Source organism: Desulfonatronum parangueonense (assembly GCF_054656975.1).
Genome location: NZ_BAAHXH010000003.1, coordinates 1881707 through 1937543, shown reverse-complemented (window position 1 = coordinate 1937543; position 55837 = coordinate 1881707). Strand labels below are relative to the sequence as shown.

The window sequence follows — 55837 nt, the reverse complement described above, 5'->3', positions numbered from 1 at the left end:
ACTCGGCGGGTTGATATTGGTCAGCCAAGACATCAATTATCACGACATCCGGAATATCTTCCACTGGGATCAGCAGCGGCTCCGTGGGGCGCTTGTCGATAATCTGCTGCGCCAAGAGCGCCCGTCCTTCCTTGTCCTCTGGGATGGCAAAGGGTTCACGGGGCGGCATGCGGCCATTCGGCTGGGCCGGAATGAGCATTTCCGTGTAGTCCGAAAAATTCCGCGCTTCTTCATTGTTGTTTCGATTTGAAGCGTCAGGATTGACGTGACACACGGCACAGCTTGCCGCCGGCGGCTCCGTACCCTGCGGCATCGCGGCATGACAGCCCGCGCAACTGGGATCATTCTTGAGTTCGTTGTGGCAGCCGACGCAGCTGTACGTGCTTTGTGCCGAGTGCATTGCCTGTTCCAGGGTGATGTAGCCGCCCTGCTCCGTACCTCGGAGGGTGTGGCAATCGGTGCAGGAGCTTTTCAATGTCTCATGGTGACACGATCGGCAAGTATCGGTCTGGTGTTCATGCAGCTCGTGATTGAAGGCAACCGGATACATCAAGGTAGGACGTGTGCGGTCGTTATCTTCGGGCACCGTGGCGGTCAGAAGAACGGCATCGGGCTGGTTGCGCGGCAGGCGCGGCAGGACGCCGTCCATTTCAGCAAGCCGTTCCTGATGCTTGGCCTGCAATTCCAAGGACTGGGCCGTGCCGTGGCAGGACGCGCAATCAAGCGGTCCGTTGCGCTCCACATCCTCTGCCCGCAGGTCCAGGTGACATCCTACGCACTGGCCGTGAAAGGCTTCGGCAAGATTTGACTTCACAGGGTCTTGCGGCTCCGAGGTGTGGCAAGAGCGGCAGCCTTCCTCCGCAAACTTGATGTAGACAAGTTCTTCCTTGTCCGGATCGTAGTCATGGTGACACTGACCGCAGTTGGTCTCCTCGCCTTCATCATTGGGAATCAAGTCGGAACTCCAGTGGATGTAGTGCAGCATGTTGTCCATGCCGCCTGAGACCCACTCCTGGGTGACGCTCGGCTCAACGTGGCATTTTCGGCACTCACCGATTTGCGGACCGGGATTCGCCAAGCCTGCCCTGGCATTGTCGGCATGACAGCTTGTACAGTTCGTGTGATACAGATCTTTTAACTCCGCTGCAGGAGGATCTTCCAGTCGCATGTACTTGAAGGAGATCACATCCTGATCGTTCCTGATGTGACATGCGCTACAGTCCTTGTCCTGTTCGGCCACTGCCTCGGTGTGCAAATCGTGTAGAAAGGGGACAGCCTGGGCCTGTTTTGTCGTCTGCTTTGCTATGGCCTGAATCATGATTAGATCCGCTCTGCCGGAATTGTTTCCGGAAGAACTGATCATGCTCATGACGTCGGCTTGTACTAAAAGCACGCAAAATACTACAAACAGGCAACCGGACAATCCCAGTACATATTTCCTGTATGCCATGAAAATCGCTCCCTTTTTCACATACGTTGAGCGTGTTGCTTGCTGCCAATCGAATTGCCTCTGCCTCGTGTCCGCATTAACCGGCACTTATACATTCACCATGTCACCAGTACGCTCCTTTTATGAAATTTTTCACGCATCCAGAATCTGGATGCATTGATATGACCGATTGTGGTGCCGCGGGCAAAATATAATAACCTCTTTATATTGGAGGGTATTTCTGAAAAACCGTAGAGCAAACAGGTCTGGTGCGGAAGCAATATAGCCGCATCAGTAGGCGGGTTTTTAGGAAGTCTAGGTAGATGAGCCGGCGTGTATTGTCAAGCAGTTCCGACATGCTTGTGAAAAATATAGCGCAATGAAATGCTTTATATGAGCATGAAATTACTGATTTTTTATTGCGTGCTGGAACTTACGGCTTCGCTTGACTTCCGTGGAATCGGCTGCGTTGCCGGTGGGGAGACAATCTCGATGATGAGGGGGAGGGAGTGAATCTCAGGGAAGAAAAAGGCAGCGATTCGTCTCGCCAGAACAAATCCCGTCGCCAGGCCGGCTGCAGCTCCAAGAAAGACATTCAAATCTTCGTTGGTGAAGGGCGAGAAACAGCAAGTTGTCGCCAGGACTCCACAAGCAAGCCCCAGCAGAGGAATGAAAAAAAGAATGAAGGGAGCTGCTGTTTTTGCCTTTTGCTGTTCAACCACCCGTACAGACTGGCCGACTGCCGCGCCAATGGGGTTTTGCACGGCGATGACTCGAGTGGGAAGCTCCTGGTTGCCACAGGGCGAGGCGCAGGAGCAGGTGGCGCATTGTTCAGAAGAATCCGGCAGCACTTGGGCCTGCAACCCGTGGCGGGATAGGACCTTGCCTGTGAAGGACATCATGTTCTTCTGTGTCGGTGGAGTTTGCGGTTTCACAAAAACAAACCAGCGGATCAGATGTATCGACTCGGTTGAGGTCCTGGTTGCCTTGGTTTTGCGGCGATGAGGTTGCCGTGCAAGGAGTTTCTCCGTAATGAAGTTTCGTGATTCAGCTATTGGGGCCACGCTCCAGCCGGAACTTCGTCCCAAGTGTGTTGCACCGCTGCCGCACTGGGGTGCGGCAGCTCCCTGGATTTAACCGTTGATTGCCACAAGTTTTTGAGCAGTTACATTTTGCGGTCTCGCAGTGTTTGACTGAGCCGGATACCGATACCGACCACGACCCGAGCCAAACCCGACAACAGCATTAGTATCGCTGAGTAGTTACATTTGTTCAAGCAATGGTTCGATGTTACGAAGCCGGTGAAAGGAGTTTGCGAGGCAGCAATACTATTTGCCAATGCAAAATTGTTGAAAAATCGACTCCAAAACTTCATCAGAGGTAATTTCTCCAGTGATTTCGGCGAGCATAAGGCTTGCGGATTCGAGACGAACACCGAGCAGATCGTAGGGTACGTTTTTCTGGATATCCTCGCGCAGCCGTTCCAGTTCCAGGTCGGCCTGTTCCAGGGCCCGGCTTTGACGCAGGTTCAGGGTCAAGGCATCCGGCCGCGGCTCCGGGGAGTTTGCGGTCAATTTCCGCCAGATATAGTCTTGCAACGTTTGCAAACCATCGCCGTTTATCGCGGAAACCGGAACGACGTCATACCCCTGACTGGAAAAAAAGGATTCTGTTTTTGGATCGCGCTTCAGGTCGCATTTGTTGGCCACGATGAGCGTTCTGTGGGGAGGAAAGAGGGGCAGCTCATGATCCTTGAATACGGCAAGCGGGTCCTGGGCCGCGATGTCCACCACAAGCAAAATCAGGTCCGCCTCAGTTTGAAATTGCCGGGCCAAGGCCATGCCTTCCCGTTCCAGTGCTCCAGCCTCCTTGTGCGACCCCGCGACATCCACGAGCCGAACGGACAAGCCATGCAAGGTGATTCGTTCCTCCAGGTAGTCCCTGGTTGTACCGGGTTCCGGGCTGACAATGGCACGTTGGCGGCCCAGGAGCTGGTTGAGCAGACTGGATTTGCCCGCGTTGACCGCTCCGGAAAGGACGCAAAGCGCGCCATGGTTCCAGATGCGGCTTTGGACATGACCTTCCAGTAAAATGCCCAGCTGTTCCCGGATCTTCTCAACGGACAGCAGAAACGACTCCGGAGAAAGGCATTCGACTTCTTCCTCCGGGAAATCCACGGCCAGACAGAGCTGAGCACGCAATTCTTCCAGGCGAGCACGCAATTGCTGAAGACAGAGCCCAAGCGCGCCGGACAATTTGTTCTGGGCCAGAAGCGAGGCGGTGGGAGAAACGGCGGAAATGATTTCAGCCACGGCTTCGGCCTGGGTCAGGTCCATGCGGCCATTGAGAAAGGCCCGCTGGGTAAATTCACCAGGGTTTGCAGGGTGAACGCCATGCTGGAGCAGGGTTTCCAAGATGCTTTGCAGAACGACAGGTGAGCCGTGGCAGTTTATTTCCACCACGTCCTCTCCTGTAAATGAGCCGGGACCGGGCATGAAGGCAACAAGTACCTCGTCCAGGATTTGCCCTGAACCATTCAGGAAGTGTCCGTGATGCAACCGGTAGGGGCGCAGCTCCGTGAATGTTTCACGGGAGGAGGAAAAATGCGCGGATACGATCCTCTTGGCGCATGGCCCGCTGACTCGAATGATCCCAACTGCGCCGTGTCCCGGCGGTGTGGCAATCGCGGCAATGGTTTCCGCGGGAAAGGCGATCATGTCGGATGCTGCTGATCGCCGGCGGAAGTCTCCATGGGTTCTTTCGGGGCCGATGCCCGGGGAATGATCAGCACCCGCTTCAATGGACCGTCGCCCTTGCTCTTGGTGTGAATATCCGTAATAGGCTGCAGGGCGAGGTGGACAATGCGGCGTTGGTAGGAGGGGAGAGGCTTGGTGCTCTGCGGCGTTGCCGTGGCTTTGGCCTTCTCCGCCAGGGTCACCGCCAGGATGCCGAGTTCATTGTCCTGCTTTTCCCTGAAACCGCCGGCATCGAGCATGATGCGTACCGCGTTGGGCCAGCGACGGGCGATGATCCGGTTGACGATGTATTCCAGTGCGCCGAGTACCTGACCGTCCCGGCCAAGCAGCGTTTCAATGTCGCCCTGGGATTCGATGGTTGCCTTGATCATGTCCGATTGCTGTTCGACCCTGACCTGGGGACTGTCGACAATAGCGGAGGTAATGCGCTCGGTTATGGTCCGGATCATCGTCTCCAGCTCGCCGATGCGCATCCGGGGCTGTGCCTTGATCCTGGCCTTGCGCACACCCACAAGGCCGAAAATTCCCGAGGAGCCGCCCTCGAGGATCGATATTTCCAGCTCCTCACGGGGACATGAAAAAAAGGTGCAGGCATCCTCGATGGCGTCGTCAACACTTTTGTTTTGAAAATCTTTTGCTTCGTTCATTCGGCAATTGTTCTCCTTTACCTGCTGCGGCAGCCGGAATGTGCCATTCCGGCTGCCGCAGCAGGTGCTCCATTGGGATTACGCCTTGCGCATGACCCACCATTGCTGGGCAATGGAGAGAACGTTGTTCACCAGCCAGTACAGCACCAATCCTGATGGAAAGCTGAGAAACAGGAATGTGAAAATGATCGGCAAAAAGAGCATGATCTTGGCCTGCATGGGATCACCGGGGGCGGGTGTGAGCTTCTGTTGCAGAAACATGGTCGCCCCCATCACAATGGGCGTAATGTAATAGGGATCCCTTGCGGAAAGATCGGCCAGCCAGATGATGTCGGTGAAGGGCACATGGGAAATAAATGGGGCATGACGCAGTTCAATGGCGCCCATCAACGCCTGGTACAAGGCGATGAATACCGGAATCTGCACGGCGATGGGCAGGCAGCCGCCCAGCGGGTTCACCTTGTAGGTCTTGTACAGCTGCATCATCTCTTCGTTCATCTTCTGGCGGTCGTCCTTGTGCTTCTCCCGCAGCTTGAGCATCATGGGCTGCAATTTCTTCATTTGCTGCATGGATTTATAGCTTTTTTGGGACAAGGGCCAGAAGATCAGCTTGATGACCACTGTCAGCAGGATGATTGCCAAGCCGTAGTTGTGGACGTAGCCGTAAAAGAAGTTGAGCACCTGGATCAGCGGGCTGGCAATAAGATCGAACCAGCCATAGTGGAGGGCCTCGATCAGATGGCCCGGCGCAACGGAGAGTGCTCCGCGTTCCCGCGGTCCCAGATAGTACGCGGTCCGGAATTGCATTTCCAAGTGCGAATCCAGAACGAAATTCCGGGATTCCATGACCGCCCTGTGCACGCCGTCCTCAAGACGAGCCTTGAAAACCGGATCATTGAATGCAGGCACAATGGCAGTGAGAAAGTAGTTGCTTTGGATGGCGCCCCAGCGAATGCCCCCTTCGGCCTGAATGCCGGGCAGGAGACGCTTTTCACTTCTCTCCTTTTCCAGGCCGCCGGCATCGTAAAACATGATCTGGGTCGGCGTGTAGCGGTCCCGGATTGCGCTCAAGGCTTCGCTGGCCATGGAGAATCCGAGAGTGGCGCTGATCTGGTTTGGGGAATGGTTGCGGACCTGAACCTGCTCTTCGATAAGATAGGTGTCCCCTGTGAACTGAAATGTCCGGATCAATTCCAGGAGTCCGAAGCGTCCGATGAAGGTCAGGGTTCCGGTCTCGCCATGCTGCAACTGCAGATTGTCGCCTTCAAAGGTCCATTCCCCCTGCATCCATGTCGGCTGGCTGTTCCAAAGCAGTCCCAGGGGGCGCTTGCGGGGTTCCGGCGAACCTACCAACTCAACGAAGGGTGCATTGGGGTCGATGGTCTGACGGTACTGGAGCAGCTCAAATCGCTCCAGAACGCCGCCTTCCGAATTGAAGACCGCCTGGAAATAGGGGTTGCGGACAGTGATCCGAGTACCCCGGACCAAAGGTTCGGCCGTGAACCCTGGGTCCAGAGGGGTCTCAGCCTGAAAACCCGGTGCAATGGCGGGGGGAGGAGGCGCCAGGGATGGATCTATGGGCGTGATTTCCGGAGCCGGGCTGGGTTGAGGCTCGACCTGCGGAGTGTCCGTCCTCGGAGCAGGCTGGGGTGGGGGGGCAAATAGCCAACTCCATATAACAAGAAATACCAGGGAAACTGTGATCGCCAGGAAGGCTCTTTTATGGTCCATAATCAGGATCTTGGGTGGTTAAGGGTTGCGATGGATGGCGGATTGTCGCTGGATTGAGAGCTGGAATCTGCGGGCCAGTGCTCCGGAACCGGATCAAGGCCGCCAGAGCAAAGAGGCTGGCATCGCAGAAGTCGCCATGTTGTCAAGAGGATTCCCTTGACAAAGCCATGCTGTTCAAGGGCTTGTCGTGCATATTCCGAGCAGGAGGGAATGAACCGGCAGCTGGGTGGAAAAAGGGGGGAAATGAAAAACTGGTATCCCCGGATGAACAGGATCAGCAAACGGCGCATTATCAGGAATCCGGCTTGCAGCTGGGGCGGTCGTCCCGACGAGCGGCCTTCGCAGGTACATGGGCTTTCGCGTCGCGGCAGATTCGATGCATGATGATGCGCAGATCCTTCTGAACGTCGGTCAGTTGCAGTTTCATCGGATCAATGCCGCGTTTGGCGACAATGGCAATATCGGCATTGGCAGGAAAAATGCTCCGTTCAAGCCGAAAAGATTCGCGAATCAGACGCTTGATACGGTTGCGTTGCACGGCGTTGCCGATTTTTCGTCCCGCGGCAATACCGATTCGGGTACCGTCATGTTGCGGCATGTCGGTAACAGGCAGAAAAAAAAGGAGGAAATACCTGGAATGGTACTTCCTGCCTTTTTCATAACATGCTTTGAAATCTTCCCGATCCTTGATCTTGTCACGGGGAGGAAGCTTTAAACGGCCAGGCGCTTGCGGCCCTTGGCCCGACGGCGGCGGATGATGGTCCGACCGTTCTTGGTTTTCATGCGCACCAGAAAGCCGTGGGTGCGGTTGCGACGAGTGTTGCTTGGTTGATACGTCCGTTTCATGGTGTTCTCCTTCGTCCTGCATATCCATCAAAAAAAGTTTTCCCTACGCCGTTTCGGTGGGCGGTGTCGTCTTCCGATACAATGGTAATCGATTCAGAAAGACGTCAATTGCATATTGTCGTCGCCGGCTCGAGGCCGCAGCCCATCAGTTATAGTCAACTGTCGAATTCGTTTCCTTACAAAGAGGATGTGGCGGAGTCAAGGTGTTGCACGGGCATTTTTTGGATTGACCATGGAGCCGATGGCATGCCGCAACTCCTGCTGAGGCCGCAGCCACCAATGGTCCCGCTTCCGTGAACATGAAAAAAGAATGTTCCCATGTCCGGACACGAGACGAATTCAGACCGCGACGGCTCCAGGTCCTGGCTTGTTCGCCGCCATGTCCCCAGAACTCAGAGGCATAACGTTTCGGGATGTAGAGGTGCAACGGCACTTCCGGCAGGGAGGACAGGTAATGAAGGATGTGTCCCCGCAAGGCGTGTGACTTGGCCAGGTATCCCAGCGCGGGGTGCCATGGGCCGCCAAGGATGGAGCTTTCGAGATCCTGTTCCGGGGCAAGTCCGATCCGAGCGACCGGAATCTGGAATTTCCAGAGTTGGAGCAACGCCTGGCTTATGGCCCATATGGTAAAGGACAAGGACCAGGGACGATAGCTTCCAGCGTGAAATATTCGGGCGAGAAGGGTGTCTTGCAACACCAGGCAGGGGTAGATGCGAACTGTCTCCGGACAAAAAGAACAGGTTTGGCGAACATCGTGCAGCCAACTTTGCATGGTCGATTCCGGCAGGCCCGGCATGAGCTGGATCCCGAGCTGCAAACCGCTGTCACGGACAAGTTTGCAGGCTTTTTCGGCTGTTGCCGAATCATAACCCCTGCCCGAAGCCTGGAGAACCCGCTGGTCGAAGCTTTGGATGCCCAATTCGATCATGTTCAGGCCCAGCTCTTGCAGCCATCGCAAATGGTCCGCGAAAATCTGATCAGGCCGGGTGGAGCAGCGGACATGGGAAATCAAGCCCGAGTCCCGGTAGGGATGAACGGCGGTCAGGAATCGCCGTTGCCAGACATCCGGCAAGCCGGTGAATGTCCCTCCGTAAAAGGCAACGCAGAACCCCCGGGAACCGCTTTGTTCAAGGCCCATGAGATCTTTTGCCATCTGAGCATGGATTTCGGGCAAGGTTGGCGAACCGGCACCTGTTTGAAGGTGTTGCGCACAATACAAGCAGCGATGTGGACAGCCGTGGTACGGCAGAAAAACAGGAAGGATCTGCTGTCGATGCCGGAATGGTTCGGGATGGGGAAAGCGAAGCCAGAGCATCAGGTCGCACCAGGAAAAGGTTTTGGCAGTTGAAAAAGTAAACGTTCTCGGATAGATCTTGAACAGTTCATGACGAAATCGCTTCCTGAGCCGGGCATCTTCGTCCGTTGAAGGTATTTGCGGCCATCAAGTTTCATGTCCCGGATCGCCGAGACCTTCCGGTTCAAGATGCGTATTTGCCCCAAAACAAGGAGAACAGTCATGTCTGAATGCATATTCTGCAAATTTGCGCAGGGGGAGATTCCCTGCTCGCAAGTCTATTCCTCCGCAAACACCATGGCCTTCCTGGATATTGCCCCGGTCCATCCAGGCCACCTGCTGGTCATACCCAAGGCGCATCATCCCACGTTGCTGGATCTGCCGACGGGGCTTGGCGAGGAGTTGCTGGAGACGATGCAGAAAGTGTCCGGAGCCCTCTTGCGGGCTGTGAACGCCCAAGGGCTGAACGTGATAATGAACAATCACAAGGCTGCCGGGCAGTTGGTGGAGCATGCCCATTTTCATTTGATTCCACGCTACGAGAACGACGGCTTACGTGCATGGCCGCAGACCGGGTATCCTTCCGTCGAGGAAATGCAGGCCATGGCCGATTTGATCACAAAGGAACTGGCGTGATCTTGTTGAATCTCATTGCTCGGTTGCGCGTTGTCCCTGGTCTCATTTAGCGGCTTCGCAAAAACCAGCAATGTGCGGCCACCGACTCAAGGCAAAGCCCTGCCAAGCATTTTTAGTCAAAGTTTGCGCTGCGGCTCAGCCTCAGAGAATGGGGTAAGACAGGCAGCTTCCAAAATTAGTGACAAGCATGATCTGGATTCCCGCTTTCGCGGAAATGACTTTGTTTTTCATGTCGATTCCGAGTCAGTCGTACTCATGAAGTCACGTATCCAGGTCGCTTGGATGACCGAGCAGTTTCGAATTTAAAACGATTCATCCTTTCGATTCATTTCGATCCAATTTATTGAGATAACGGGAGAGGGACCATGAACAGAACACTCACGAAAGCGGAAATTGTCGACAGCATTTACGACAAAGTTGATCGAAGTCGCGGAGAAGTGAAAATGCACGTTGAATCCCTGTTAACGATCATGAAGTCCGCCATCAAACGCGATCATGCCCTGCTGATCAGCGGCTTCGGCAAGTTTGAAGCATATCCCAAAAAGGCTCGCAAGGGCCGCAACCCCCAGACCAGCGAAACCATTACTTTGGATCCTCGCAAGGTGGTGGTGTTTCGGCTTTCAAAGAAGTTCCGCAACGATATCAATCCGCAATAACAAACACCCCTGGGGAACTGCGAACGAGTTCCTGCTGAACGGACACGGCCTTGTCCAGGTTGTTGAATTCACCGACCTGAACACGCCAGAAATTCTGGCCGTTGATGACAGCCTGAACCATCCTGCTTCCCGGATACCCGTTACGCCGCATATCTTCCACCTGTCGGGCGGCATTTTCTCGTTGGGTGAATGACCCGACCTGCACGAAAAATCTGCCCGGAATTCCTCCCGGCCACCGTCCCAGGGCTTCTACCCGGACTGGGGCCGTGCCGGGACGGATTATGTCCAGTTCCTGAGCCGCCTTGTAGGAAAGGTCGACCACGCGATTGCCGACAAATGGTCCTCGATCATTGACCCGCAGGACCACCGATTTCCCATTGTCCAGGTTCGTGACCCGAATTTTGGTCTGCATCGGCAGAACCCTGTGAGCCGCTGTGAGGTCGTACATGTTGTAGACCTCGCCGCTGGCCGTGCGCTTGGCATGGAACTGCGGACCGTACCACGAGGCTATTCCTTCTTCGACAAAGCCATCAGCCGTGGTCAGGGGGTGATAGGTCTGGCCCAGCACCGTGTATGGTCTCGCCGTTGGCGGGGCAGGGGCAGGGGTTGGGGTTGGCGCAGGAGACGGTTGGGGGCGGCTGACCGAGGGGCGCGGTTCCTCCCGTGCTGGTGAGGGATGACGTTGCGGCTCGGGAGCAGGCTTGGAGGCGCAACCGGCCAGCAGAATCATTGCGCAGAGCATCCACAGCACCACCGCACCGGTTAATGCCTGCTGTTTCCAGGACTGCGGCCGAACCTGACCCCTGACTGGCCTTGGTGCACGCACGGCCGGCCCGGATGGGCCGGCCGACACGTACCTGAAATGGACGTCAAACCGGCGCATCGCCGACTTCCTCTTCCAGTTCGGAACGACGCTTCAGCAGTTCCTCAAAACGGATATCCGCGCCAAGGATGCCCTGAATATCGTCATTGGGGTTGAAGACGGGCATGGAAACCGTCAAGCACAACTTGCCGGTGATGAACGAGCGGTAGAAGTCCGTGATGTTCAGCTTGCCCGTCTGAATGGGCGCGGTGAACCATTCCCGGTCCGAAAGATCCTTGCCGGGGTCATAGGCCTTGTATTTGCTCTTGTCCTCCGGATGGGAAATGCTGCCGGTGATCAAGCGGCCTTTGGTATCCACCAGGTAGAGGTACTGGATGAAGGGATACTTTTCCAGAACTGATTCGATTCGTTCCAGAACCCGCTTCGGATCCATGGAGAGAATTTCTTCATTTTCGGAAAGCTTGGTCATGATTCTGGAAGCCAGGGTATGGGCGGTCTTCTTGAGCTGGTCGAACTCTGAGGAGAAGAGTTGCGGCAGGTGGCGTTTGACCAGATGCCACATTTCCTGATTGGAAAAAGAGGTGGTTCGTCCCCCATCATAGGCCTTGATGACCTGGTTATGGATCTTGCCTACGGCCGGGTGACGCTTGTCCACCTGCTGAGCGCCGCGCAGGCCGAAGCGGTTGTTGATCCAGTAGGCTACCCCGGCCCGGCCGGACTTGTCCGTAATGATGATGGAGACCGGCTTGCCCAGGATCTGAAACGTGTCGAAGATGTTGTAGATTTCCTCGTTCTTGAGCAGGCCGTCCACGTGCACCCCGGCCTTGGTGGCATTGAAGTCCTTGCCCACGAAGGGGTAGTTGTCCGGGATGGCGTAGCCCAGGACGTTTTCGAAATAATCCGCGATTTCGGCAATGGTCTGCGTGGCCGCGGCGTCGTCCTCGCCGGTCAGGGAAATGTACTCGATGGCCAGCGCTTCCACCGGTGCGTTGCCGGTGCGCTCGCCGAAACCAAGGAGAGTGGCGTTGGCTCCGGAGCAGCCGTAGAGCCAGGCCGTGACCGTATTCACCAGGGCCTTGTGAAAATCATTGTGCCCGTGCCATTCCAGCCAGTGACCCGGTACTTCGGCATCGTCCGTGAAGGCCCGGACGATCTTGGCCGTGCAGCGGGGCAGGGACGCGCCGGGATAGGGCACGGCGTAGCCCATGGTGTCGCAGAGCCGAATCTTCACGGGGAGCCCGCTTTCCTTGGACAGGGCCATCAGCCTCTGAGCCAGGGGGATGCAGAAACCGTAGATGTCCGCCCGGGTGATGTCCTCGAAATGGCAGCGGGGAGTGATGCCCCATTCCAGAGCCTTTTCCACGACCCGAAGATAGCTCTCCGCCGTTTTCTCGCGGTCTTTGCCTAGCTTCAGAAAGATGTGGTAATCCGAGACCGAGGTCAGCATGCCGGTTTCCTTGAGCCCCATGTCCTTGACCAGTTTCAGGTCATCCTCTGTGGCGCGGATCCAGCCGGTGACCTCCGGATAGCGGTAGCCTTTGGCCAGACATTTTTCCACGGCCTTGCGGTCCTTTTCCGAATACAGAAAGAATTCGCTCTGGCGGATCAAACCGCTGTGACCGCCAAGCTTGTGCAACAGATCAAAGATATGGCTGATCTGTTCCAGGGTATAGGGAGGCCTAGCCTGCTGGCCGTCGCGAAAGGTGGTGTCGGTTATGTACATCGGATCGGCGGGGCGAGGCATGGAAAAGGAATCGTCGAAACTGATCCGGCAGATGTTCTTGTATGGGTAAATATCCCGAAACAATTCGGGATCGGTGCGGTGATCGATTTCAAAACGACCACGGGAACGGTTGAGATGCATCAAGCTCATGGTATTACTCCTTAAATGGTATCCATAATGAAGTTGGGCGTGGCGTCCAGACATCAGCCCTCAGACGTCGGAGCGGTTGTCCAGGGGCGATACCCCCGTCAGGGCTTGACCTGTTTTTTCTGTAGCGGTCAAAAGGTGATTCGCGGGTGGTCAAAGTTTCGCGGGTGTTCGGGGTGAATATACAGATGGCAGCCGTCCCAGCCGTACAAGAACGCCCGTATCCTGGTCGAATTCCACAGTGTATGTTTGCAGACACTCTTTTGTGGCCGTGATCATGGTGGCCGTGGACTGTCCATAAAAGACGCCGGTTTCTCTGCGACGTTGATCCGTCTCCGCTTCCCATGCTTGCATGTATTGAATGAATCCCGGCCTGTTCCGATAATGAATCTTTCCCTTGGCCATTAAGATTTCCCTGCTGGCTATGCAGGGGATCTCATAGAATCGGATGGAGTTCGGGAAATGCACCTGATCCGGGTTTTGGGTCAAGTAGGCTTCAACGTCAAAGCCGGCCTCGAAGCCGGGAATGAAGTCGTAGGAAGTGTCGGCTTGATCCAGCATTTTCAGAAAATCGGCATGATAAATCTCGTTGCCGTCTCCAGACGCGGCCTCGGGCGTTGTGACGGATGAGAATTGCAAAGCCGGATTCTTGGCGCACCCGATCATCATCGTTGCCACATCGTTTCCATCATCGTGGCCAAAAGCACGCAACAAATCGCGGCGAGGGGCGACAGGCATCCCGGCGAGACGCCAAAGCGGCGGGGAACGTGTCGCGGCCTTGCCGAACAACGTACGATATGGTTTGGGAATTCAGGGCAAAGCAAGACTTTGGAAAACAGGTCATGGGGAGGGAATATCATTTGGCGCTGGCAGGAGCAAGGATCAATCTTTAGGGCCGTAAGGCAATGTCAAATTCAAGACGCAGCTCTTTCCCGCGCGAGTGGACTGTCAATATTACAATCGTTGGTATGAAAAAGGGAGTCACCTCCACAAAGGCGATCCTCCAGTCAGTAACCGCCCTCGGCGGGCGAACGGTCCGGGATGCCGTCGGGACCAGGCTGACAAAATGATCCGGACGTCGATTACATGGGTACGCAAGAGAGCGGCAACAGCGTGAGAAAAGTTCTTTGCGTCGCAATTTCGTTGCGTGTTGACCCGGAGGACCATGTCTTGGACGTTCCCACCTCCGATCTCAAGGGCAAGAGCAAGACCAAGGTTCGCAGGTGGATCAATACGGCCAGAAACGCCGGGATCGTGGTCAGCGAGGGCAGGGTGGAGGGCAATCTAGGGCAGTTCGCCGGGCCAGGTTTGCGCACCGTGCAGAATGCGGATAACGCCTTTTGGAAGCGATAGGCAACGATGAACGGCGTTTTGATGACCAGTTCCCGTGTGCCGTCGACTCGGCCAGGACGGCCGCATTCCGGGAAACGAGCCAGCTTTGCCGTCTGCTCCATGATCCGTTCGTCCACGGCAATGGCGGACCGAGGATCGTCCTGCTCGATATAGTCGAAGATGCTGGTCCGGTCTTCAATAGCGAACCAGGACCACTCGATTTTCACGATAGGGTATCCTCAAGCTTGCGACGCGCCGCCGTCCGGCGTTCTTCAAAACGGGCCTCGACCTGAGCTTGAGGAATTGCAGGCCGCGTGTCCTCAAGGGCCTCCTTGACCTTGGCCCGGAACCATGCGTCATGAGCAGCGGAGTCCATGGTCAGACCGGCGGGCAGGCTTCCCTCCAGCGCCACGCGGGTCAGCAGGATGCGCACGGCATCGGATACGGTGAGGCCCATGCCTTCCAGCACGGCGGCGGCGCGTTCCTTGAGTTCGGCATCAATCCGGGTTTGTACGAGAGCATTGGCAGCCATGAGAACCTCCATGAATGATATGAGCTCAAACGTAATGCGATTGCATGACGAGTCAATGCCCTCGGCCCGAAAACTCTGAACACGACCCTACGCCATTTAGCACATCCAAAAAAACGTGGACGGATGAAGTTGAAAAACCAAGAAGCCTGAATCATGAAAACCCTTGACGACCTCCGCAAACAGGAAGAGCGGATCATTGCCAGGCATCCGTACCTTCTGGACGTGGATTTCTGTCCGGTATCGCAGTCTGGGCTGACCGTGACCGAGTTGACCCAGTTCATGGATGACTCCTGGAAGCACACCTATCATACGCGGCCTTTGAATACGGCGAGTTCCGCAGCCTGGGCCTGATCACCAGGACCGGCGGCAAAATTCGGACCCTGGCCGTAGGGTATCCCATATTCACGGAGTTCAAGCACCGGGGCAGGGTTTTCTTCCTGGACTTCTTCATCTCCACCGGCGAAGGCGACCTGCCCTGCCTGGAGGGATCATCAGGGAACAATTCGACGTGTACACCATCCTCTCCCTGTAACCCGCCCACGGAATACGCAACCTGTTCCTGCCCACCAGAAACGTCCTCTCCCTGAAGGCCGTGGAATTCCGGGAAAGCCTGCGCTCGTGCCTGCCGATGCTGGTGGATCACAAGTGAGGAGCCATGGGAGGCATGTTCCAGCGGTTCGGTAAACTGGAGAAAAATTCCGTCCTCTTTCGATTTTTCTTGAAGGAATATCCTTTTATTGGTATGGAGATCACATGAATATTCAGCAGAGGCCCTTGTTTTGGGTTGGCAACAGCTACAAGGAATTGATGGCCTTGCCGGACGAGATAATGGATATATTTGGCTTTGCCTTGGGACTCGCACAACGTGGAGAAAAACACGATGCAGCAAAACCGCTCAAAGGATTTGGCGGGGCAGGTGTGATTGAGGTTGTTGCCGGCGACGAAGGCGGTACGTACCGTGCGGTTTACACCGTCACTTTTCCCGAGGCTGTGTTTGTGCTGCACTGTTTCCAGAAAAAGAGCAAAAAAGGGATCGCAACTCCCAAAGAAACTTTGGAACTCATACTCTCAAGATTGAAGACCGCTGAAAAAGCCGTCAAGGAGATCAGACGTGGATAAGATGTTTGTTGATGGGGAAGATGTATGGATCGGGTCGGGCAACATTTATGACGACCTTGGCTTGCCGGATGCCGAAGAGCGAAAAATCAGGACGGACCTAGCCATTGAGATAACCCTCGCCATCCGTCGGATGGGGTTGACGCAGCAGCAGGCCGCTGAAAGGATGGGGCTGACGCAACCCAAGGTTTCGGAATTGATGCACGGTAAACTGGGTCAGTTCTCCGAGCGAAAACTAATGGATTGCCTGACCCGCCTGGGCTACGATATCGAGATCACTTTGCGGCCGACAACCGAACCTGTCGGGCGCTTTCACGTTGCCTTTGCATGACGCTCCGGCCATTGTCAGGTTTCACAATCATGTAATGACCCCCGCTGGGGCATATTGCCAGGGGAGTGGTCAGGCGAGTGATCAGATCAATCCAAGCTGTTTTCGTATCAACACGCAGAGGGTGCCCTTGACTTTCTGGTGTCGGAGCACTGGAGCCTTGCGGCCGTTTTTCGGGTTCATGAACAGGTCATGGTACGCCCCATGGCGCAGAAATACGCAACCGACAGCCTTTAATTTCCGGGACGAGACGTTTACGTTTCACAACGCAACAACCAGTTCACGCTGGCCAGACCGCTCTTCAGAGGCCTCATCCTCCATCATGAGCCAGTATGCGTCGTGGATATTCTCCTTCAGTTCATCCAGCGTTTCACCCTGGCTGAAAACGCCGGGTATTTCCTCGATTTTACCTACCACCCAGCCATCATCTTCCCAATAAACAAGGATTGCTTGCATGGGGTACGCTCCTTGTTCACAGCGTTGCGCCACATCCGGCATGTTTTTCTGTCTGCTCAAAAACCGGCTTTCTCCACCGGGCAGGCAGGATGGCTGCCCCACCATCAGATGGGCTGTGGATATGGGCATATTGATCCAGGCGGACACCATTCACCGACGACTGGTTCGGGAACTCGAACAGCTTCAAACAGCAACGGCAACAGCCGTGTCTGACCGATGCGCCCCAGGTAGAGCAATACGGTTGTATCGCAGACAAGGATATCATTATCCTGCATCAATTTTCACCAGCCAGTTCAGCTCCGGTTATCTGTGAGGCAGGAATGCCGTATTCCGCGCTGTGGTCGAGAAACATCACCCGCGGGACTCCGGCCATGCTCGCGGCTGTCCCGGAGGAGAGTTTTCCCAGATGAAAAAGCATCAACGTCGCATAGAGCCGAACATCCCGCCCCATTTCCTCGTGTGTGCGGTTCAGCATCCTGCGAACCTCGTCAGGTACGCGAATGGACAGTGTCTCTTCCATAGGCTTTTCACCTTTGGATAATGATTTTCGGCTTGATTCGGGGGAATTGCCTCGATGCCTCGGCGTTTTGCATTGACAGTATGGTACCGAAGAAAAAGTGAAAGTGGCAAGCAAGCGGTCTTGATGCTTGAAAATTCTGGAGAACTTTGCCGAGAGCAAGAGCGGATCGTTGCCAGGCATCAGTTCTTGACTCCATCTTGTCCCTCTACCTCGCCCACGGAATACGTAACCTCTTCCTGCCCACCAGAAACATCCTGGCCCTGAAGGGCGTGGAGTTCCGGGAAAGCCTGCGCCCTTGTCGGCCGATGATTGTGGATCACGAGTGAGAAACTAGGAGCGACCTCACTGAGTGACTCGGCTTGTATTTTCATGTCCGCCTGACGCCCCTCCACAACTTTTGGGCACAACTTCGGACGTGGTTGAACATTTTCAGGGCATCGCATAGCGTTTGGTAAAACATGGTCGTTGCACGCGAGATGACCACCAGAAATAATCCGCAAGGGAGCCCCGCCATGCTGCACCTGCCCGTGGGCATCAACACCTTTTCCTCCATCCGCACCGGCGGATACGTCTATGTGGACAAGACCGAGCACGTCCATCGCCTGGTGCTCAAGCAAGGCCGCTACTTTCTTTCCCGTCCCCGTCGCTTCGGCAAAAGCCTGTTTTTGGACACGCTCCAGGAGTTGTTCAATGGCAACAAGAAGCTGTTCGAAGGGCTGTACATCCACGATAAATGGGACTGGAGCGCGGTCCATCCGGTGGTCAAGATCGACTTCGGCGAAGGAAGCCTGAGCAATCGGAAGGAACTGGACGACAAGATACGGGAGATTCTTTCCGTCAACCAGCAGCGCCTGGGAATTACCTGCGAGTTCAAAAGCAACTCCGGATGCTTTTCCGAGCTGATCCGTCTGGCCCACGAGCAGACCGGCCGACGGACCGTGGTGCTTATCGACGAGTACGACAAGCCTATCCTGGACAACATCGAGAATCCGGACATCGCTCGGGACATGCGCGAGGGCCTGCGCGACCTGTATTCCGTGATGAAGGCCCGGGACGCCAACATACAGTGCATTTTCATGACCGGGGTCAGCAAGTTCTCCAAAGTCAGTCTGTTCAGCGGCCTGAACAATCTCACGGACATCACTATCAGCCCCCGCTTCGCCACGATCTGCGGCTACACACAGGCAGAACTGGAGGTCGGCTTTGCCGAGCACCTGGAGGGCGTGGACCTGGATCGATTCCGAATGTGGTATAACGGATACCGCTGGATGGGCGAGGCGGTGTACAATCCCTTTGACGTGCTGCTCTTTCTGCAGGAAGGCAAGACCTATCGCAACTACTGGTTCGAAACCGGCAGCCCCAGCTTTCTGGTCAGGCTCTTTCAGCAAAAGCGCTACTTCCTGCCGAACCTGGAAGGCATTGAGGTGGGCGAAGAGATTTTGAGTTCTTTCGACGTGGACCATATCACGCCGGAGACCCTGCTGTTTCAGGCCGGATATCTGACCATCACCGAGAGCTTTACCCGCAGACAGCGGCTTTTGTTCCGACTGGGCGTGCCGAACATGGAGGTGCGTCTGGCCCTCAGCGACGCGCTGATCACCGGATATACGGCCATCGATGCGGACAAGTACGCGGTGCAGGATGCTTTGTATCAGGCACTGATGGCCTTCGATCTCACAGCCCTGCACGGCATCATCCACCGCCTTTTCGCCGCTGTTCCCTATCGCAATTTCACCAAGACCGACCTCCTGGACTGCGAGGGCTGGTACGCCTCGGTGCTCTACGCCTTTTTCGCTTCCCTCAACGCCCGGATCATCCCCGAGGACGTCACCAACAAGGGCCAGGCCGATCTGACCGTGATTCTGGAGAACCGCATCTTCGTCATGGAAATCAAGTTGACCCAGGCTTCGGAAGTCCAAGGCAATCCCGCTCTGGAGCAGGTCCAGGCCAAGGGCTACAGCGAGAAATACCAAGGGCGACACGGAATGACCGTGCATGAGTTGGGCCTGGTCTTCAGTCGGCAGACGCGCAACCTGATTGCCCTGGATGGGCGGGAGGTCGAAGGAGTCGAGAGATCGGCTTGAGATGCCCAATCAACGCAATTCAAGATTGTCAGTCAGTCTGTCATCATGAATGAAATTCAATCATTGCATTTTGGATTCGGCTTTCCATTTCTTGTATGCACGCGATGTGTCATGTTTTTCCATGAAATAGACAAGTGCAGTCAAGAAATTGATGAAATTCTTTGTAACTATTCAGCACATACTCTGTATCACTCGCCAGAGCTGGATTCCGGCTTTCGCCGGAATGACGTATCATACCACGTCCTTTCCAAGTTAAGTCATACCGGCGAAAGCCGGTATCCAGTCCGATTTTTCTCGGATGAGCTGAATAGTTACAATTCTTTTTGCATTTATGCCATTCTTCCTCAGGCAGTTGAAGAGGCTTTTGAATCAAGAAAATCCCCCGTTGTGTGGTCACGTCATCGAACCACCATATGCGGTCGAGTGAACCCTGGCCAATTTTAATCCAACACATCGGCACGAAAGATGATCCGTTTAAAGGCTGGGGACTCAATTTCAGGAAGCGGGAGACGATGCACAAACTTCTGTCCGATGTCGGCTTCAGGGACATCAAAATCCACGATGACGCCAACTATCCGGGCAAGGAAGCCATAAACCACGAGATCCTCTACGGTGTAGACAACCTGCCGGCCAGGGTGATGGGATACCCGACCCTGGACAGGCCGCTGAACCTCCCGGACAAGGAGACACTGGAGCGGCCTGGTCACGGATCTTAACGTGAAAATAATCCGGATTATTGCGATATATAATCCGAATTTTTCAAAACTATAATCCGGTTTAAGCAGGTTAATGTTCCGCGAAATACAGAGCGATTCACCAGGTGTCAATACTGAAGGCAGTGCCTCACACTTGGATATTCCTTGATCATTGGCGCACTGCAAACCACCCTTGAGGAGCAACCAATGGGGCTATCATTCTCCACCGGCGCCACCGGGTTTCTGGGGCGCAATCGCTGGGCGCGTTGCTCAGGGAAACCAGGGACGACTATCTGGTCCTGATCCGGTCCGAGAAGTTCAGGGAGATCATCGAGCGGCACGTTCCGGCCGAGTCCCTGGATAGGATCACCTATGTCATGGGCGGGCTGCGCAGGCCGAGGTTGGTCTTGCGCCCAGGGATGCGGATCTGCTCAGGCGACCGGAGAGACGTTCTCTTCCTGCCCACCCGAAACGTCCTGGCCCTGAAGGCCGTGAAATTCCGCGAAGCTTGCCCCAACTTTCCACAACTTCTGCGTGGTTGAACATTTCCAGTGCATCGCATAGCGTTGGGTAATAATGGCTGTTGCACGAAAGATGACAGCCAGAAAAATCGCGAAGGAGCCCCGCCATGCTGCATCTGCCCGTGGGCATCAACACCTTTTCCTCCATCCGCACCGGCGGATACGTCTATGTGGACAAGACCGAGCACGTCCATCGCCTGGTGCTCAAGCAAGGCCGCTACTTTCTTTCCCGTCCCCGTCGCTTCGGCAAAAGCCTGTTTTTGGACACGCTCCAGGAGTTGTTCAATGGCAACGAGAAGCTGTTCGAAGGGCTGTACATCCACGACAAATGGGACTGGAGCGCGGCCCATCCGGTGGTCAAGATCGACTTCGGCGAAGGAAGCCTGAGTAGCCGGAAGGAACTGGACGACAAGATCCGGGAGATTCTTTCCGTCAACCAGCAGCGCCTGGGAATTGTTTGCGAGTTCAAAAGCAACTCCGGATGCTTTTCCGAGCTGATCCGTCTGGCCCACGAGCAGACCGGCCGACGGACCGTGGTGCTTATCGACGAGTACGACAAGCCCATCCTGGACAACATCGAGAATCCGGACATCGCTCGGGACATGCGCGAGGGCCTGCGCGACCTGTATTCCGTGATGAAGGCCCGGGACGCCAACATACAGTGCATCTTCATGACCGGAGTCAGTAAGTTTTCCAAAGTCAGTCTGTTCAGCGGCCTGAACAACCTGGAAGACCTGACTATTGATTCCCAGTATGCCGCCATCTGCGGCTATACCCAGGAGGAGCTGGAGGTCAGCTTTGCCAAGCATTTGGATGGCGTGGACCTGGATCGATTCCGGCTCTGGTACAACGGGTACCGCTGGATGGGGGAGGCGGTGTACAATCCTTTTGACGTGCTGCTGTTTCTTCAGAAGGGCAAGGTTTATCGCAACTACTGGTTCGAAACCGGCAGCCCCAGCTTTCTGATCAGGCTGTTTCAGCAAAAGCGCTACTTCCTGCCGAACCTGGAAGGCATCGAGGTGGGCGAAGAGATTTTGAGTTCTTTCGACGTGGACCATATCACGCCGGAGACCCTGCTGTTTCAGGCCGGATATCTGACCATCGCCGAAACGCTGACCAGGCATGAAGAATTGCGTTTCGTGCTCAGGACGCCGAACATGGAGGTCCGCCTGGCGTTGAGCAATGCCTTGATTTCAGGATATACAGACATTTCCGCGGAGAAGTTCCAGATCAAGGACGAGATTCGCCAAGCCATGCACGAGGCCGATTATCCAGCCCTGCACGGCATCATCCACCGCCTTTTCGCCGCTGTTCCCTATCGCAATTTCACCAAGACCGACCTCCTGGACTGTGAGGGCTGGTACGCCTCGGTGCTCTACGCCTTTTTCGCTTCCCTCAACGCCCGGATCATCCCCGAGGACGTCACCAACAAGGGCCAGGCCGATCTGACCGTGATTCTGGAGAACCGCATCTTCGTCATGGAAATCAAATTGACCCAGGCTTCGGAAGTCCAAGGCAATCCCGCTCTGGAGCAGGTCCAGGCCAAGGGCTACAGCGAGAAATACCAAGGGCGACACGGAATGACCGTGCATGAGTTGGGCCTGGTCTTCAGTCGGCAGACGCGCAACCTGATTGCCCTGGATGGGCGGGAGGTCGAAGGGGCCGGGAAGGCGACTTGAGAAGGCCGGTACAGCATGGCCTGGATTTCCAGGCCAGACAGGCAACGGCGCGGGATAAACGCTTCGGGCCTGTTTTTTATTTGCGGATTCCAAGGCGGTTGAGCAATCAAATAAAATCAGCGTAAATGCGCATGACTTGTTCCGCCGAGTCCGCCAGGAGGGCCTTGCCGTTGCACATGGCGTCGTGAAGGGAGACCGGGCCGCAGCAGATGGAGATGACCGCGGTAATGCCCGTGTCGTACAGTTCGTCCGTGACCTTGCCGATGCTTCCGGCCAGGGCGACGCAAGGGACGCGGTGTTTTTTCGCCAGTCTGGCGATACCTGCGGGAGCCTTGCCGAAGGCCGTCTGATAGTCGATTTGCCCTTCCCCGGTGATGACCAGCTTGGCCTCTTGGATATGGGATTCCATGTCCAGCAGGTCCAGGACCACGTCGATGCCGGGACGAATTTTCGCGTCGAACAGTCCGTACATGGCTCCGCCGACCCCACCCGCTGCTCCGGCGCCGGAAACGGCCCTGACGTCCTTGCCCGCGTCCCGCTCGACGATGTCGGCCAAGTTGGCCATCCCTGCGTCCAGAGCCAGGGCCTGCTCGGGGGTGGCGCCTTTTTGCGGGCCGTAGACCAGGGCGGCCCCATTGGGGCCGAGCAGGGGGTTGTCCACATCGCAGATGATTTCAATCCGGACTCGCTCCAGACGCGGGTCGGTCTGGGAACGGTCAATGGTCCGCACCCGTGCAAGGGACGCGCCGACGGGGGGCAGTTCTTTGTGATTCTGGTCGAGAAATTTCACTCCCAGCGCGGAGGCGATGCCCATGCCCCCGTCCACGGTGGCGCTGCCGCCGATGCCCAGGTAGATGGTCTCGGCCCCGAGGTCCAAAGCCCGGCGGATCAATTCCCCGGTTCCGTAGGACGTCGTCTTGTCCGGATCGCGTTCCTTCTCGGCCACCATGGCCAGGCCCGAGGCTTTGGCCATTTCGATCAGGGCGGTACGTCCGCCGGGGGACCAAAAGAAGTCGGATCGGGCGCTTCGAAACAACGGGTCATGGACGTCCATGGTTTCCATGGCTCCGGGGAGTCGCTGGGAAAGGACGTCCAGAAGGCCGTCCCCTCCGTCGGCAATGGGCATTTTCGCGATGTGATACGGTTTGGGCACTCGCTTGATGCCCGTAATGATTGCGTCCGCGGCCTCGGTTCCGGACAGGCATCCCTTGAAGGAATTGGGAGCGACGACGATTTTCATGGAGACTCCTGGAGGGGGAAGGATATGTATGGGTTATTGTCGCGAACGGTGGAGGACGTTGTCAAAACAGAACCGGCAGAAACAGCGGCAGATAGACCACCAGCCAGAGCACGGCGAGCAGGCCGAGCATGTAGGGGATGATGGAGCGGGTGATGCGCTCGATGGACAACCCGGTGATGGATGAGGCCACGTAGAGGTTGATGGCCACCGGCGGGGTTATCATTCCAATGGCCAGGCCCATGACCATGATCAGGCCGAAATGTATCAGACTGACCTCCAGTTGGCGGATCAGGGGCAAGAAGACCGGCGTGAGAATGATCAGGGCGGAGGCGGTTTCCACGAAAATGCCGGTCAGTAGAATCACCAGCGTAACCAGGAACAATATTACGTAGAGATTGGTGGAGATACTCAGCACGGCTTCGGCGATCAGGGCCGGGATGCCATAGTTGGCCAGAACCCAGCTCATGATCGAGGACGTGGCGATGATGAACATGATCACGCCGGTGGTCATGATGGAGCGGCACATGATGGTGTAGATGTCCTTCAAGGACATGTCCCGGTAGATGATTAGCGAGGCGAACAGGGCATAGTTCACGGCAACCACAGCGGCTTCGGTCGGGGTGAAAAAGCCGGAAAATATTCCGCCGAGAATGATGATCGGGGTGATCAGCCCCCAGATGGCATGGAAAAAGGTGCGCAAAATATTGCGCACCGAGAATCGCGCTCCGCGTGGGTAGTCGCGGACGCAGGCCTGGCGCAACGCAATCACGATCAGCACGATGCCCATGACCAGGCCGGGCAGAAAGCCGTTCAGGAACAACCGGCTCACGGATTCCTGAGCCATGACCGCATAAAGGATCATGGGCACTGACGGTGGAATGACCACGCCGATGGTTCCGGCCGCGGCAATCAGGGAAGCGGAGCAGGCTTCGTTGTACCCCTTGCGCTTGAGTTCCGGGACCAGGGAGGAGCCGATGGCCGCGGTGGTGGCGGCACCGGAGCCGGAGATGGCCGCGAAGAACATCCCTGCCAGAACCGCGACAATGGACAGGCCGCCCTTCACGAAACCCAGCAGCGCATCGGCAAACTCCACCAGCCGGGCGGACACCTGGCCCTTGGCCATGATGTCGCCGGCCAGAATGAAAAACGGGATGGCGACCAGCGGAAAGCTGTCCGTGCCGGAGAACATGCGCTGGGCGATGAGCATCAGCGGGATGCCTTCCTGCATCAGGATGATCATCGAAGCCAGGGCAATGGCTATGGCCACCGGCACCCCGAGGAACATCAACGCCAGAAAGGATCCGAAGAGCAGCAGAGCCATGATCAGCCTTCCCGCCCGGGAGAGGACGCCGCGTGGGATTTCAGGGGCGGGGTGGAGCCGGCTATCGGAGATTCAGGTAAGACTTCATGGCGGATGGTCACGGATTCGAGGACCGGCTTGTACTGCGGGAAGACTTCCAGAAGCAGGGCGTGGGCGGCGTGGAGAATCATGACCGCGAAGGCGAAAGGCATTACGGCGTAGACATAGGGCATGGGCAGGCGCAGCGAGGCGGTGACCTGAAAGGACTGCATCTGCATGTAACGCGCGGCATACCACATGGCCACGCCGAAAAAGAAGAGCGATGCGATAATCGCGCTGATGCGGATGATCCGGCGCAGCGAAAGTGAAAAGGAATCCACCAGGAATGTGACGCTGATATGCGCACCTTGGCGGTAGGCCATGGTCGCGCCGAGGAAGGTGGTCCAGACCAGGAGGTGGCGCGAAACTTCCTCGGACCAAGGCAGGGCCTGAAAGTAGAGCCGGAAAACGATCTGCAGGGTGATGATCGCCAGCATGGCCAGCAGGGAGCAGAACGCCAGGAATCGGATCACGGCGTCGACCAGGCCGGATAGCCGGCCGACGCCGTGAATCACGTATCCAAGAAGACGGGGATTACTCGATTTCATCCAGAATGCGCTGCAGATAGGCTCCGAATTTTGCGCCGTATTTGTCATGCACCGGTTTGACCTTCTCCCTGAATGCCGCAACGTCCGGTTCCATGATGATGTTCATACCGGCATCGCGCAGATCCTGGAGCTGGCCGGCTTCCATTTCCGCGTTCACCTGTCGCCCGTGCTCGGCAGCGGCCTGGGCCGCTTCCAGGAAGATTTCCTGGTACTCGGGGCCGAGAGCCCGCCATCTGCTCAGGCCCATCACAAAAATGGCCGGAGCGTAAGTATGCCGAGTCATGGAGAGATGGGACTGCTGCTCGTGGAGCTTGAAGGAGTGGATCACGTTGACCGGGTTTTCCTGGCCGTCGATGGTCCTCTGACGCATGGCGGTGAGGGCCTCGGTCCAGGCCATGGGCACGGCATTGGCCCCCAAGGTGGTGAAGGTGTCGATGTAGACCGGATTCTCCATGACCCTGATCTTCAAACCGGCAATGTCCTCGGGGTTGTTCACCGGGCGCACGGAGTTGGTCAGGTTGCGGAACCCCCTCTCGGCATAGGCCAGGCCTTTCAGGTTGACCCGCTCCAGCTTGTCCAGCAGCTCCCGGCCGATGGGGCCGTCCAGGACCTTGTAGGCCGCCTCGGAGCTCGGGAAAAGAAACGGCAGCTCGAAGACGGCGATCTCTTCAACAAAGTTGGCCACCGGACCGTTGGTGATCACGCCCATGTCCACGATGCCCATCTGCATTCCTTCAAGCAGGGTCCGTTCGTCTCCAAGCTGGGCGTTGGGGAAAAGGGCCACCGTGACGTTGCCGCCGGTGCGCTCCTCGACGATCTCCTTGAACTTCAAGGCCGAGATGTGGAACCCGTCCTGCTCGTTGACCACATGAGCCAGACGAATATTCATCTTCTGGGCGGCCTGGGCCGTGGTAACCACACCCGACCACAAACTGCCCCCGAGCAACACGGCACAGAATACGACAGCAAATACCATTCTCTTCATTTCACGCCTCCAGGTAGGTTGTTTTGGAAAAGCTGATTACATGGATGTTCGAGTGTTTTCATGCATCGCGCAGTCAAATCGAAATCGCAATCGAAATCGCAATCGAAATCGGATGCTCAACCCGATTTACAACGGTAAAGTCTCGGCTGAATGAAACTGACCATAGGGCAACGGCATTTCACGTTGTTCTTGAGCCATGATCATTGATTACGATTCCGATTGCGATTTCGATTGCGATTACGATTGTGATGGACACCGAGAGTTTGGCGCGCGATTATGACCGCTACTCAAATCGTTTGGCTGAGATAATATACACCTCGTCCTTGGGCAGTTCGGGAAAATCGTTGGTGGCTTTGACGACTTTCCAGTTGATCTTTTTGACCACATCCGAACCTTCAACCACCTGGCCAAAGACAGCATAACCGAAATCCTCGTCGGATTCGTCCTGATGATCCAGGTCCGCGCCATTGTCCGCGGCATTGATGAAGAATTCATCCGTGGCCGAATCCTTTTCCGGTCCACGGGCCATGGCGACGCTGTCCTTGCTGTTGGTAAGCCCATTGCGGGCCTCGTTGGGGATGGGCGGATGGGTAGGTTTCTTGTTCAGACCACGATCGTAGCCTCCGCCCTGAATAACGAATCCCCGGACAACCCGGTGAAAAATGGTCCCATCGTAATGCCCCTGATCCACATATCGCAGAAAGTTGGTCACGGTTTGAGGGGCCTTGTCCGGAAACAGCTCGATGAGCAGGCCTCCCAAATTGGTTTCCAAAAGAACGAAAGGATGTTCCATGAGCGGCTCCCAGCGGATATGTTTATTGCGTTTGAAATGTATACACCTTGCAAATCCTGGTGTTCGGGTTCATAATGGAGATAAACGGAAAAGACAAAGGGGAGAATGCCGGAGCGGTTCGTGTTTACTGGAGATGGGATGAGTTTGGAAAAAGGACAAAAGCCCAAACAGGTATCCTGGTCTTAAGGGTACATAAAACACGGAAGGAGGATATCATGGAAATCAAGAAGATTCTGTGCGCGGTGGATTTTTCGGGTGTAAGCGACAAGGTGGCGGAATACGCAAAGTCTTTGGCCGGCCCGCTGGATGCGGAGATCATTTGCATTCACGTGGTGCCTTCCGGGACGATTTACGCTGATTTCGGCATTCCCATGAATTCCATGGAATCGTTCTGCACGACGATGATTGCGGAAGGCGAGAAAACCCTGGCTGCCTTCAATGAAAAGCATTTTTCGGATACACAGTACCGGGCCAAGGTGACATGCGGGGATTTTTCCGAGCAGATTCTGGCAAGCGCCAAGGAAGAGCAGGCGGACATGATCGTCATGGGAACCCATGGCCGCAAAGGAATGGATAAGTTATTGTTCGGTTCCGTGGCCGAAAAAGTTCTGCGCCAGGCTCCTTGTCCGGTGGTGGCGATCCGTCCATGATCAGAGCTTGTCTGGATGTAACTACTCAGCACATCTCGCAACAAGACCTGGATTGTTCCGGCTTGTCTTGTTTTTTGGCATCGCCTGTCTGACTGAGCCAGGATTCGTTCATCCGGCACCTATCCCTCGAGCGATTATACATTCACATATTCCTTGTTCGGCGAAGCGGGATAGGTGCCGGATGTTACGAAGCCGGAAGGAGTTTTGGGGCCGAAAAGTTGAGACAAGCCGGAATGTAGCTGAATAGTTACGCTGGATAAGATTGCGCCGGAGCATGTCCTCATGCTCCGGCGCTTTGCATCTGTCGACTGATTCAAGTTGTTAAACGGTTCCCGCCAAGTTGCAAGTGCTGCATGTTGTGGGTGGGCCATCACGGTCTGCCCACGGGGATCAGGTAAAGTGGGGATTCCCCGGAATGCAGAGTTAGCAGCTCTGTTATTCTGGTATCATCAAAAGCGCCGATGACAACCGTTCCCAAGTCCAGGGCTACCGCCTGCAAGGACAGATTTTGCGCTGCATGACCGGCTTCCATGGCAACATACCGTTCTGCTCTTCCACCATAACGGGACTCGGTTCGCTCCTGCACTGCCGTGATGACAATGGTGGCGGGGGCGCTGTCAATTGGAGACTGACTCATGGCGGCCCGGAAAAGTGCCGATCGGTGATCTCCTTGTTTCATGATCCGCAATTCGTGTCCTTGGGGATGATAGCGGTACAACCCTGGGGCAAGTTCCTTGGCATCGGCGACAACCACGAGGACTTCCAAAGGATAGGTTGCCCCCGCCGAAGGCGCCGTGCGGAAACCTCGATTGTGATCGCTGATTCCTTGCGTCGCCCAGAGCAGTTGACCGATTTCCTGAAGGGTCAACGGTTGATTGCTGAACCGGCGAACTGACCGGCGCTTGTTCAGCGCCTGCTCAAGGGATGTCTCTCCGGCAAGAATAGGTGGGGGTAACGCGAGATTGGAGTTCGTCATATCAAATCCTCCATCGTGAGCTGCATCACAGGATATCGTCAAAACCACAAAACTGAAGAGCAATGTTATCAGTGTCCGTCGCATCCTGATTCTCCCCATGATCGCAGAAAGATATTGCTGAAATAGATGGGTTTACGCCAAATTTTTTTAATTTCTTGAAAATTCGGGCACGGACTGCGCATTACCTTGAAGCTGCATTCCCGCCTTCGCGGGAAGGCTTCAATGCGAACGCTTTTTCAAGCACGTCATGTCCGCGAAGGCGGGCATCCGGACCATGCTTGCCACAGTTGATTGAGCAGTTGCCAATTTTTCTAGTGGTGCGATATCATGAAATGTTCTGGGTTTCGGCCTTCGTCGAATGTCGAATCGGAGCAAGCCGTGTTTTCACTTAATCATACTGGCGAAGACCGGCCTGTCGCTGTCCAGATTTTTTTTTGGGCACTGTTGAGTCGTTACAAAGTGAAATTTCATCAGGCCAATTCCACTCCGGCTTTGCCTGATCCTCCGCCTCCCGGATGCCACTCCAGTTCCACTTCCAGACTCATTTTTTCTTTCTCGCCTTTCACTTCCCGTTCCAGCTTCGTTTCCAGAATAAGATTTTGCGGAATTTCCGCTCGCTGCTCCTGATCTCCCTGGCGTAACGTCACGACCCCGGACTCCACTTTGTCGGCCAGCAAACGCAAGAATGATGCGACGTCGGAACGGCTTTTCGGTTCCTCGCTCTTGAACAGAACTTCTTCCATGACAAAATCCCTCCCAGCTAAAGGTCCAGACAAGAACAAATACTTCTCACCGCGGTTCGTAAAGTAAATATTTAGCACGTAGTTCCATGAATTTTTCACGACGTGGCGCAATTGCTTGATCTATGGTGCGGGCATCGGCGCCCTGGGCCAACATTTTGCGAATTTGATCCGTTCCAAGAGCCTTGTCGAAAAGACTCTGTTCTATGGCGGGATTGTCGAAAAGCCGACGTTCGGGATACAGCGACTGCAAGATTTCCATAAGGATAATCTGTGCACTCATGGGACGCAGGGCAAGAGGGTCGGTAATCATCAGGTGCGCACCATGGACCATTTGTCCGGCATGACCGCCGTATCCGGGTTGATAGGAAATGGGACGGGCGCGGAGCCCGGGAATGTTGCGGTCATTGATTGCCTTGACCAGAACATGTCGGTCCATCCACGGCGCGGCCAGGCACTCGAAGGGCAACGTGTAGCCGATGCCGGTGTTCAATCCGCCGCGCATTTCGCCGATCACGCCGGTCAGGCTGTAGTAGACGGCCGTCGTGGCCTGGGGAATGTGCGTGGAAGTGGGTATCCATGGCAGGCCGGTGTCCTGAAAGCGCATGCTCCGATGATAGTTGGCCATGGGAACGATGGACAGCTTGCATGGTTTGGCCAAAAATTCCGAGTTCAGCATCCAGGCCAATTCGCCCGGGGTCATGCCATAGAGGGAGGCGATATCGTACTGGCCGATGCCGCTGAAAAAACGGCTTGTATCCAGAACCGGGCCGTCGACAAAGTCCGCGCCGATGGGATTGGGCCGATCAAGAACGATGAAAGGAATGTCCAACTCGGCGCAGGCGACCATCATGTCGGCCATGGCATAGATATAGGTGTAGGAACTGGCGCCGATGTCCTGGATGTCGTAAAGTACCGCATCCAGTCCGGAGAGCATCTCCGGCGTAGGTTTTCGTCGATATATGCTGTACACGCGCACTCCTGTCAGGGGCTCCACATCGTCATGGACGGTCTCGCCGGCATACAGATCCCCGCGAATGCCATGCTCCGGGGCAAACAGGGCACCCAGGCGCACTTCGGGATGCTCATGAAGCAGATCTATGGTGGAGCGAAGTTTGGTGTCCACCCCTGTAGGATTGGTGAGAAGACCGACAGTGCGGCCCTTGAGCAACAGGTCAAAGAAGGAGATCATCTTTTTTTGCCCATCCTGGCCAGCAACAGAAATCAACCACTCCTTGTCCAGAAGTACTTCCACGCCAGGAATGACATGCGGTTTGGTCGCGCGTTGAAAAGGAGCGTGGGCTACAGGTGCAAGGGTGGTCGGAGCCGACAGCGTCGGTTGATCAGGCGACCCGAAAAAGCGGGTGCCGCAACCGGCCAGATGACTCATGACGAGCAGGAGAAGCAGACCCAAAAGAAGGTAGGTTGTACGATAATTTGGCATAGGTTTGGTTCAAGGGAATGGGGTTGAATTGCATACGGCGGATTGCAGACATCCTGATGAGTACCATGGGGTTGGGGCAAGGTTAATGGCTCGGGTTGCGGAAGACAAGGCACCACATTCAAACTCTGATGAAACTTCGTAAGGGGAGATTTGTCGGATCATGTCGAATTGCAGTCATATTCATCAAGACGGAAACAGTGACTTGAGGTTTGCGTGCAACTCAGGTAGATTTTACAATCTCCATTTGATTTGCGAAATTGTGCCAATCACGCCAGATTTCGACTCTTCAGCCTCGACATGTTGTCGGGGCCTTTTTTTGTTTGAAGAAAGCTCAAGCAGGACCTCTTTCCGTCTCTGTCGAAATGTCGCGAAGACTCTGATCACGTAAACCTAAGCCCACAAGATGTATCATCATGCAACTTCGACTCGCTCCAAAAAACACCCAATCACTTTTACCTACGGACATCCTCTTTCAAACCGGGTACTGGGCTCAGGTCAAGTCCCGATTGGGGTGCAAGCCCATGGCCTTTGACATCCTCACACCGGGTTCGAAAGGGGATATGCTGGTCTTGATTCAGCCTTTTGGAGAACAGGGGTTGGCTGCCTATGTTCCCCAGGGACCGGAATGTGGTCCGTCTCCGGAAGACCGCGGCCCGTATCTGGAAGATCTGTCCGAAGCCCTGATGCGCCATTTGGATCCCGCTGTCGCCTTCATCCGGTATGATCTGCCGTGGGAGTCGCCGTATGCTCCTGAAATGCGGGAAAAACAGTGGAGCGCTTTCCCTGAGCCGCGCATCCGCGAGATGCGGATGAACATCGGTACCAGAACCTGGAATCTGCGTAAGGCAGAAATGGACATGACCGTAGCCAGTTCGCTGGTCGTCAATATCGAGGGGGGCGAGGAGCGCATACTTTCAGCAATGAAGCCCAAGACGCGCTACAATATCGGGTTGGCCGGACGCAGGGGAGTTCGTGTTTCTGTTGCTTCCATGAAAGAATTGCCGGCATTTTATGATCTCTATTGCCAGACAGCACTTCGCAACGGCTTTCCGACGTGCGACTACCGGCATTTTCTGGCGCTTTTTCAGGCCCATGCCCAAAATCCGAAGAATTCAGAACTGGTCTTTCTGCTGGCGGAACACGATACGGACATTCTTGCGGGAGCCATTGTCGCCGTTTCCGGGAAGAACGCGATCTTTTTGCACGGTGCGTCATCCACGGAAAACAGGAAGCTGATGGGGTCCCATGCCCTGCACTGGGCGGCAATTCAACATGTTCGCGATCTGGGTTGTACCCGGTATGACATGGGAGCTGTTTCTCCCGGCCTCTCCTCTGACCACCCATTTTACGGCCTTTATCGCTTCAAAACCGGTTTTGGCGGAAAAATTGAGCTGCGCAGCGGTTCCTGGGATTTTCCCCTGAATGCGGAAGTCTACAACGCCTTCCGCAACGCCGACATCCTCTCTCGCGGCACCACCCAGTTCTGATTCGTCCCTCCAAAATCAGTAACTGCTCAATAACTCCGGGCCACTGACCCACACAAAAACACCTGGACCCCAGCCTGCGCCGGGGTGACGACCGAGAGAACTCGTTATCGAGGCACTCCATTTCGTCATACCGGCGCAGGTCGGCGCGTTCCGCTATCCAGGCAGCACGGATCCGCGGTGGTTGGTGCCCTGCCTTATTGAGCAGTTACCAAAATCATTCGTAACTACTCAGCTTTTCAGAACATTAGCGGGCTGGAAACCCGCCTTCGCGGGTATGATTGACTCGGCTACGGGTGAAACAACGTCATTCCCGCGAAGGCGGGAATCCAGGTCATGCTTGCCACAAACTTTGAAAGCTGCCCTTATTCCGCTCTGTCTAAGTGTCTCCAATCATTCAATCTGGAAATCGCAATCGCAATCGAATCGCGATCGATTTCCCCCACCTCACCCAGAACAGCCTTGCGGGAATCCAATCCTTGAACGAGGCCATGCACAGAATGTGCTGAGTTCTTCCGTCCAGCATCTCTATCTTCATGACCACTTGGACTCGTGACATCAACATTATCCATGGTTACCATCTCACTGAACCTGGGAGGACACGATGACCAAACCTGGATACCTGCAACTCCATGCAACAGGCGAATTGCGCATCAGGGCAGCAAAAGCACTTGAGGCCTTGGAATCCTGCACCGTTTGTCCACGGTTGTGCCGAGTGGATCGGCTGAACAACGAGAACGGATTCTGTGAAACCGGACGCCTGGCCAAGGTGGCCAGCTACAGTCCTCACTTTGGAGAGGAAGAACCTCTGGTCGGGCAGGGCGGCTCGGGGACAATCTTTTTCGCCCAGTGCAATTTGGCCTGTGTCTTTTGCCAAAACTACGACATCAGCCATCAGGGTGCGGGGGCTCAGGAAGTCGACGCGGAGCAGCTGGCCGCGATCATGCTGGACTTGCAGGGCCAGGGGGTTCACAACATCAATTTCGTGACCCCTTCCCATGTGGTGCCCCAGATTCTGGAGGCACTGCTTTCAGCCGTGGAACAGGGACTGCATCTGCCTCTGGTCTACAACACCAGTGCCTACGACAGCCTGGAGACCCTGCAATGGCTTGACGGCGTCGTTGACATCTACATGCCGGATGCAAAATTTTTCTCATCGGATGCGAGCGGTGATTATTGCCGGACCGAAGATTATCCGGAACATGCCAGGGCTGCCCTGAAGGAGATGCACCGTCAGGTGGGCGACCTGGAACTGGACGAGCAGGGCATTGCCGTCCGGGGATTGCTGGTGCGTCACCTGGTCATGCCCGGTGAACTGGCCGGAACTCGGCAGTGGATGGAATTTCTGGCACGGGATATCTCTCCGAATACCTATGTGAACCTCATGGATCAGTACCGGCCCTGCGGCTTCGTCGATCAGTTTCCGGAACTGCAACGTTCCATCAGTCCTCAAGAATTTGCCGCTGCCCAGGAGGCGGCGAAGAAAGCGGGGATACATCGCCTGGATCAGCGCCACCAGCGATTTGCCGCAAGGCTTTTGGAAGCGCTTCTCCGCCAACAGTAAAAAAGGCCGGTGCGTAGATGCACCGGCCTTTTGTCTGGTATCTTGATATCAAGAAATCGAACAGTTCAGCAAATCATCCTTGTGGTCATAAACCCGCACTGGATTCCGGCTTTCGCCGGAATGACATGTTGGAGCAACCCGTTTCCACGTCAGTCATACCGGCTTAGGCCGGCATCCAGGTCTTTTTCTCAGACCTTGCTGAACAGTTTACAACGAATCAATCTTCCAATGTAGAAATGTCGCCGACATCCTGGCCAAGTTCCTCGGCCTTCAGCACCCGGCGCATGATCTTGCCGCTGCGGGTCTTGGGCAACGTGTCCCGGAACTCTATTGTCTTGACGATGGCCACAGGGCCCAGTTCGTTGCGGATGTGGACCTTGAGTTCCTTGACCATGTCATCGGATGCCTCAAAGCCTTCCCTGAGGGTCACGAACGCCTTGGCCACCTCGCCCTTGATCTTGTCCGGAATGCCGATGGCAGCCGCTTCGGCCACTGCCTTGTGGGCGACCAACGCACTTTCAAGTTCGGCGGAACCCAAACGGTGCCCGGCGATGTTCATCACGTCGTCGGAGCGACCCTGGATCCAAATGTAGCCGTCCTCGTCCTTGCGAGCCATGTCCCCGGCCAGGTAGACGCCGGGAATCTTCTCCCAGTAGGTCTTTTTGTACCGTTCAGGATCCTTGAACAGGGTTCGGACCATGGAAGGCCAGGGCTTGCGGATGATCAGCAGGCCGCCTTTGCCCGGCGGAACGGGATTGCCTTTTTCATCCACTACGTCGGCCTCAATGGCCGGCAACGGCTTGGTGCAGGAACCGGGCTTGAGAACGCTTACAGGAAGCGGGCTGACCATGATCGAGCCTGTTTCAGTCTGCCACCACGTATCCACCAGCGGGCATTCGGAGCGGCCGATATTCTTGTACATCCAGACCCATGCTTCGGGATTGATGGGCTCGCCCACTGATCCAAGGATGCGTAGCGAGGAAAGATCGTGTTTTTTGGGATACTGGGTTCCGAACCGCATCAGCATTCGGACAAGTGTGGGCGCGGTATAGAGGATCGTAATCCCGTATTTGGCGATCAAGTCCCAGACCCGGTCAGCCTGCGGGTAGAGAGGGTGCCCTTCAAAAATCACCGTCGTGGTTCCGGCGATCAGGGGGCCGTAAACCACATAACTGTGGCCGGTGATCCACCCGGCGTCTGCCGTGCACCAGAAGATGTCAGTGGGTTTGATGTCGAACACCCAGTTCAGGCTCCGATTGATGCCCACCTGATAACCGCCGTGGGTATGGACGATGCCCTTGGGCTTACCCGTGGTCCCGGAACTGTAAAGTAAAAAGAGCATGTCTTCGGAGTCCATGGATTCCGTGTGCGACTCGGAACTTTCAGCCCGAACCAGCTCTTCGTACCACAAATCCCGCGCCTCCTGCATTTCCACCTGTACATTGGCCCGGTGAACGACGACCACGGTTTCAACGCTGTCGCAATCAGGTCCCATCAAGGATTCATCGACAAGGGATTTCAGGTGTACGGCACGCCCGTTGCGATAAAAGCCGTCCGCCGTGACGATGACCTTGGGTTGCGCGTCCGAGATCCTGTCCCGCATGGCCTTGGCGGAAAATCCGGCGAAGACCATGGTGTGAATGGCGCCGACCTTGGCCGTCGCCAGCATGGCGATCACGGTTTCCGGCAAGGGAGGCATGTACAGCATGACCCGGTCGCCTTTTTGAACGCCGAGAGACCGCAAGGCATTGGCGAATTTGTTGACGGCCCTGTACAGTTCAAAATAGGTCATTTTCCGGGAGTCGCCCGCCTCACCTTCCCAGATGATGGCCAGCTTGTTCTTGTTTCCCGTCTTGATGTGCCGATCCAAAGCGTTATGCACGATGTTGCACTTGGCGCCGGTAAACCATTTGTAGAACGGCGCATCGCTCTCATCGAGGACTTTATCCCATTTTTTGAACCATTCCAGTTCTTTGGCTGCTTCTTCCCAATAGCCGAGGGGATCTTCCGCGGCCTGTCTGCGAGCATTCTCCAGGGTCTGGGGGTTGGCGTTGGCTTCGATGACCATCTGCGGCAACGGCCGAAAGACTCTATCTTCATGAAGCAATGTTTCCAGGGCGCCGTCTTGTGACATGATGTCTCCTCCTTGGCGGTGAGCGAAAAACGTCTGGGTTTTGTTTTCAGGAAGCACACTGACAATAGTACCGACCGCTGCTCACGGTCTGGGCACGATGTTGAACGCTATCCCGCCAGGGGATGCATTGAATCTCGGCGAAAGGGAGGGGGGGAAGGGTAAACGGCAACAGCCGGTGCGACGTTACAGTCCGAGAATTTGTTTCAGATCAGCGATCCGCCTGCGGCTGACCGGCAGTTCGATGCGTTTTTTGCCGGTGGTTCGGAGCATAAAATTGCTGCCTGGGAGGGAGGCGATTTCCGTGACCAGTTCGAGATTGACCAGGAACTTGCGATGGACCCGGAAAAAGCGATGCATCCGCAAGCGGTCCTCAAGATATTTCAGGCGGAAGGACGTGAGGTATTTATCCTGGTTGGTATGGACGAAACTGTAGTCCTCGTAGGCTTCCACAAAGACAATATGGCTGTATGGAATCAGAATCACCCGCCCTTCCAGGCTGATGGGCAGCTTTTCAATTTCAACCGGTCGGCTTTGGTTGTAGTCCCAGGCATTGCGTAACGCCTTGAGAAAGTTGTCCTCTTCCTCCTCGCCCAGGGCAAGCTGAACCGTCTCTTCGTCTCCTTCGGTCGTCCTCATGCTGCTTGGAAGGCCACCGGGTTCGGCAATATGGGTTTCGGGGGGGAATTGGCGCAGTCTTTTCAGGGTGCGTTTCATCCGCTCCAGGGAGCAGGGCCAGAGCAGGTAGTCCGTAGCCCCCAGTTCAAAGGCTTTAAAGGCATGTGTTTCGTCCGCGGCCAGAAAAATCATGGCCGGGCGATGCTTGCGTTGGCCGAGAATCTGAGCAAGTTCAAAGCCATTGACGCCTTCCGGCAAGTCCACGCCCAAAAATAAGGCATGGTATCCGACGCCGTCGAGCAGTTCGATGGCCTCATGAGCGGAGACAGCCTCGCCCAGTACCTGGATCCCGTCAATTTCACGCAACAGGTTACGCAGTTCATGACGCAACTGAGGATCCGGATGGATTAGCAAAACGCGTAAGTTCATATTTCACCACAGTGTTGGGATGAGGTACGTGATTGATGAATCCTTAGCGTATAAACAGGACAACTCGCAAGAACGAAAATCAAGGAAATCGTAGTTCGCATCGAATATCGGAACTGATCCAGGTTGCCTTGATTTGTGGTCTCGCATGTATTTGCCGTCTTCGTAACATCCGGCACCTATCCCGCTACGCCGAACAAGGAATATATAAATGTATAATCGCTCGAGGGATAGGTGCCGGATGAATGAATCCTGCCTCAGTCAGTCAGGCGAGGCTGACAATTCGAGACAATCCGGAACATTCCGTGGCTGATCATGAAAGTGCTGAGTGGTTACAAAAAAGTTGGTATTCGGGCAAAGGTTCGATGTCACGAAGCCGGCGCGGGGAGCGAGGCGTAAAACAAGAGGCCCCGAACCTCAACTGAGCTGTTGCGGCAAAACAGCCGCTTGATCAAGAAGTCGTGATTGGATCGGGGCCAGTCCATGTTCTGTTGGCGACGGATTCCAGTTGACGCAGCATGGAAAGATCCGCCGGATGATTGACGTTGAAAAAAGGAGTGGCCTCGGATCGAGGGTAGGGCAAGTGGTGGCGAAGGTGTTCCGGCAGGATGCGGTTGAGTTGAAACAGGCCGTCGACAAAAGCCTGCTCCAGCAGGGGCAGGGCTTGGGGTTCGTAAATGGCGACCAGTGCTTCGATGTACCCGGTATCCTCCTGCTGGAACGTGGTCATCAGCGCGGTGTCCGGTTTATCCCGCCAGCCATTGATCAGCCGGCGCAAGACATGATCATTCATGAGCGGAAGGTCGCAGGAAAGCACCATGCACGGTTGTTGCAGCAGTCGCAACATGGTCGCGATTCCGCCCGCGGGGCCATAACCCGCCACGCTGTCCGGGAAACTCGGTACATTCAGTCCGTGTTCTGCGAATGTTCTGCCCGCGATGTGGACGGCGGAGCAATGTCGCTTCAGGAGGTCCACTGTCCTGGAGAGCAGGTTTGATCCCGAAAAAACGATCTGGGCCTTGTCATGCCCCAGTCGGGTGCTTTTGCCCCCGGCCAGAACAATTCCGGCCGGCTTGCCAGGCTGGCTCATGAATTCACCTTACCGGGCACGCCGGACGTGCCGATGCATTTTATAGGATTGAGAGTTCATCCCGGGTAGATCAGAAACCAAAGGCCGAAACAGTGGGCCGGACATACCCCTTGGCCTGGGCCAGGACGTCCATGGGCAGGGATTCAAGGTCGTCCAGTACGGGTACGGCAATGCGATCCAGTGTTCGAAAATCCATTGTTTTCATGTACATTTTGCATTGGTCGCAGAGATCGACGCGGAATCCGGGTTCCTCGGTCGCTTCGAGGTAATGGAGTTTGTTGGGATCTTGTTCACCACAATAGATGCAGCCCAACCGGGCAACCCGATAACGGGTTTGGCAGAAGCAACAGTGCATCATGCGCATGCCTTCCCGGGTTTCCAGGGTGGAAATATAGGGCAGGCTGCCGCAGACAGGGCAATGTCCATGATTCCAGACGCCGGTCAGAGGACGAGTGTCTTGAATTTGCAGGGCAACAAGCTCCATGAATGGCGCAAGCGTGGTTTGGGTGAGGAAGAGAAGTAATTTTGGTGACTTTGGCGTCTTTTCGGCCCAAATGTTGAAGAAGTCCTGCTCTTCATCGAGGTAGGCCTGAAAAATGCGAGCGATTTCCAGTTCTTCGGAATCCAGAGCCTCCTTGACCCGGATGGCTCCCTCTCCGAGATCGGAGCCCACGGCCTGAACGTCTTCAAGAATGGATCGCATCAATGCGCTGGCGGATTCCAACGGAAAGGGAAAGGCTGCCCGTGGCAAGAGGCTTGCGCCTTGATTATGTCGATCATGGGAGGCCAGTTCGGGCAAGGGCGAGGCAGAGTTTTCGGCGAGCGTGCCATCTGTCAGCACCTGGAACTGCCTGGCTGAAACCTTTTCCAAAAGGTCAAGCAAAGCACTTGGATAGCTTCCTTTCTTACGTAAGGCAGCCATTTTCCGAGTGAAGTGTTGCTGGTCTTTCTCAAGGTTGCGCATATCTTCATACTCCTGGAGATATTGAATCCGTGATGGCGTTCGCCGCCAAAGGAGCAAGGACAAGTCAATGCCCCGGCTATATCATGATCTGTGCTCCGCGATCCATAATTGAACATTCCCGGACAATCAATCCGCCGGAGGAGAATATCGGTTGTCGTTGGTGAATTGCTGAGGTACATACTGTCGCAGATCGAAAAGCCTGAGACACGACGGACCGAGAACGAGCAGTTTCAAAAATATACTTTTGTTGAAAAAAAGGTGTTGACTTTTTCGGCAAGTGAAGGCAAATGTTCCCTTTGCCGAAAGCATAGCAGGCGCGTAGCTCAGGGGGAGAGCACTTGCTTGACACGCAAGGGGTCAGGAGTTCAAATCTCCTCGTGCCTACCACAAAGCATCCGAGCAGGGAGGCCCAGGCCTCCCTGCTTTGTTTGAAAGCCATACGATCATGTCTGATTTTCATCGCGTGCGGAAAAAATTATTGTTTTGGGACGCATGTTTTCAGGCAAGGAGCAGAGAGTGCAGATTGAGTTTGGGGAGCAAAGGGTGGAGGTCGAGGAGGGGGAAAGCTGCGGCCGGATCCTGTCCCGGACGTTAAGCAACAAGCGGTTGAAGTCCGCCGTTGGATGTCGTTGCGACTCAGGCGTCCTTGACGTTCATTCGCCTATTCGTTCCGATTCGGGGACCCGGTTTGATGTCGTGGACATGAACAGCCCCGAAGGCCTGTCCATTATTCGGCACAGTGCCGCGCATATCATGGCCGAAGCTGTTCAACGGCTCTTTCCTTCCGCAAAAGTGACCATCGGGCCGGATATTGAAAACGGCTTCTACTACGACTTCGATTTTGAACGTTCGTTCACTCCGCAGGACCTGGAAGCCATTGAAGCTGAAATGGCCAAAATCATCGCCCAGGACCAACCGTTTACCCGCCGCACAATCTCCAAGCAGGACGCCCGGAATCTCTTTGAGAGCATGGGAGAGGTCTACAAGTTGGAAATCCTTGACGCTCTGGAGGATGGAACCGTCTGCCTCTACGAGCACGGCGGATTCACCGATCTGTGTCGCGGTCCTCATGTGCCCTCCACCGGTTTTGTGAAGGCCGTGAAGCTGACATCCGTGGCCGGTGCCTACTGGCGGGGCGACGAAACCAAGCCGATGCTTCAGCGCATCTACGGGACGGCATTTGCCTCGGACAAGGATCTGAAGAAATACCTGCACCGGTTGGAAGAGGCCAAGAAACGCGACCATCGCAAGCTGGGCGTTCAGCTGGACCTTTTCAGCTTCTCGGACGAAGCCGGGCCGGGCATGCCGTTGTTTCACCCCAAGGGCGCCATGCTGCGCTTTCTCCTGGAGCACTTCGAGCGCAGGGAGCATCTGCGCCGCGGCTACCAGCTGGTCCAGGGGCCGCAAATGCTGCGCCGCGAATTATGGGAACGTTCCGGACACTACGACAATTATCGTGAGAACATGTATTTCACGGAAATTGACGAGCAGGCTTACGGCATCAAGCCCATGAACTGCCTTTCGCACATGCTCATCTACAAATCACAGATCCGCAGTTACCGCGATCTCCCAGTGCGCTTTTTCGAACTGGGGACAGTGCAGCGCCACGAAAAATCCGGCGTTCTCCATGGTTTGTTGCGTGTCCGCCAGTTTACCCAGGATGATGCCCATATTCTCTGCCGTCCCGACCAGCTCCAGGATGAAATCATCGCCATTTTGCAATTTGTCCGGGATGTGATGCATCTTTTCGGCTTCGAGTACGAGGTTGTTTTGAGCACCCGTCCCGAAAAATCCATCGGACTGGACGAAGACTGGGAACGGGCCACGACTGCCTTGACCAATGCCCTGCAGGCCCTGGGTCAGGAGTTTACCATCAATCCCGGCGACGGCGCATTTTATGGGCCGAAGATTGACATCAAGCTGAAGGATGCCCTAGATCGCCGCTGGCAGTGTTCCACCATCCAGTGCGACTTTACCTTGCCGGAACGGTTCGACCTTTTCTACACTGGGCAGGACGGCAACCGGCATCGTCCGGTGATGCTGCACCGTGTCATCCTTGGCGCCCTGGAAAGATTTCTCGGAATCCTCGTTGAGCATTACGCAGGCGCGTTCCCGGTCTGGCTCGCGCCGGTTCAGGCGCGAATTCTCACGGTCACCGACGCCCAGAACGAATGGGCGAAGACATCTTGCCGGCAATTATCTGCTGCTGGATACCGTGTGGAGACGGATCTGCGCAATGAAAAGCTCGGGTACAAAGTTCGAGAAGCTCAATTGCAGAAAATTCCCTTCATGTTCGTGATCGGCGAACGCGAAGCCCAGTCTGAGGCCCTGAATGTCCGGACCCGCACTGGAGAAAATTTGGGTGAAAAATCCTTGGACGACGTGATCGGCATGCTCCGACACGAATGTGTCGAACCTTTCAAACGCGGAGGAATGCCTTATTACCTCGGTTAAACGTACCCGCTGCAACAAGCAGATCAGGGCTCAAGAAGTGCGAGTCATTGGCGAAGACGGCAAGCAGGTGGGAATTTTGCCTCTGGCCGAGGCTCTTCAGTATGCGGAAAGTCAAGGCGTGGACTTGGTGGAAGTTTCTCCCGATGCGTCGCCACCTGTCTGCAGGGTCATGGATTTCGGCAAGTACAAGTACGAGTTGCAGAAAAAGCAGCAGGAAGGCCGAAAGAAGCAAACCTTGATTCAGCTCAAGGAAATCAAGTTCCGCCCCAAGACTGACGATCACGACTTCGAAACCAAGCTCAAGCACATTCGACGTTTCCTCGAAGCCGGCGATAAATGCAAAGTCACTGTGGCCTTCCGGGGTCGTGAGATGATGCACCGGGACAGAGGGGAAAGGGTTCTGAAACGTGTGCTGGAGATTTTGGGGGATGAAGTGAAGATCGATCAGCATCCATCCATGGAGGGACGCACCATGAACATGGTTTTGTCGTCCGTGGAAAAAAAGAAGCAGCCGTAGGCTTCGCGTCCGGCATTTCTTGAAGCATTATCTTTTCAGCGCTGACCGCTCTGCGCTCTGAATGTGTTCGCCGTTTTTTTCCGTGTCCGCGACGGGAATTGATGCGCAACAGAGATAAGTTTGGCAACTGCTCAGTAACTTCGGGCAACAGCCCCTGAATAGCGCATTTCACCGGTATGAATTCAGCAACACGCTAATTTTTCCAGTCATTCGGTGAAAGTCGGAATCAGGCCTTTATGGGGCTGTTCATTTGCCCGAATTTTTTGAGCAGTTGCAAAGTTTGTTTTTAACTAGCACGACTCAGGAGAATATGACATGACAAAGCTCAAAACACGAAAAGGCGCAGCGAAGCGGTTCAAGCTGACGGGTACCGGCAAGATCAAGCGTCGCCGCGCTGGAATGCGCCACATCCTGACCAAGAAAAGCGCGAAAGTGAAGCGTCAGCTGGGTCAGGACGCGATACTGGACAAATCCAACGAAAAAGCTGTCCGACGGATGATTCCCTTCGCCAAATAGATTCTTCAGCATCCTTGCCATGGATAACGGTGTGGGGTTGGCGATCGGGGGATCGTACTTCGACTTGCCGTTGCACGGTTTCCTAAACGTGAATCCAGTTTGATTTCCGGAAGCACTTTTCCGAGGCCGTAGTCGTCCAGGAAAATCCTTCGCAATACGATCTGTGTCCCCCCATCAAGATTTATAAATTATAATGAGCTATCAATGAGGAGGTTGTAACCATGCGTGTAAAACGCGGCTTGGCGGCTCACCGTCGGCACAAAAAATATTTGGACATGGCCAAAGGTTATCGGGGCGCCCGGAGCAGACTGTACCGTACCGCTCGGGTAACCGTAGAACGCGCTCTGGCGTACGCCTACCGGGATCGAAAGGTCCGCAAGCGCGAGTTCCGCTCGCTGTGGATCATGCGCATCAACGCCGGGGCACGGCTTCACGGCCTTTCCTACAGCAAGTTCATGCACGGCTTGTCCCTGGCGGGCATCGAACTGAACCGCAAGGTACTCGCTGACCTGGCTGTTCGGGAAAAAGAACATTTCGGGCAGTTGGCCGGAATTGCCAAAGCCAAACTGGCCTGATCATGTCCGCATCGAGCATGGAGCATTCCCAGGGGCAATCCCCCAACGCAGGATCCGGCCTTGCCGAACAATTGGATTCCCTGGTCCAGGCCCTGGAGCAGGGATTGGCCACAGCCCATACCGCTCCAGACGTCGAAAATATTCGCGTAGCCTATCTTGGCCGCAAGGGGCTCTTGGCCGGACTGATGTCCAGTCTGGCCAAGACTCCGCCGGAACAGAGGCCCTTGCTTGGTCAGAAAGCAAACCAGGTCAAAGCCATGCTCCAGGAACGGCTGGATGCCCGCTTGCGGGATCTGGAGCGAAACAGGGAACGGGAGCTTCTGGCCCGCTTTGATCCCTCCCTGCCCGGAAGAGCTCACTGGCTGGGCAGCCTGCATCCGGTAACACTGGTCACCGAAGAAATTTGCCAAGCCTTTGTTTCGCTTGGTTTCGATATCGTTGAAGGCCCGGAGCTGGAAACGGATTTCTACAATTTCGAGGCCCTGAATCTTCCGCCCGATCATCCGGCGCGGGACATGCAAGATACGTTTTATATCGGTGACACGACCCTTTTGCGAACGCATACTTCCCCGTTGCAGGTGCGGACCATGGAACGGATGAGCCCGCCTTTGGCGGCGATTGCTCCGGGTAAGGTCTACCGCCGCGACTCCGACCTGACTCACACGCCGATGTTTCACCAGATCGAGGGCTTTCTGGTGGATAAGGATGTGAGTATGGCCGATCTTCGTGGAACGCTGACAGCCTTTGTGCATCAGATTTTCGGCCAGGATGCGATTGTCCGGTTTCGGCCCAGCTTCTTCCCCTTTACCGAACCCAGCGCCGAGGTGGATGTTTCCTGCATGCTTTGCGGCGGACGCGGTGTTTGCGCCGGGCAGGCCTGCCGGGTCTGCAAGCAGACCGGCTGGCTGGAGATTCTCGGGTGTGGAATGATCGATCCGGCGGTGTTCACTGCCGTGGGATATGATCCTGAAGTCTATACCGGGTTTGCCTTCGGTCTTGGGGTGGAGCGCGTGGCCATGCTCAAATACGGGATCGGCGACCTGCGCATGTTCTTTGAGAACGATACCCGTTTCGTCTCCCAGTTCGGTTGACAACCCCCTTCACCATACTGGTGAAGCTTCTTTTTTCCGATCACGTCCCTCTCAGGTCTTTGGTTCATGCGTCGATCTCAGTTGAGCGGACAAGCCACCGACCTGCTACTCCTTGATTCGACTTCCTGACATCTTCCCTTTGCTTGAGGTTTCCCATGTTTTTAAGCCTGAACTGGTTGCGTGAATTCACTCCCTATGAAGGTACATCCGAGCAGTTGGCCGATCGGTTGACTATGCTTGGCCTGGAAGTGGAGGAAGTAACCCGTCCTTTTGCTCATCTTGCCAATGTTGTCGTGGGGCGGGTTCTGGATTGCGAGCGTCATCCCCAGTCGGATCGGCTCAACCTCTGCCGCGTCGACATCGGGCAGGTGAGGACGCTGCCCATAGTTTGCGGAGCATCCAATGTCGCCCAGGGGCAGCTGGTCGCCGTGGCAAAGCCCGGAGTCGCATTGCCGGACGGGAAGGTCATTGCCGAGACGGTGATCCGCGGCGAGCCGTCCCAGGGCATGATCTGTTCCGAGGTTGAACTCGGGCTTGGCGAAGAAAGCGACGGGATCATGGTTCTGGATGGACATTACAATCTCGGACACAGCCTGCTTCGCGTCCTTGACCTGAATGACGAAGTCCTGAACATTTCCATCACGCCCAACCGCGGCGATTGCCTGAGCGTCCTCGGATTGGCCCGGGAAGTGGCCGCGGAGTTCAATCTGCCCTTGAAGCTGCCTCGGCTGGACGTGATTGAGGAAGGGCCGGACTGTTCTGATGCCGTATCCATTGTCATTGATGAGCCGGAACTGTGTCCGCTGTACCAGGCCCGGATCATCGAGGGCATTCGGATTGCTCCCAGCCCGGCATGGCTGCAGCGGCGGCTGTTGTCCGTGGGACAGCGGCCCATCAATAATGTCGTGGATGTGACCAACTTCATTCTCATGGAGTGGGGTCAGCCCCTGCACGCTTTCGACCTGGCTCTGCTTTCCGGAAAAATGATCCGCGTGGGTCTTGCTCGGGAAGGCCAGAGCTTTGAAACGCTGGATGGACGAACCAGGACACTCTTGTCCTCTGACCTGCTCATTCATGACGCGGAAAAGGCCGTGGCTCTGGCCGGGGTCATGGGTGGAGCCAACTCCGAGGTCACGAAACAGACATCTTCCATCCTTCTGGAGTGCGCGGTCTTCAATCCCGTGAGCATCCGCAAGACGTCGCGTCGGCTTGGACTGTCCAGTGAATCATCCTATCGATTTGAGCGCGGCGTTGATCAACCCGGAGCCAAGCTGGCTCTGGACCGGGCCATGGCGTTGATTCAGGAAACAGCCGGCGGAACGGTCATGCGCGGCGTCGCCTGGAATCAACCCCGGCCCTGGTTGTCTCCCCTGATTTCCTTTCGCCCGGAGCGAGCCAGGAAACTTCTTGGACTGCCCCTTGAAGACGCCTTTTGTCGCGACACGCTGCAGGCTCTTGGCTGCAAGGTTGCCGCCGAGGATCAGAAGGAATGGCGGGTTACGCCTCCCGGCGCCCGTCGGGATCTGGAGCGGGAAGCGGACCTGATCGAAGAGGTTGGACGCTGTTACGGACTGGATCGCATCCCGGCGGTTCTGCCCAGGTTGTCCAAATCGCTGGATGCGTTGACAACGTTGGCCCCGGACACGGCTTTTCGGCGCCGGGTCAAGCACTGGGGACGCGGTCTTGGATTGACCGAAGTGATCAACTACAGCTTCGTCTCCACCCAGGAGTTGGCGCTGCTGGGGATTGCCGAGGACTCCCGGACCATTGCCTTGCGCAACCCTCTCTCCGAGGAACAGAACGTTCTCCGACCCATGCTGGCCCCTGGACTGCTGCAAAGCGTGCGGCACAACATGACCCAGGGCAATAATTCGCTGCGGATTTTTGAAACGTCCGTGGTTTTTCAGCCCGATCCAGGCTCGGAAACCGGAGCCAGGGAACCCTCCCGACTCGGTCTGGCCCTGACTGGACAACGGTATCCTGAAGGATGGCCGTGTCCGATCGAGTTCGTGGAGTTTGCTGATCTCAAGGGCATGGTGGAACATCTTTTGCGGCATTTGCAGCTTCCCGAAGCGGAATACCGTACTCTGCCCGAGCATTCCATCTGCCTGCCCTGCGCCGAGATCCGTCTGAACGGTGAGTCCTGCGGCTGGATCGGCAGGGTGAGAACGGAGATCGCCGAGCAGTGCCACGTTCGTCGGGAATTGTTCCTCGCGGAAATCGATCTGGATCTGCTGCAACGCTTTTGTGCACAATCCCGTCCATCCTTCAAGGCTCTCCCCGTCTTCCCACCGGTACGCCGGGATTTGACCGTGATCAGCGATCTGGACTTGACCTGCGCGAAGATCATCGAAGCCATTCAGACCGCCGGCATCGACCTGCTCCAGCATGTGATCCTGGTAGACCGCTTTCTGCCTGGCGTCCAGGTTGCCGACAGCCCGTCTTCAGCTGCGGATTTCGATACAGCAAACGAAGTCCGCCATACCTTGCGCCTGACTTACCGACATCCGGAGCGCAGCCTGACCAATGAAGAGGTCGACCAACTCCATCAGGGTCTCTGCTCTGTTCTGCAAGAGCAGTTGCCGATTCGTTTTTCCTGAACCGTTCCTGGGAGCATTACGCGTTTATGACACAATTCTGCTTTCCCATCGTTGTCCCAGGGCGTTGCCCTGGGATATAACATGTCGCCCCTTTGGGGCTGAAATCAAGCCCTGAAAGGACGAAACAGAATTTAATACCACCCCGCCCTTCGGGCACGGGGTCAAGAATTCCCCTCCTTTGGAGGGGTGGCAGGCGAAGCCTGACGGGGTGGTGCCGAAGAGAAGTACAAAAACGCTACATGTCCTTACTTTTCAACCTAAACCACCCCGCCCTTTGGGCACCCCTCCGAAGGAGGGGAATTTAAAACCACCCCGCCCTTCGGGCACCCCTCCGAAGGAGGGGAATTTAAAACCACCCCGTCCTTCGGGCACCCCTCCGAAGGAGGGGAATTTAAAACCACCCCGTCCTTCGGGCACCCCTCCGAAGGAGGGGAATTTAAAACCACCCCGTCCTTCGGGCACCCCTCCGAAGGAGGGGAATTTAAAACCACCCCGCCCTACGGGCACCCCTCCGAAGGAGGGGCAAATACAGCCCAGGGCAACGCCCTGGGACATCAATGAGTTAGTTATCCAGCCCTGGAGGGGCGATCTAAATGGGTGAAGCTCATCAAAAAATGCGTAATGCTCGCATCCCGATTTACAGAAACGCGTAATGCTCCCTCCGTTCCTCACTTCGAAATTTCCATTCTCAATTACCCGGCACCTCTGCATGAGTTACTTGATTCATGCAGAGGTGCCGGTTTTTTTGTCGCCAAGTTGCATCGCTTCCTGGCGGTAGCCAATGATTGGACTGGATGAACATTCTGCGAGGTTTCGCAACTGGCTCTTTCTTGCCTTTCCTGCTACGTAGATAGTGAAATCTTCGCCGCTGAACCTGTGCCGCACCATGCCAAGTCCCCAGTGCATAACCCAGATTCCCACGCATCCGAAGCTGTTGCGCATCGGCGAGGCCGCTCGCGTGCTTGGGCTGGAGCCGTATGTACTGCGTTTCTGGGAAGCAGAGTTTCCACAATTGAACCCTCTGCGAACGGTGAAAGGGCAGCGGCTTTATTCCCATGACGACATGGACATGTTGCGCAGAATCCAGATTCTGTTGCATGAAGAAGGGTTGACCATCGACGGCGCCCGCCGTCGCCTGGACGAAGGCGCGCAATTCCGTGAGTTGACTCAAGATATTATCAAGGAATTAAAAGGCATTCGAGAAATCGTCGCCGGTTCCTTGGAGCGTGGAAAAATATCGCCCGATGACCCCTCAAAGCGTTGATGCTCATTCTCTTCGGCAACCGGGCTTTCGCGATGGATGGCTTCGGTTGGCGATGCAAATTTCAGTTGATTCGAGAGACGTGGAGGACCATATGCGGGGCTTGTTATTACGCTGGTTGATGCTCACTCTGTCCGTTCTGGCCGCGGCCTATCTCATCGAGGGGATTCAAACCGCGGGATTCTGGTCGGCCTTTTTCACGGCCGCGGTACTGGGGGTTTTGAATGCCATCCTGAGGCCCATCCTGATCATCCTGACGCTGCCCATAACCATCATGACCATGGGCTTGTTCCTCCTGGTCATCAATGCCTTGCTGTTGATGATGGTCTCCGGCTTGGTGGGCACATTTTATGTCGCCAGCTTCGGATCGGCCCTGTTGGGTTCCTTGATCATCACGATAACGGGTTGGCTGCTCAACTCGTTCATCAGCGACCGCGGCCGGGTGGAATATGTTCAGATGCAGCGCAGGGGGCGGTGGCGAATGTGAAACGGCGACTACCCGGCACGTTTTGTTTTCAAAACAGGATTTCAGCCGCCTCGTTGCGTGAAGGGTATGTATTCATCTCATTGATAGATCTGGAGCAGACATGAATGATTATTTGGATTCCTTCTGGCAGAAGCGATTGAAAAAAGTCCAAGAGAGTCTGGAAGGCAATAACTTTGACGTCTACCAAGCCAAGAACATGGAGCAGGCCAAAGATATTGTCCTGAACACCGTCCTTGCTGCCGTCAAGCCCGTCCTTGTAGCCTGGGGCGGGTCCGTGACCCTCTACGATTCCGGGATTTTGGACGGCCTGAAGCAGCGCAAGGGTCTGAAGATGCTGGATCCCACAGACCCGTCCATCAGCAAGGAGGAAAAGCTGGAGCGGCGGCGTCAAGCCCTGCTGAGCGACCTCTATCTCACGGGCACCAATGCTCTGACGGAAAGCGGGCAGCTGATCAACCTGGACATGTACGGCAACCGGGTGGCGGCCCTGGCGTTCGGTCCGCGTCATGTGGTCGTCCTTGTGGGGCGCAACAAGTTGTGCGTCGATGTCGAGGAGGCCATGCTCCGGGTGAAGGGCTATGTTGCTCCGGCCAACGCCACGCGACTCAAGATGAAAACTCCGTGCGTGAAGACCGCGTTTTGTGAAGACTGCAAAAGTCCGGAACGGATCTGTAATGTCTGGACGATCACGGAAAAATCCTTTCCCAAAGGTCGGATCAAGGTGATCTTGATTAATGAGGATCTGGGACTATAGCCAGAGCATTATGACAGTGCCTGGGGGGAAAATAGTGCCGGTTATCGCCCCTGTTGCATGCAGCCCAAGTGCCGTCCTGGATAATTACTCAGCTCATCCGAGTAATGCCGGGCTGGATACCCACCTTCGCAGGCATGACCGGCCCGGAGACGGCATACAAAGTCATTCCCGCGAAGGCGGGAATCCAGGTCATGCTTGCCACAAGTTTGTGCTTAGCTAACCTCTTCCCGCTCTGGAACCGGGTAGTTATTCTTGGTATTTTATGGGGTGGTAAGAAACGGCAGTGGATAATGTCGTAAATCTGAAGATTTTCTTTTACGGCATGGCCTGCTTCCGTTTTCTTGCCAATTCCGCCAGGTCGGCCTCCCATTCTTCGGGAGGGCAGTGGCCCTGCTCTAGGAGTTCGAAAAAATCCCCAGGTTCGAGTTGCAGATCCGGTCGTTCCGGGTGATGTTGACGAAGACATTTCACCGCCTGGTTGGCTTCAGCCATGCCGTTCGCCGTGAAACAATCAATGGGTATGGATTTGGATCCGCTGCCGCACTTGCGCAAAAGATAGCGTTTTTCCATGGAGTCCCCCATTTCGATAAGACAAGGTCGGGAGGCGAAGTCCATTCGCTTAAAGGTGCTTTCCCATCATTCAAGGGAGGGTACCGATCTGGCAGCAACCTCGACCATCAAACGTGATCATTCAGTTCGCTTCGTATCTTGACGGATAAATCATCCCCGCAAGCACGGGAGACTGTCAAGAAGAATAGTGCGCCGGCGGTTTCTCTTTTGGTATTCAAGGCATCATTGGAGCGCTGATCGATGGAAAGCCACCCGGAGAAACCTGGTTGATCAGTTCCCTGTTTTCTCTGTTTCTTACTTCCGAATGTGGTCCTCGCCCTTTGTTTTGGCCAACCGCTGTTCCAGGGCCTTGACGAGCAGGGGCCAGACAAGGGTCGCGTCGCTGGGAACTTCGGCGAAACGACCGCCGTCTTTTGGAGAAATAAACTTGCCCCAGGAAATGCCCTCCTGATAGGAGCACCCGCTCAAGCCGCCCCAATGCTCCGGTTCCGGACATATTCGCACTCCGTATTGGAAGCGGCGGGCTGTTGTTTTCATGGTGTCGATGCGCTGGCTAAGTATCTCCAGAAACGGACCTACCTGCTGGGCCCAGTTGCGGGGCACGCCGCCGCCGATGGTGAAGATGCCGATCCGCTTGGCGCCCAATATTCGCTTCGTGTAACTGAAGAGATCCAGGAAGGGATTGAACTGGAACGGCAGTTGCGCCGGATCGTCAATGGTCAATGATTGCCACTCAGGGTTCTTGCGCAACATGTGGGATGCGATGTCCAGGGCCAATTCCGAATCCGTGAAGGCCGGGATGTAGACCGGCACTTTCATGGCGTAGGCGCTTTTCAGAATGCCCGATCCTTCATAGTTCTCCGTCAGGTGTCGACCGATGGCCCGGCAAACGCTTTCCGAAGACAGATGTTCCACATCTGAAATTTCATCCATCACCCTGGAAATGATCCGTTCAGCCTGCATGAAGTTCGTTTCAGGTTCCAAGGTGTCGTACACCCGGTTGTAGCCTTTTTCAAAGAGCCTTCTGTCGCACATCCCTTCAGGTTCGTACTTGTAGTGCTTCAGGCCGATGGATTCAATGAAGCCGTGCGCCATGAGCGCTCCGGTGGAAATGACTATGTCCAGCCACTTGTTGTCGATCATCTTGCACAAGACCTTGCTCATCTTGGCCACGGTCATCGCCCCGGAAAAAGTGCCCACGACAAGGCATTCCGGATCATTGACCATAGCCTCCAACACATCCAGGGCCTCGCCCAGATTTCTGCCCCCGAACGCAGTCCGGGACATGGCCGTGAGCAGTTCATCAAAGTCCTGAACCGTCTCAAGATCCAGGCATTTCAGTGGCGTCAATCCGTCATCTTCCGCGCAGTGCAGGTGGGTGATACGTCGAATATTCATGTCGTCTAGGGGATCTCCAAAAAAGATTGCAAAGTGGCAAAAAGTTCACTCATTTATTGGAATCAATGGCTGGAAGGGATGGATTGTAGGGTATTGAAAAGGTCGGTCAAACAATACTTCGCAATATTCGCGGGGCCACGCTGCGGCGTAAGATATTGCGCCTGCGCGGGAAAGGCCAGTCCTGCCATTTGCGTCCGCTCCAATCATCCAGCAAAAGCGGATCTTCGGGTTTATTTATGGCTGGATGACTGAGGAGGTATCTATTCAGCAAATCCACGAAAAAGATCTGGATACCGGCATTCGCCGGTATGACTGATGTAGATACAGCTTGCTTCGATAAGTCACTCTGGCGAAAGCCGGAATCCAGTGCAGGTGAATGACCATCCCCCGGATGAGCTGAATAGTTACCTGAGGAGTTGAAAACGAAAGGCTCCGATGATCCTTGAAATTATGTTGCCATCCGCGCATGCCGCCGCGGCGAAGTTGCAGGGAACCCGCCGAGATCAAGGAGACGGTCCAACATCATTCCGGCATGAGGTGCAAGGTGAAGTTAACGCCTTGCCTGGGCGGTGCAAAAAAAAACAGGCCGGGGAGCTTTCCCCGGCCTGAGGAAAGGCGGATGAAGTGAAGATTAGGGCAGAAAAACCGCTGCGGAAACCGTGGTCGTCCAGACCCCGGCCACGCCTGTGGTCACGCAGGGCGCTGAAGCGGAATCGATGATTTTTCCACTCATCAGGTAGATTTGCCGCCGTTCATCATAGGCCGTCTCAGGGTTGAAATCCACGCCCTGAGTGGTGGCCAGCATGGTCGATGCCAGATCTTCGGCAAAGTCGCCCAGTTCCTGCTCGTCGGCGCCGAATGCCGTGTGCTCGGAAATATAACCGTAATGTTCCTTGCTCGCCGGAAAGGCCATGCCCACGGCCGAACCGACCAGGCGACCTTTTTCATTGGTGGCGTTGCGCGCCATAACGCAGAAGGTGATCTGGCCGGGGTTGAGTTGTTTAACGCCTTCCTCCACCGTGACCATCTTGCAGTTCGGTGGAAAAATGCTGGATACGTACACCAGGTTCAGCTTCTCGATTCCCGCGTCGCGCAGGGCAAGCTCAAAAGACTGGAGCTTGTTTTTGTGTCGGCCGATGCCCTTGGTGAAAAATGCTTGCCGTGGAACAAAATTAATCATGATTCGATCCTCCTGAACAATTATTACCACTTCCCATGGAAGTGAGAAGCCTCATAAAGATTTTTTCGCTCGAAGGAAAGGGTTTTCAATCCCCAATCCCTGAAGCTGTGATTTGATGTGATTCGCATCTGTTTGTGCGCCGCGCACCGTCACCAGGACTCGATACCATTGCCGGCCCTCGACTGTCCCGGCTTCAACGGTTGCCGGGATACCCGCGGAGGAAATGCGTTGCTGCAGGGAGCGGGCCTGGCCGTCGTTTTGAAATGAAGCCACCTGAAAGACAAACTCGTATTGCGGCCCCAAAGATGGGACCGGAGCGGGAGTCGGTTCCGCCGGGGGGGCTTGAACCAGGGGTTGCGGTTGTTCTATCCGTGTTGCGGGTTGCTGTTGAATGTGTTGCTGGGCCTGTGGTCTTGCCGGCGGTTCGTTTCTCGGTGGAGCTGTTGGAGCAGGCTGGCTGGCCCGTTCCTGCAAGGTTTCAAAGAAGCGCAGCTCCTCCGGCTGCAGGACGGTTCTCGGGGGAGCTGAAGTAATTGCCGAAGTCTGGGGTGTTATGATGCGGCCAATTTCCGGAATGACGGACTCGGGATTGTATCCCCTTCCCACCAGGATGCCCAGAATGAAGGCCCAGGCCATGATCAGGATGCCCACCATTCCGGCCCCGATCATCCCGAATGGTCCAAGTTCAAATTTCCAGCGTTTCTTGGACTTCGAGGAAGATGTGGATTTTGAGGTATTCTGTGCCATTGCCGCAATGTTCGAAGATGAAGGTCTGTCTTTTGAGATGTTTGAAAAAGGAAGACGGAACCAGTTACATTTTTTGCGGAGCGGAGACGCCCAACAAGCCCAAGCCGTTGCGAAGCACCTGCGCCACGGCGCGGCACAGCGCCAACCGGGCCAGGACCAGGTCGGACGATCCTGCTGCCAGGACCGGATGAGTAGTGTAGTAGCGGTGCAGCTTGCCGGCCAGGTCCATAAGATAATGGCTCAGATGGTGTGGACTGAGGGTGCCGGCTGCACAGACCAGCACGTCGCCGAACTGGTCCAGGGATTTCAGCATCTGCAGATCGACTTCGGTATCCAACGAGGCCAGGACGTCCAGGCTCGGCGTGTTCACGGAAATGCCGGCATCCAGAGCCTTGGACAGCAGGGAGTGAATCCGGGCATGGGCATATTGAACATAATAGACGGGATTGTCCATGGTTTGGCGCTTGACCAGCTCAAGGTCAAAATCCAGATGGCTGTCGCTTTTGCGGCTTAAAAAGATGAACCGGGCCGCATCCGGGCCCACTTCCGCGCAGACGTCGGCCAGGGTTTCAAATTTTCCGGCCCGGGTGGACATGGCAATCTGCTCGCCGGCCCGCAACAGGTTCACGAGCTGAACCAGGATGACCTGCAAGTCGTCGGGGGTGCGGCCCAGGGCCTGCACCGCGGCCTTCATTCGGCCCACATACCCGTGATGGTCCGCGCCCCAGATGTCTACAACCAAATCGAACCCGCGTTGGTATTTGTCGGCATGGTAGGCAATGTCCGAGGCCAGGTATGTCAGGGAACCGTCGGACTTGCGCAGAACCCTGTCCTTGTCGTCGCCGTAGCGGGTGCTGGCGAACCAGAGCGCTCCGTCCTGCTCATAGGCAAGCCCTGCCGTCTGCAGGCGCCGCAAAGTGTTCTCCACGGCGCCTTCCCGGATCAGTCGGGATTCGGAAAACCAGACCTGATGCTCTACCCGGAAGTGAAGCAGGTCCTGCTTGATGCCGGCCATTATGCCGGCAACGGCAAAGTCGCGGGCAACGTCCAGGGCTTCGTTCTCCGGCAGTTCCGCGATGGAATGCCCGTCCCTGTCCAGGAGCTCCTGGGCCAGATCACGGATGTATTCACCCTGGTAGCCGTCCTCGGGCAGGGCGGCCTCCCGACCGCAGAGTTCCAGGTAACGGGCCAGGACCGATGCACCCAGGAGGCGCATCTGGCGGCCTGCGTCATTGAGGTAGTATTCCGTGGTGACGTCGTAACCCATGAACCGCAGAATACGCGCCAGGCTGTCGCCCAGCGCCGCCCCACGGCCATGTCCGATATGCAAGGGCCCGGTAGGGTTCGCGGATACGTATTCCACCTGAACCTTGCGCCGGTCGCCGACATCCGCTGCGCCGTACCGGTCGCCCAGGGCCAGGATGTCCAGAACGCCCTGCTGCCAAAAGGAGGGCGCGAGGGTGAAGTTCAAGAAACCCGGGCCGGCTGTTTCCACCTTGGCCAGTTGGTCGTCCTTGTTTTGCAGCCTCTGGGCAATGTCCTCGGCGATCTGCCGGGGATTTCTGCCCGCCTTTTTGGACAGGGTGAAGGCCATGTTCGTGGCCAGATCGCCGAAGCGCTTGTCCTTGGGCGGTTCCAGGGTTGAACCGGCGCTCCAGTCCAGGTTGTGTTCCGCCAAAAAGGGCTGCAGGAGTTCCCGCAGATAAGTTTTTGCGCGCATGGATGGTTCTCGTGATTGTCTTCAGCGGTTCATTCGGAGGATGATGGAAGCGTATCGAGTTGTTCCAGAGCCGCGATACTCTTGCTGTCCCAGGAGTCCGTCTTGTCGGCCAGAATGGCGCCGATCAGCCTTGTCAACACACCCTTGGGGCCCAGTTCAACCCAGTTTCGCGCGCCGTCCTGCCACTGGGCCAATACGCACTGGGTCCAGAGCACGGAGGATGTCATCTGTTCGGCGATCAGGGCCTGAATGCGGGACGGGTCGGATTCAGGTCGTGCCGTGACGTTGAAATAGAGAGGAATACGGGGCGAGCGCCAATCCATCTTCTTGAGCACGCCTGCAAATTCACGGGCGGGTTCGGCCATCAGGGAACTGTGGAATGCTCCGCTCACAGCCAGGGGCACGGCGCGGCCTTTGCGCTCCTTGACCAGGGACGTCGCCCGCTCAACAAGTTCGGTGGTTCCGCTGATCACGAACTGCCCCGGCGAGTTGTCGTTGGCAATGCGCAGTTCCTGCCCGCTTTCGCCGCGTGCGGCGACAATGATTTCCTGGACCACGTCCCTGGGCAGCTTGAGCACCGCGGCCATCTTGCCTCCTTGACCGCCCTGAGCCGAACCTGCTTCGTCCATCAACCGTCCCCGCAAGGCCGTTAATTCCAGGACTTTTGGAATCTCTAAAATGCGAGCCGCGGCCAGCGCGGCAAACTCACCCAGACTGTGACCGGCCAGACAATCTGGCCGCAGCCGCTGGTGGCTCACAATCCAGAGGCCCAGAGTGGTCGCGGTCATGGCCGGTTGCAAATAAAGCGTCCTGGCCATGTCCTGATCCGTTCCATCCCAGTAGATTTCCCGCAATGGCGCATCGGCGGCCTTTTCAGCCTGTTTCCACAGATCCATGGCTTCAGCAAAGCGTTCCGCCACGTCGCGGCCCATGCCCTTTTCCTGTGAGCCCTGGCCGGGGAAAA

57 protein-coding genes and 1 tRNA gene (2 of these 58 cut by a window edge) are annotated in these 55837 nt (G+C 55.8%); 23 read left to right on the top strand and 35 right to left on the bottom strand.

Annotated features, from left to right (window positions below; genetic code table 11):
* The 9 genes from hmcA to ACYQ15_RS08880 all read right to left on the bottom strand — a co-directional run.
* Positions 1-1450, bottom strand: the 5' portion of a protein-coding gene (gene hmcA / locus ACYQ15_RS08920) for a sulfate respiration complex hexadecaheme cytochrome HmcA (protein ID WP_459937168.1). Its footprint begins 302 nt before the window's first position; 1450 of the gene's 1752 nt are visible here — the first part of the coding sequence; its start codon is at positions 1448-1450; its stop codon lies beyond the left edge, outside the window.
* A gap of 395 nt (positions 1451-1845) precedes the next feature.
* Positions 1846-2364 (bottom strand): SoxR reducing system RseC family protein, encoded by a 519-nt coding sequence (locus ACYQ15_RS08915; RefSeq protein ID WP_459937167.1) that lies wholly within the window; start codon positions 2362-2364, stop codon positions 1846-1848.
* A 393-nt stretch (positions 2365-2757) separates the two neighbouring features.
* Positions 2758-4146: a tRNA uridine-5-carboxymethylaminomethyl(34) synthesis GTPase MnmE gene (gene mnmE, locus ACYQ15_RS08910; RefSeq protein ID WP_459937166.1), complete on the bottom strand. Its 1389-nt coding sequence runs from the start codon at positions 4144-4146 to the stop codon at positions 2758-2760.
* The gene (locus ACYQ15_RS08905; RefSeq protein ID WP_459937165.1) at positions 4143-4832 is read right to left on the bottom strand and encodes a Jag family protein; all 690 of its coding nucleotides are present in this window, start codon (positions 4830-4832) and stop codon (positions 4143-4145) included. The genes mnmE and ACYQ15_RS08905 overlap by 4 nt, the downstream gene beginning before the upstream one ends.
* 78 nt (positions 4833-4910) lie before the next feature.
* On the bottom strand, positions 4911-6563 hold the full coding sequence (gene yidC / locus ACYQ15_RS08900) for a membrane protein insertase YidC (RefSeq protein WP_459937164.1): 1653 nt from the start codon (positions 6561-6563) through the stop codon (positions 4911-4913).
* A gap of 2 nt (positions 6564-6565) precedes the next feature.
* A complete protein-coding gene (gene yidD, locus ACYQ15_RS08895; protein WP_459937163.1) occupies positions 6566-6853 on the bottom strand; it encodes a membrane protein insertion efficiency factor YidD in 288 nt (95 codons plus the stop codon).
* 2 nt (positions 6854-6855) lie between these two features.
* The gene (rnpA, locus tag ACYQ15_RS08890; protein WP_459939562.1) at positions 6856-7254 is read right to left on the bottom strand and encodes a ribonuclease P protein component; all 399 of its coding nucleotides are present in this window, start codon (positions 7252-7254) and stop codon (positions 6856-6858) included.
* Positions 7255-7274: 20 nt separating this feature from the next.
* Positions 7275-7409, bottom strand: a complete 135-nt coding sequence (gene rpmH, locus ACYQ15_RS08885) for a 50S ribosomal protein L34 (protein WP_459937162.1) — start codon at positions 7407-7409, stop codon at positions 7275-7277.
* Between the two features lie 145 nt (positions 7410-7554).
* Positions 7555-8724 carry an elongator complex protein 3 gene (locus tag ACYQ15_RS08880; RefSeq protein ID WP_459937161.1) on the bottom strand — a complete coding sequence of 390 codons (1170 nt, stop codon included), beginning with the start codon at positions 8722-8724 and terminating at the stop codon, positions 7555-7557.
* A gap of 168 nt (positions 8725-8892) precedes the next feature.
* Between ACYQ15_RS08880 and ACYQ15_RS08875 the strand changes: the two genes are divergently transcribed.
* Positions 8893-9339, top strand: a complete 447-nt coding sequence (locus ACYQ15_RS08875; protein ID WP_459939561.1) for an HIT family protein — start codon at positions 8893-8895, stop codon at positions 9337-9339.
* A 365-nt stretch (positions 9340-9704) separates the two neighbouring features.
* Positions 9705-9995, top strand: coding sequence for an integration host factor subunit alpha (locus ACYQ15_RS08870; protein ID WP_459937160.1), 291 nt, complete (start codon positions 9705-9707; stop codon positions 9993-9995).
* On the opposite strand, the gene ACYQ15_RS08865 is transcribed toward ACYQ15_RS08870, so the two are convergent.
* The 5 genes from ACYQ15_RS08865 to ACYQ15_RS08845 form a co-directional block, all read right to left on the bottom strand.
* Positions 9982-10878, bottom strand: a complete 897-nt coding sequence (locus tag ACYQ15_RS08865) for a septal ring lytic transglycosylase RlpA family protein (protein ID WP_459937159.1) — start codon at positions 10876-10878, stop codon at positions 9982-9984. The two genes, ACYQ15_RS08870 and ACYQ15_RS08865, sit on opposite strands and share 14 nt — an antisense overlap.
* On the bottom strand, positions 10865-12691 hold the full coding sequence (locus ACYQ15_RS08860) for a triose-phosphate isomerase (RefSeq protein WP_459937158.1): 1827 nt from the start codon (positions 12689-12691) through the stop codon (positions 10865-10867). The genes ACYQ15_RS08865 and ACYQ15_RS08860 overlap by 14 nt, the downstream gene beginning before the upstream one ends.
* A 150-nt stretch (positions 12692-12841) precedes the next feature.
* Positions 12842-13366: a hypothetical protein gene (locus ACYQ15_RS08855; RefSeq protein WP_459937157.1), complete on the bottom strand. Its 525-nt coding sequence runs from the start codon at positions 13364-13366 to the stop codon at positions 12842-12844.
* Between the two features lie 404 nt (positions 13367-13770).
* The gene (locus ACYQ15_RS08850) at positions 13771-14247 is read right to left on the bottom strand and encodes a type II toxin-antitoxin system RelE/ParE family toxin (protein WP_459937156.1); all 477 of its coding nucleotides are present in this window, start codon (positions 14245-14247) and stop codon (positions 13771-13773) included.
* Positions 14244-14552: a type II toxin-antitoxin system RelB/DinJ family antitoxin gene (locus tag ACYQ15_RS08845; protein WP_459937155.1), complete on the bottom strand. Its 309-nt coding sequence runs from the start codon at positions 14550-14552 to the stop codon at positions 14244-14246. The genes ACYQ15_RS08850 and ACYQ15_RS08845 overlap by 4 nt, the downstream gene beginning before the upstream one ends.
* A 153-nt stretch (positions 14553-14705) precedes the next feature.
* Between ACYQ15_RS08845 and ACYQ15_RS08840 the strand changes: the two genes are divergently transcribed.
* The 3 genes from ACYQ15_RS08840 (at position 14706) to ACYQ15_RS08830 (ending at position 15999) form a co-directional block, all read left to right on the top strand.
* Positions 14706-14903, top strand: coding sequence for a hypothetical protein (locus ACYQ15_RS08840; RefSeq protein WP_459937154.1), 198 nt, complete (start codon positions 14706-14708; stop codon positions 14901-14903).
* Positions 14904-15305: 402 nt separating this feature from the next.
* The gene (locus ACYQ15_RS08835) at positions 15306-15671 is read left to right on the top strand and encodes a type II toxin-antitoxin system RelE/ParE family toxin (protein ID WP_459937153.1); all 366 of its coding nucleotides are present in this window, start codon (positions 15306-15308) and stop codon (positions 15669-15671) included.
* A 1-nt stretch (position 15672) separates the two neighbouring features.
* Positions 15673-15999 carry a helix-turn-helix domain-containing protein gene (locus tag ACYQ15_RS08830; RefSeq protein ID WP_459939560.1) on the top strand — a complete coding sequence of 109 codons (327 nt, stop codon included), beginning with the start codon at positions 15673-15675 and terminating at the stop codon, positions 15997-15999.
* Between the two features lie 258 nt (positions 16000-16257).
* On the opposite strand, the gene ACYQ15_RS08825 is transcribed toward ACYQ15_RS08830, so the two are convergent.
* The 3 genes from ACYQ15_RS08825 to ACYQ15_RS08820 are packed head-to-tail and all read right to left on the bottom strand — an operon-like array spanning position 16258 to position 16972.
* Entirely contained in the window at positions 16258-16581 is a 324-nt protein-coding gene (locus ACYQ15_RS08825; protein WP_459937152.1) for a type II toxin-antitoxin system HicB family antitoxin, read from the bottom strand.
* Entirely contained in the window at positions 16557-16727 is a 171-nt protein-coding gene (locus ACYQ15_RS22065) for a PIN domain-containing protein (protein WP_487247220.1), read from the bottom strand. The genes ACYQ15_RS08825 and ACYQ15_RS22065 overlap by 25 nt, the downstream gene beginning before the upstream one ends.
* The gene (locus tag ACYQ15_RS08820; RefSeq protein WP_459937151.1) at positions 16727-16972 is read right to left on the bottom strand and encodes a UPF0175 family protein; all 246 of its coding nucleotides are present in this window, start codon (positions 16970-16972) and stop codon (positions 16727-16729) included. Before ACYQ15_RS08820 ends, ACYQ15_RS22065 begins: the two co-directional genes overlap by 1 nt.
* Positions 16973-17169: 197 nt before the next feature.
* Between ACYQ15_RS08820 and ACYQ15_RS08815 the strand changes: the two genes are divergently transcribed.
* From ACYQ15_RS08815 to ACYQ15_RS08795, 5 genes are all read left to right on the top strand, one after another.
* Complete coding sequence (locus tag ACYQ15_RS08815; protein ID WP_459937150.1) at positions 17170-17298, top strand: hypothetical protein; 129 nt, start codon at positions 17170-17172, stop codon at positions 17296-17298.
* Between the two features lie 186 nt (positions 17299-17484).
* Positions 17485-19056: an ATP-binding protein gene (locus tag ACYQ15_RS08810; protein ID WP_459937149.1), complete on the top strand. Its 1572-nt coding sequence runs from the start codon at positions 17485-17487 to the stop codon at positions 19054-19056.
* Between the two features lie 512 nt (positions 19057-19568).
* On the top strand, positions 19569-19772 hold the full coding sequence (locus ACYQ15_RS08805; RefSeq protein ID WP_459937148.1) for a hypothetical protein: 204 nt from the start codon (positions 19569-19571) through the stop codon (positions 19770-19772).
* Between the two features lie 245 nt (positions 19773-20017).
* Positions 20018-20293 carry a hypothetical protein gene (locus ACYQ15_RS08800; protein WP_459937147.1) on the top strand — a complete coding sequence of 92 codons (276 nt, stop codon included), beginning with the start codon at positions 20018-20020 and terminating at the stop codon, positions 20291-20293.
* 86 nt (positions 20294-20379) lie between these two features.
* Entirely contained in the window at positions 20380-21951 is a 1572-nt protein-coding gene (locus ACYQ15_RS08795; RefSeq protein ID WP_459937146.1) for an ATP-binding protein, read from the top strand.
* A gap of 106 nt (positions 21952-22057) precedes the next feature.
* Here ACYQ15_RS08795 and ACYQ15_RS08790 read toward each other — a convergent pair whose 3' ends face one another.
* The 5 genes from ACYQ15_RS08790 to ACYQ15_RS08770 all read right to left on the bottom strand — a co-directional run bounded on the left by ACYQ15_RS08790 (position 22058) and on the right by ACYQ15_RS08770 (position 26916).
* On the bottom strand, positions 22058-23191 hold the full coding sequence (locus tag ACYQ15_RS08790; RefSeq protein ID WP_459937145.1) for a glycerate kinase family protein: 1134 nt from the start codon (positions 23189-23191) through the stop codon (positions 22058-22060).
* Between the two features lie 61 nt (positions 23192-23252).
* Complete coding sequence (locus tag ACYQ15_RS08785; RefSeq protein ID WP_459937144.1) at positions 23253-24512, bottom strand: TRAP transporter large permease; 1260 nt, start codon at positions 24510-24512, stop codon at positions 23253-23255.
* Positions 24513-24514: 2 nt separating this feature from the next.
* Complete coding sequence (locus tag ACYQ15_RS08780) at positions 24515-25138, bottom strand: TRAP transporter small permease (RefSeq protein ID WP_459937143.1); 624 nt, start codon at positions 25136-25138, stop codon at positions 24515-24517.
* Entirely contained in the window at positions 25125-26123 is a 999-nt protein-coding gene (locus tag ACYQ15_RS08775) for a TRAP transporter substrate-binding protein (protein WP_459937142.1), read from the bottom strand. The genes ACYQ15_RS08780 and ACYQ15_RS08775 overlap by 14 nt, the downstream gene beginning before the upstream one ends.
* Positions 26124-26406: 283 nt before the next feature.
* Entirely contained in the window at positions 26407-26916 is a 510-nt protein-coding gene (locus ACYQ15_RS08770; RefSeq protein WP_459937141.1) for a peptidylprolyl isomerase, read from the bottom strand.
* A 215-nt stretch (positions 26917-27131) separates the two neighbouring features.
* Here ACYQ15_RS08770 and ACYQ15_RS08765 point away from each other — a divergent pair, with 215 nt between their 5' ends.
* The gene (locus tag ACYQ15_RS08765; RefSeq protein WP_459937140.1) at positions 27132-27566 is read left to right on the top strand and encodes a universal stress protein; all 435 of its coding nucleotides are present in this window, start codon (positions 27132-27134) and stop codon (positions 27564-27566) included.
* 370 nt (positions 27567-27936) lie between these two features.
* On the opposite strand, the gene ACYQ15_RS08760 is transcribed toward ACYQ15_RS08765, so the two are convergent.
* The 3 genes from ACYQ15_RS08760 to ACYQ15_RS08750 all read right to left on the bottom strand — a co-directional run bounded on the left by ACYQ15_RS08760 (position 27937) and on the right by ACYQ15_RS08750 (position 30726).
* Entirely contained in the window at positions 27937-28542 is a 606-nt protein-coding gene (locus ACYQ15_RS08760; RefSeq protein ID WP_459937139.1) for a SagB/ThcOx family dehydrogenase, read from the bottom strand.
* A gap of 470 nt (positions 28543-29012) precedes the next feature.
* Positions 29013-29285: an amphi-Trp domain-containing protein gene (locus tag ACYQ15_RS08755; protein WP_459937138.1), complete on the bottom strand. Its 273-nt coding sequence runs from the start codon at positions 29283-29285 to the stop codon at positions 29013-29015.
* A gap of 46 nt (positions 29286-29331) precedes the next feature.
* Entirely contained in the window at positions 29332-30726 is a 1395-nt protein-coding gene (locus ACYQ15_RS08750; protein ID WP_459937137.1) for a DUF1343 domain-containing protein, read from the bottom strand.
* Positions 30727-31139: 413 nt separating this feature from the next.
* Here ACYQ15_RS08750 and ACYQ15_RS08745 point away from each other — a divergent pair, with 413 nt between their 5' ends.
* Both ACYQ15_RS08745 and ACYQ15_RS08740 read left to right on the top strand, forming a co-directional pair.
* Positions 31140-32213 carry a lipid II:glycine glycyltransferase FemX gene (locus ACYQ15_RS08745; RefSeq protein ID WP_459937136.1) on the top strand — a complete coding sequence of 358 codons (1074 nt, stop codon included), beginning with the start codon at positions 31140-31142 and terminating at the stop codon, positions 32211-32213.
* Positions 32214-32814: 601 nt separating this feature from the next.
* The gene (locus ACYQ15_RS08740) at positions 32815-33774 is read left to right on the top strand and encodes a radical SAM protein (RefSeq protein ID WP_459937135.1); all 960 of its coding nucleotides are present in this window, start codon (positions 32815-32817) and stop codon (positions 33772-33774) included.
* A gap of 217 nt (positions 33775-33991) precedes the next feature.
* Here ACYQ15_RS08740 and acs read toward each other — a convergent pair whose 3' ends face one another.
* From acs to ACYQ15_RS08720, 4 genes are all read right to left on the bottom strand, one after another.
* Entirely contained in the window at positions 33992-35908 is a 1917-nt protein-coding gene (gene acs, locus ACYQ15_RS08735) for an acetate--CoA ligase (RefSeq protein ID WP_459937134.1), read from the bottom strand.
* Between the two features lie 183 nt (positions 35909-36091).
* On the bottom strand, positions 36092-36952 hold the full coding sequence (locus ACYQ15_RS08730) for a LytR/AlgR family response regulator transcription factor (RefSeq protein WP_459937133.1): 861 nt from the start codon (positions 36950-36952) through the stop codon (positions 36092-36094).
* Positions 36953-37400: 448 nt separating this feature from the next.
* Complete coding sequence (gene mobA / locus ACYQ15_RS08725; protein WP_459937132.1) at positions 37401-38039, bottom strand: molybdenum cofactor guanylyltransferase; 639 nt, start codon at positions 38037-38039, stop codon at positions 37401-37403.
* 70 nt (positions 38040-38109) lie between these two features.
* Positions 38110-39003 (bottom strand): formate dehydrogenase accessory protein FdhE, encoded by an 894-nt coding sequence (locus ACYQ15_RS08720; RefSeq protein ID WP_459937131.1) that lies wholly within the window; start codon positions 39001-39003, stop codon positions 38110-38112.
* A gap of 312 nt (positions 39004-39315) precedes the next feature.
* Here ACYQ15_RS08720 and ACYQ15_RS08715 point away from each other — a divergent pair.
* The 10 genes from ACYQ15_RS08715 to ACYQ15_RS08670 all read left to right on the top strand — a co-directional run bounded on the left by ACYQ15_RS08715 (position 39316) and on the right by ACYQ15_RS08670 (position 49258).
* Positions 39316-39390: transfer RNA gene (locus tag ACYQ15_RS08715), tRNA-Val, on the top strand.
* Positions 39391-39519: 129 nt separating this feature from the next.
* Entirely contained in the window at positions 39520-41457 is a 1938-nt protein-coding gene (thrS, locus tag ACYQ15_RS08710) for a threonine--tRNA ligase (RefSeq protein WP_459937130.1), read from the top strand.
* A complete protein-coding gene (gene infC, locus ACYQ15_RS08705) occupies positions 41444-41974 on the top strand; it encodes a translation initiation factor IF-3 (RefSeq protein ID WP_459939559.1) in 531 nt (176 codons plus the stop codon). The genes thrS and infC overlap by 14 nt, the downstream gene beginning before the upstream one ends.
* A 315-nt stretch (positions 41975-42289) precedes the next feature.
* A complete protein-coding gene (gene rpmI / locus ACYQ15_RS08700) occupies positions 42290-42490 on the top strand; it encodes a 50S ribosomal protein L35 (RefSeq protein ID WP_459937129.1) in 201 nt (66 codons plus the stop codon).
* A gap of 221 nt (positions 42491-42711) precedes the next feature.
* Positions 42712-43065 (top strand): 50S ribosomal protein L20, encoded by a 354-nt coding sequence (gene rplT / locus ACYQ15_RS08695; protein WP_459937128.1) that lies wholly within the window; start codon positions 42712-42714, stop codon positions 43063-43065.
* A 2-nt stretch (positions 43066-43067) separates the two neighbouring features.
* Complete coding sequence (gene pheS, locus ACYQ15_RS08690) at positions 43068-44156, top strand: phenylalanine--tRNA ligase subunit alpha (RefSeq protein ID WP_459937127.1); 1089 nt, start codon at positions 43068-43070, stop codon at positions 44154-44156.
* 155 nt (positions 44157-44311) lie between these two features.
* A complete protein-coding gene (pheT, locus tag ACYQ15_RS08685) occupies positions 44312-46756 on the top strand; it encodes a phenylalanine--tRNA ligase subunit beta (protein ID WP_459937126.1) in 2445 nt (814 codons plus the stop codon).
* A gap of 886 nt (positions 46757-47642) precedes the next feature.
* Entirely contained in the window at positions 47643-48020 is a 378-nt protein-coding gene (locus ACYQ15_RS08680; protein WP_459937125.1) for a MerR family transcriptional regulator, read from the top strand.
* Between the two features lie 91 nt (positions 48021-48111).
* Entirely contained in the window at positions 48112-48504 is a 393-nt protein-coding gene (locus tag ACYQ15_RS08675) for a phage holin family protein (protein WP_459937124.1), read from the top strand.
* A gap of 100 nt (positions 48505-48604) precedes the next feature.
* Positions 48605-49258, top strand: coding sequence for a lactate utilization protein (locus tag ACYQ15_RS08670; protein ID WP_459937123.1), 654 nt, complete (start codon positions 48605-48607; stop codon positions 49256-49258).
* A 315-nt stretch (positions 49259-49573) separates the two neighbouring features.
* On the opposite strand, the gene ACYQ15_RS08665 is transcribed toward ACYQ15_RS08670, so the two are convergent.
* The 6 genes from ACYQ15_RS08665 to ACYQ15_RS08640 all read right to left on the bottom strand — a co-directional run.
* A complete protein-coding gene (locus ACYQ15_RS08665; RefSeq protein WP_459937122.1) occupies positions 49574-49828 on the bottom strand; it encodes a hypothetical protein in 255 nt (84 codons plus the stop codon).
* 294 nt (positions 49829-50122) lie between these two features.
* Entirely contained in the window at positions 50123-51226 is a 1104-nt protein-coding gene (locus ACYQ15_RS08660; protein WP_459937121.1) for a deoxyhypusine synthase family protein, read from the bottom strand.
* A gap of 631 nt (positions 51227-51857) precedes the next feature.
* The gene (locus ACYQ15_RS08655; protein ID WP_459937120.1) at positions 51858-52406 is read right to left on the bottom strand and encodes a pyruvoyl-dependent arginine decarboxylase; all 549 of its coding nucleotides are present in this window, start codon (positions 52404-52406) and stop codon (positions 51858-51860) included.
* 51 nt (positions 52407-52457) lie between these two features.
* On the bottom strand, positions 52458-53153 hold the full coding sequence (locus ACYQ15_RS08650) for an SPOR domain-containing protein (protein WP_459937119.1): 696 nt from the start codon (positions 53151-53153) through the stop codon (positions 52458-52460).
* 64 nt (positions 53154-53217) lie between these two features.
* Positions 53218-54873, bottom strand: coding sequence for an arginine--tRNA ligase (gene argS, locus ACYQ15_RS08645; RefSeq protein WP_459937118.1), 1656 nt, complete (start codon positions 54871-54873; stop codon positions 53218-53220).
* A 29-nt stretch (positions 54874-54902) separates the two neighbouring features.
* Positions 54903-55837, bottom strand: partial view of an ACP S-malonyltransferase gene (locus ACYQ15_RS08640; RefSeq protein ID WP_459937117.1) — the 3' portion only. It continues 31 nt past the right edge of the window; only the last 935 of its 966 coding nucleotides appear in the window; its start codon lies beyond the right edge, outside the window — the gene reads right to left on this strand; the stop codon is at positions 54903-54905.

What these genes read in the sequence shown, in the direction of transcription:
- mnmE (WP_459937166.1), bottom strand. Translation starts at nt 4,146, where the DNA reads ATGATCGCCTTTCCCGCGGAAACCATTGCCGCGATTGCCACACCGCCG.
- ACYQ15_RS08905 (WP_459937165.1), bottom strand. Translation starts at nt 4,832, where the DNA reads ATGAACGAAGCAAAAGATTTTCAAAACAAAAGTGTTGACGACGCCATC.
- yidC (WP_459937164.1), bottom strand. Translation starts at nt 6,563, where the DNA reads ATGGACCATAAAAGAGCCTTCCTGGCGATCACAGTTTCCCTGGTATTT.
- yidD (WP_459937163.1), bottom strand. Translation starts at nt 6,853, where the DNA reads ATGCGCCGTTTGCTGATCCTGTTCATCCGGGGATACCAGTTTTTCATT.
- rpmH (WP_459937162.1), bottom strand. Translation starts at nt 7,409, where the DNA reads ATGAAACGGACGTATCAACCAAGCAACACTCGTCGCAACCGCACCCAC.
- ACYQ15_RS08880 (WP_459937161.1), bottom strand. Translation starts at nt 8,724, where the DNA reads ATGCTCTGGCTTCGCTTTCCCCATCCCGAACCATTCCGGCATCGACAG.
- ACYQ15_RS08875 (WP_459939561.1), top strand. Translation starts at nt 8,893, where the DNA reads ATGCGTATTTGCCCCAAAACAAGGAGAACAGTCATGTCTGAATGCATA.
- ACYQ15_RS08870 (WP_459937160.1), top strand. Translation starts at nt 9,705, where the DNA reads ATGAACAGAACACTCACGAAAGCGGAAATTGTCGACAGCATTTACGAC.
- ACYQ15_RS08865 (WP_459937159.1), bottom strand. Translation starts at nt 10,878, where the DNA reads ATGCGCCGGTTTGACGTCCATTTCAGGTACGTGTCGGCCGGCCCATCC.
- ACYQ15_RS08860 (WP_459937158.1), bottom strand. Translation starts at nt 12,691, where the DNA reads ATGAGCTTGATGCATCTCAACCGTTCCCGTGGTCGTTTTGAAATCGAT.
- ACYQ15_RS08845 (WP_459937155.1), bottom strand. Translation starts at nt 14,552, where the DNA reads ATGGCTGCCAATGCTCTCGTACAAACCCGGATTGATGCCGAACTCAAG.
- ACYQ15_RS08840 (WP_459937154.1), top strand. Translation starts at nt 14,706, where the DNA reads ATGAAAACCCTTGACGACCTCCGCAAACAGGAAGAGCGGATCATTGCC.
- ACYQ15_RS08835 (WP_459937153.1), top strand. Translation starts at nt 15,306, where the DNA reads ATGAATATTCAGCAGAGGCCCTTGTTTTGGGTTGGCAACAGCTACAAG.
- ACYQ15_RS08830 (WP_459939560.1), top strand. Translation starts at nt 15,673, where the DNA reads ATGTTTGTTGATGGGGAAGATGTATGGATCGGGTCGGGCAACATTTAT.
- ACYQ15_RS08825 (WP_459937152.1), bottom strand. Translation starts at nt 16,581, where the DNA reads ATGCCCATATCCACAGCCCATCTGATGGTGGGGCAGCCATCCTGCCTG.
- ACYQ15_RS22065 (WP_487247220.1), bottom strand. Translation starts at nt 16,727, where the DNA reads ATGCAGGATAATGATATCCTTGTCTGCGATACAACCGTATTGCTCTAC.
- ACYQ15_RS08820 (WP_459937151.1), bottom strand. Translation starts at nt 16,972, where the DNA reads ATGGAAGAGACACTGTCCATTCGCGTACCTGACGAGGTTCGCAGGATG.
- ACYQ15_RS08810 (WP_459937149.1), top strand. Translation starts at nt 17,485, where the DNA reads ATGCTGCACCTGCCCGTGGGCATCAACACCTTTTCCTCCATCCGCACC.
- ACYQ15_RS08805 (WP_459937148.1), top strand. Translation starts at nt 19,569, where the DNA reads ATGCACAAACTTCTGTCCGATGTCGGCTTCAGGGACATCAAAATCCAC.
- ACYQ15_RS08795 (WP_459937146.1), top strand. Translation starts at nt 20,380, where the DNA reads ATGCTGCATCTGCCCGTGGGCATCAACACCTTTTCCTCCATCCGCACC.
- ACYQ15_RS08790 (WP_459937145.1), bottom strand. Translation starts at nt 23,191, where the DNA reads ATGAAAATCGTCGTCGCTCCCAATTCCTTCAAGGGATGCCTGTCCGGA.
- ACYQ15_RS08785 (WP_459937144.1), bottom strand. Translation starts at nt 24,512, where the DNA reads ATGGCTCTGCTGCTCTTCGGATCCTTTCTGGCGTTGATGTTCCTCGGG.
- ACYQ15_RS08780 (WP_459937143.1), bottom strand. Translation starts at nt 25,138, where the DNA reads ATGAAATCGAGTAATCCCCGTCTTCTTGGATACGTGATTCACGGCGTC.
- ACYQ15_RS08775 (WP_459937142.1), bottom strand. Translation starts at nt 26,123, where the DNA reads ATGAAGAGAATGGTATTTGCTGTCGTATTCTGTGCCGTGTTGCTCGGG.
- ACYQ15_RS08770 (WP_459937141.1), bottom strand. Translation starts at nt 26,916, where the DNA reads ATGGAACATCCTTTCGTTCTTTTGGAAACCAATTTGGGAGGCCTGCTC.
- ACYQ15_RS08765 (WP_459937140.1), top strand. Translation starts at nt 27,132, where the DNA reads ATGGAAATCAAGAAGATTCTGTGCGCGGTGGATTTTTCGGGTGTAAGC.
- ACYQ15_RS08760 (WP_459937139.1), bottom strand. Translation starts at nt 28,542, where the DNA reads ATGACGAACTCCAATCTCGCGTTACCCCCACCTATTCTTGCCGGAGAG.
- ACYQ15_RS08755 (WP_459937138.1), bottom strand. Translation starts at nt 29,285, where the DNA reads ATGGAAGAAGTTCTGTTCAAGAGCGAGGAACCGAAAAGCCGTTCCGAC.
- ACYQ15_RS08750 (WP_459937137.1), bottom strand. Translation starts at nt 30,726, where the DNA reads ATGCCAAATTATCGTACAACCTACCTTCTTTTGGGTCTGCTTCTCCTG.
- ACYQ15_RS08745 (WP_459937136.1), top strand. Translation starts at nt 31,140, where the DNA reads ATGCAACTTCGACTCGCTCCAAAAAACACCCAATCACTTTTACCTACG.
- ACYQ15_RS08740 (WP_459937135.1), top strand. Translation starts at nt 32,815, where the DNA reads ATGACCAAACCTGGATACCTGCAACTCCATGCAACAGGCGAATTGCGC.
- acs (WP_459937134.1), bottom strand. Translation starts at nt 35,908, where the DNA reads ATGTCACAAGACGGCGCCCTGGAAACATTGCTTCATGAAGATAGAGTC.
- ACYQ15_RS08730 (WP_459937133.1), bottom strand. Translation starts at nt 36,952, where the DNA reads ATGAACTTACGCGTTTTGCTAATCCATCCGGATCCTCAGTTGCGTCAT.
- mobA (WP_459937132.1), bottom strand. Translation starts at nt 38,039, where the DNA reads ATGAGCCAGCCTGGCAAGCCGGCCGGAATTGTTCTGGCCGGGGGCAAA.
- ACYQ15_RS08720 (WP_459937131.1), bottom strand. Translation starts at nt 39,003, where the DNA reads ATGCGCAACCTTGAGAAAGACCAGCAACACTTCACTCGGAAAATGGCT.
- rpmI (WP_459937129.1), top strand. Translation starts at nt 42,290, where the DNA reads ATGACAAAGCTCAAAACACGAAAAGGCGCAGCGAAGCGGTTCAAGCTG.
- rplT (WP_459937128.1), top strand. Translation starts at nt 42,712, where the DNA reads ATGCGTGTAAAACGCGGCTTGGCGGCTCACCGTCGGCACAAAAAATAT.
- pheS (WP_459937127.1), top strand. Translation starts at nt 43,068, where the DNA reads ATGTCCGCATCGAGCATGGAGCATTCCCAGGGGCAATCCCCCAACGCA.
- pheT (WP_459937126.1), top strand. Translation starts at nt 44,312, where the DNA reads ATGTTTTTAAGCCTGAACTGGTTGCGTGAATTCACTCCCTATGAAGGT.
- ACYQ15_RS08680 (WP_459937125.1), top strand. Translation starts at nt 47,643, where the DNA reads ATGCCAAGTCCCCAGTGCATAACCCAGATTCCCACGCATCCGAAGCTG.
- ACYQ15_RS08675 (WP_459937124.1), top strand. Translation starts at nt 48,112, where the DNA reads ATGCGGGGCTTGTTATTACGCTGGTTGATGCTCACTCTGTCCGTTCTG.
- ACYQ15_RS08670 (WP_459937123.1), top strand. Translation starts at nt 48,605, where the DNA reads ATGAATGATTATTTGGATTCCTTCTGGCAGAAGCGATTGAAAAAAGTC.
- ACYQ15_RS08665 (WP_459937122.1), bottom strand. Translation starts at nt 49,828, where the DNA reads ATGGAAAAACGCTATCTTTTGCGCAAGTGCGGCAGCGGATCCAAATCC.
- ACYQ15_RS08660 (WP_459937121.1), bottom strand. Translation starts at nt 51,226, where the DNA reads ATGAATATTCGACGTATCACCCACCTGCACTGCGCGGAAGATGACGGA.
- ACYQ15_RS08655 (WP_459937120.1), bottom strand. Translation starts at nt 52,406, where the DNA reads ATGATTAATTTTGTTCCACGGCAAGCATTTTTCACCAAGGGCATCGGC.
- ACYQ15_RS08650 (WP_459937119.1), bottom strand. Translation starts at nt 53,153, where the DNA reads ATGGCACAGAATACCTCAAAATCCACATCTTCCTCGAAGTCCAAGAAA.
- argS (WP_459937118.1), bottom strand. Translation starts at nt 54,873, where the DNA reads ATGCGCGCAAAAACTTATCTGCGGGAACTCCTGCAGCCCTTTTTGGCG.